The 57671-nt window shown below is 51.7% G+C and carries 48 protein-coding genes (1 of these 48 only partly in view); 12 read left to right on the top strand and 36 right to left on the bottom strand.

What is annotated here, in order from left to right:
* Positions 1-77: 77 nt before the first annotated feature.
* Positions 78-1127 (bottom strand): porin, encoded by a 1050-nt coding sequence (locus ACO0LF_RS19915; RefSeq protein WP_423017150.1) that lies wholly within the window; start codon positions 1125-1127, stop codon positions 78-80.
* A gap of 296 nt (positions 1128-1423) precedes the next feature.
* On the opposite strand from ACO0LF_RS19915, the gene ACO0LF_RS19910 reads away from it, so the two are divergent.
* A complete protein-coding gene (locus tag ACO0LF_RS19910; protein WP_423017148.1) occupies positions 1424-2161 on the top strand; it encodes a hypothetical protein in 738 nt (245 codons plus the stop codon).
* A 57-nt stretch (positions 2162-2218) separates the two neighbouring features.
* On the opposite strand, the gene glmU is transcribed toward ACO0LF_RS19910, so the two are convergent.
* Complete coding sequence (glmU, locus tag ACO0LF_RS19905; protein WP_423017146.1) at positions 2219-3577, bottom strand: bifunctional UDP-N-acetylglucosamine diphosphorylase/glucosamine-1-phosphate N-acetyltransferase GlmU; 1359 nt, start codon at positions 3575-3577, stop codon at positions 2219-2221.
* Between the two features lie 175 nt (positions 3578-3752).
* Here glmU and ACO0LF_RS19900 point away from each other — a divergent pair, with 175 nt between their 5' ends.
* From ACO0LF_RS19900 to ACO0LF_RS19875, 6 genes are all read left to right on the top strand, one after another.
* Complete coding sequence (locus tag ACO0LF_RS19900) at positions 3753-4409, top strand: PepSY-associated TM helix domain-containing protein (RefSeq protein ID WP_423017144.1); 657 nt, start codon at positions 3753-3755, stop codon at positions 4407-4409.
* A gap of 43 nt (positions 4410-4452) precedes the next feature.
* Complete coding sequence (locus ACO0LF_RS19895) at positions 4453-4971, top strand: DUF2271 domain-containing protein (RefSeq protein WP_423017142.1); 519 nt, start codon at positions 4453-4455, stop codon at positions 4969-4971.
* A gap of 42 nt (positions 4972-5013) precedes the next feature.
* Entirely contained in the window at positions 5014-5823 is an 810-nt protein-coding gene (locus ACO0LF_RS19890; RefSeq protein WP_423017140.1) for a DUF4198 domain-containing protein, read from the top strand.
* 24 nt (positions 5824-5847) lie between these two features.
* Entirely contained in the window at positions 5848-6849 is a 1002-nt protein-coding gene (locus ACO0LF_RS19885; protein WP_423017138.1) for an FAD:protein FMN transferase, read from the top strand.
* A gap of 2 nt (positions 6850-6851) precedes the next feature.
* The gene (locus ACO0LF_RS19880) at positions 6852-8333 is read left to right on the top strand and encodes a sulfite reductase subunit alpha (protein ID WP_423017136.1); all 1482 of its coding nucleotides are present in this window, start codon (positions 6852-6854) and stop codon (positions 8331-8333) included.
* Positions 8334-8518: 185 nt separating this feature from the next.
* The gene (locus ACO0LF_RS19875; protein ID WP_423017134.1) at positions 8519-10441 is read left to right on the top strand and encodes a M64 family metallopeptidase; all 1923 of its coding nucleotides are present in this window, start codon (positions 8519-8521) and stop codon (positions 10439-10441) included.
* 62 nt (positions 10442-10503) lie between these two features.
* On the opposite strand, the gene ACO0LF_RS19870 is transcribed toward ACO0LF_RS19875, so the two are convergent.
* From ACO0LF_RS19870 to ACO0LF_RS19740, 27 genes are all read right to left on the bottom strand, one after another.
* Positions 10504-10935: a nuclear transport factor 2 family protein gene (locus ACO0LF_RS19870; protein WP_423017132.1), complete on the bottom strand. Its 432-nt coding sequence runs from the start codon at positions 10933-10935 to the stop codon at positions 10504-10506.
* Between the two features lie 6 nt (positions 10936-10941).
* Positions 10942-11580, bottom strand: coding sequence for an SGNH/GDSL hydrolase family protein (locus tag ACO0LF_RS19865; RefSeq protein ID WP_423017130.1), 639 nt, complete (start codon positions 11578-11580; stop codon positions 10942-10944).
* A 14-nt stretch (positions 11581-11594) separates the two neighbouring features.
* Positions 11595-11936 (bottom strand): zinc ribbon domain-containing protein YjdM, encoded by a 342-nt coding sequence (locus ACO0LF_RS19860; protein ID WP_423017128.1) that lies wholly within the window; start codon positions 11934-11936, stop codon positions 11595-11597.
* A gap of 87 nt (positions 11937-12023) precedes the next feature.
* Complete coding sequence (locus ACO0LF_RS19855) at positions 12024-14048, bottom strand: PAS-domain containing protein (protein WP_423017126.1); 2025 nt, start codon at positions 14046-14048, stop codon at positions 12024-12026.
* A gap of 203 nt (positions 14049-14251) precedes the next feature.
* On the bottom strand, positions 14252-14683 hold the full coding sequence (locus tag ACO0LF_RS19850) for a GNAT family N-acetyltransferase (protein ID WP_423017124.1): 432 nt from the start codon (positions 14681-14683) through the stop codon (positions 14252-14254).
* Positions 14680-15180 carry a DinB family protein gene (locus tag ACO0LF_RS19845; protein WP_423017122.1) on the bottom strand — a complete coding sequence of 167 codons (501 nt, stop codon included), beginning with the start codon at positions 15178-15180 and terminating at the stop codon, positions 14680-14682. Before ACO0LF_RS19845 ends, ACO0LF_RS19850 begins: the two co-directional genes overlap by 4 nt.
* A 373-nt stretch (positions 15181-15553) precedes the next feature.
* The gene (locus tag ACO0LF_RS19840; RefSeq protein ID WP_423017120.1) at positions 15554-15925 is read right to left on the bottom strand and encodes a hypothetical protein; all 372 of its coding nucleotides are present in this window, start codon (positions 15923-15925) and stop codon (positions 15554-15556) included.
* A 211-nt stretch (positions 15926-16136) separates the two neighbouring features.
* Positions 16137-16613 carry a VOC family protein gene (locus ACO0LF_RS19835; protein WP_423017118.1) on the bottom strand — a complete coding sequence of 159 codons (477 nt, stop codon included), beginning with the start codon at positions 16611-16613 and terminating at the stop codon, positions 16137-16139.
* An 82-nt stretch (positions 16614-16695) separates the two neighbouring features.
* Entirely contained in the window at positions 16696-16992 is a 297-nt protein-coding gene (locus tag ACO0LF_RS19830; protein ID WP_423017116.1) for a cupin domain-containing protein, read from the bottom strand.
* 15 nt (positions 16993-17007) lie between these two features.
* Positions 17008-17502 (bottom strand): nuclear transport factor 2 family protein, encoded by a 495-nt coding sequence (locus ACO0LF_RS19825; RefSeq protein ID WP_423017114.1) that lies wholly within the window; start codon positions 17500-17502, stop codon positions 17008-17010.
* 66 nt (positions 17503-17568) lie between these two features.
* On the bottom strand, positions 17569-17817 hold the full coding sequence (locus tag ACO0LF_RS19820) for a hypothetical protein (protein WP_423005614.1): 249 nt from the start codon (positions 17815-17817) through the stop codon (positions 17569-17571).
* Between the two features lie 422 nt (positions 17818-18239).
* Positions 18240-21518, bottom strand: a complete 3279-nt coding sequence (icmF, locus tag ACO0LF_RS19815) for a fused isobutyryl-CoA mutase/GTPase IcmF (RefSeq protein ID WP_423017112.1) — start codon at positions 21516-21518, stop codon at positions 18240-18242.
* Between the two features lie 274 nt (positions 21519-21792).
* Positions 21793-25410 (bottom strand): indolepyruvate ferredoxin oxidoreductase family protein, encoded by a 3618-nt coding sequence (locus ACO0LF_RS19810; protein WP_423017110.1) that lies wholly within the window; start codon positions 25408-25410, stop codon positions 21793-21795.
* A 405-nt stretch (positions 25411-25815) separates the two neighbouring features.
* Positions 25816-26277, bottom strand: a complete 462-nt coding sequence (locus tag ACO0LF_RS19805; RefSeq protein ID WP_423017108.1) for a hypothetical protein — start codon at positions 26275-26277, stop codon at positions 25816-25818.
* Between the two features lie 29 nt (positions 26278-26306).
* A complete protein-coding gene (locus ACO0LF_RS19800) occupies positions 26307-26753 on the bottom strand; it encodes a hypothetical protein (protein ID WP_423017106.1) in 447 nt (148 codons plus the stop codon).
* A gap of 126 nt (positions 26754-26879) precedes the next feature.
* Positions 26880-28175, bottom strand: coding sequence for a sugar MFS transporter (locus ACO0LF_RS19795; RefSeq protein ID WP_423017414.1), 1296 nt, complete (start codon positions 28173-28175; stop codon positions 26880-26882).
* Positions 28176-28196: 21 nt separating this feature from the next.
* Complete coding sequence (locus ACO0LF_RS19790; RefSeq protein WP_423017104.1) at positions 28197-29192, bottom strand: glucokinase; 996 nt, start codon at positions 29190-29192, stop codon at positions 28197-28199.
* Positions 29189-31651 carry a glycoside hydrolase family 3 N-terminal domain-containing protein gene (locus ACO0LF_RS19785; protein ID WP_423017102.1) on the bottom strand — a complete coding sequence of 821 codons (2463 nt, stop codon included), beginning with the start codon at positions 31649-31651 and terminating at the stop codon, positions 29189-29191. Before ACO0LF_RS19785 ends, ACO0LF_RS19790 begins: the two co-directional genes overlap by 4 nt.
* A gap of 177 nt (positions 31652-31828) precedes the next feature.
* Complete coding sequence (locus ACO0LF_RS19780; protein ID WP_423017100.1) at positions 31829-32656, bottom strand: glycoside hydrolase family 16 protein; 828 nt, start codon at positions 32654-32656, stop codon at positions 31829-31831.
* A gap of 78 nt (positions 32657-32734) precedes the next feature.
* Positions 32735-35431: a TonB-dependent receptor gene (locus ACO0LF_RS19775; protein ID WP_423017098.1), complete on the bottom strand. Its 2697-nt coding sequence runs from the start codon at positions 35429-35431 to the stop codon at positions 32735-32737.
* 339 nt (positions 35432-35770) lie between these two features.
* Positions 35771-37207: a GH1 family beta-glucosidase gene (locus ACO0LF_RS19770; RefSeq protein WP_423017096.1), complete on the bottom strand. Its 1437-nt coding sequence runs from the start codon at positions 37205-37207 to the stop codon at positions 35771-35773.
* A gap of 565 nt (positions 37208-37772) precedes the next feature.
* Positions 37773-38801, bottom strand: a complete 1029-nt coding sequence (locus ACO0LF_RS19765) for a LacI family DNA-binding transcriptional regulator (RefSeq protein WP_423017412.1) — start codon at positions 38799-38801, stop codon at positions 37773-37775.
* Between the two features lie 76 nt (positions 38802-38877).
* Positions 38878-39942 (bottom strand): ABC transporter ATP-binding protein, encoded by a 1065-nt coding sequence (locus ACO0LF_RS19760; RefSeq protein ID WP_423017094.1) that lies wholly within the window; start codon positions 39940-39942, stop codon positions 38878-38880.
* A gap of 17 nt (positions 39943-39959) precedes the next feature.
* The gene (locus ACO0LF_RS19755) at positions 39960-40826 is read right to left on the bottom strand and encodes a carbohydrate ABC transporter permease (protein WP_423017092.1); all 867 of its coding nucleotides are present in this window, start codon (positions 40824-40826) and stop codon (positions 39960-39962) included.
* On the bottom strand, positions 40826-41650 hold the full coding sequence (locus ACO0LF_RS19750) for a carbohydrate ABC transporter permease (RefSeq protein ID WP_423017410.1): 825 nt from the start codon (positions 41648-41650) through the stop codon (positions 40826-40828). The genes ACO0LF_RS19755 and ACO0LF_RS19750 overlap by 1 nt, the downstream gene beginning before the upstream one ends.
* 109 nt (positions 41651-41759) lie before the next feature.
* Positions 41760-43001 carry an ABC transporter substrate-binding protein gene (locus ACO0LF_RS19745; RefSeq protein WP_423017090.1) on the bottom strand — a complete coding sequence of 414 codons (1242 nt, stop codon included), beginning with the start codon at positions 42999-43001 and terminating at the stop codon, positions 41760-41762.
* Positions 43002-43285: 284 nt separating this feature from the next.
* Positions 43286-44185, bottom strand: coding sequence for a LysR substrate-binding domain-containing protein (locus ACO0LF_RS19740; RefSeq protein WP_423017088.1), 900 nt, complete (start codon positions 44183-44185; stop codon positions 43286-43288).
* 150 nt (positions 44186-44335) lie between these two features.
* On the opposite strand from ACO0LF_RS19740, the gene ACO0LF_RS19735 reads away from it, so the two are divergent.
* Positions 44336-44818 (top strand): DUF1348 family protein, encoded by a 483-nt coding sequence (locus ACO0LF_RS19735; RefSeq protein ID WP_423017086.1) that lies wholly within the window; start codon positions 44336-44338, stop codon positions 44816-44818.
* Here ACO0LF_RS19735 and ACO0LF_RS19730 read toward each other — a convergent pair.
* The 5 genes from ACO0LF_RS19730 to ACO0LF_RS19710 form a co-directional block, all read right to left on the bottom strand.
* The gene (locus tag ACO0LF_RS19730) at positions 44788-45987 is read right to left on the bottom strand and encodes an acyltransferase family protein (RefSeq protein WP_423017084.1); all 1200 of its coding nucleotides are present in this window, start codon (positions 45985-45987) and stop codon (positions 44788-44790) included. The two genes, ACO0LF_RS19735 and ACO0LF_RS19730, sit on opposite strands and share 31 nt — an antisense overlap.
* A 112-nt stretch (positions 45988-46099) precedes the next feature.
* The gene (locus ACO0LF_RS19725; protein ID WP_423017082.1) at positions 46100-46798 is read right to left on the bottom strand and encodes a LytR/AlgR family response regulator transcription factor; all 699 of its coding nucleotides are present in this window, start codon (positions 46796-46798) and stop codon (positions 46100-46102) included.
* Positions 46795-47910, bottom strand: a complete 1116-nt coding sequence (locus ACO0LF_RS19720; protein WP_423017080.1) for a sensor histidine kinase — start codon at positions 47908-47910, stop codon at positions 46795-46797. Before ACO0LF_RS19720 ends, ACO0LF_RS19725 begins: the two co-directional genes overlap by 4 nt.
* Positions 47880-48815, bottom strand: coding sequence for a LysR substrate-binding domain-containing protein (locus ACO0LF_RS19715; protein WP_423017078.1), 936 nt, complete (start codon positions 48813-48815; stop codon positions 47880-47882). Before ACO0LF_RS19715 ends, ACO0LF_RS19720 begins: the two co-directional genes overlap by 31 nt.
* Positions 48816-48818: 3 nt before the next feature.
* Entirely contained in the window at positions 48819-49265 is a 447-nt protein-coding gene (locus ACO0LF_RS19710; protein ID WP_232063183.1) for an Lrp/AsnC family transcriptional regulator, read from the bottom strand.
* Between the two features lie 125 nt (positions 49266-49390).
* Here ACO0LF_RS19710 and yedA point away from each other — a divergent pair, with 125 nt between their 5' ends.
* Positions 49391-50278: a drug/metabolite exporter YedA gene (gene yedA / locus ACO0LF_RS19705; RefSeq protein WP_423017075.1), complete on the top strand. Its 888-nt coding sequence runs from the start codon at positions 49391-49393 to the stop codon at positions 50276-50278.
* A 62-nt stretch (positions 50279-50340) separates the two neighbouring features.
* On the opposite strand, the gene ACO0LF_RS19700 is transcribed toward yedA, so the two are convergent.
* Positions 50341-51390 (bottom strand): GGDEF domain-containing protein, encoded by a 1050-nt coding sequence (locus ACO0LF_RS19700; protein ID WP_423017073.1) that lies wholly within the window; start codon positions 51388-51390, stop codon positions 50341-50343.
* A gap of 312 nt (positions 51391-51702) precedes the next feature.
* Here ACO0LF_RS19700 and ACO0LF_RS19695 point away from each other — a divergent pair, with 312 nt between their 5' ends.
* Together ACO0LF_RS19695 and ACO0LF_RS19690 are read left to right on the top strand one after the other, a co-directional pair.
* The gene (locus tag ACO0LF_RS19695) at positions 51703-52323 is read left to right on the top strand and encodes a methylamine utilization protein (RefSeq protein WP_423017071.1); all 621 of its coding nucleotides are present in this window, start codon (positions 51703-51705) and stop codon (positions 52321-52323) included.
* Positions 52324-52362: 39 nt separating this feature from the next.
* Positions 52363-54735 carry an EAL domain-containing protein gene (locus tag ACO0LF_RS19690; protein WP_423017069.1) on the top strand — a complete coding sequence of 791 codons (2373 nt, stop codon included), beginning with the start codon at positions 52363-52365 and terminating at the stop codon, positions 54733-54735.
* Positions 54736-54741: 6 nt separating this feature from the next.
* On the opposite strand, the gene ACO0LF_RS19685 is transcribed toward ACO0LF_RS19690, so the two are convergent.
* The gene (locus ACO0LF_RS19685; RefSeq protein WP_423017067.1) at positions 54742-56454 is read right to left on the bottom strand and encodes a diguanylate cyclase domain-containing protein; all 1713 of its coding nucleotides are present in this window, start codon (positions 56452-56454) and stop codon (positions 54742-54744) included.
* Between the two features lie 353 nt (positions 56455-56807).
* On the opposite strand from ACO0LF_RS19685, the gene ACO0LF_RS19680 reads away from it, so the two are divergent.
* Positions 56808-57671, top strand: partial view of a tetratricopeptide repeat protein gene (locus ACO0LF_RS19680; protein ID WP_423017065.1) — the 5' portion only. 291 nt of this gene lie beyond the right edge of the window; 864 of the gene's 1155 nt are visible here — the first part of the coding sequence; it begins with the start codon at positions 56808-56810; its stop codon lies beyond the right edge, outside the window.

Raw genomic sequence — 57671 nt, 5'->3', positions numbered from 1 at the left:
CCGCGAACGTTTACAGCCGTAACGGTATGCTGTTCGCGGCTGAAGCCGCTCCTACAGGCCAATTTTATTTTGCAAATTTAGAAGCGGTGTTGTATACCAACAGTTGCTGAAGTCTGATTCGTCGCAAAGCCTGCATCATCACGTGACACACCCGTCAGCTTGTTATTGCTGGCCTTGGCATAGCCACCAGCGATATAAATATCAGTGCGTTTCGACATGGCGTATTTGGCGCGCAGTGTCAGCAAACCCGGATCAGCATCTGCACCTGCTGCCACATTCTTGATGTCCTGATAGTAGTAGACGCCCGTCAAGGTCCAGGCGGGTGTCAATGCATAATTGCCACCCAGCCATAAGGTATCACTGCGTTGGTCTGCTGCGCCTGTCGCCAGGGTTTTCTTGAAATTGCGGTAACCGGCAAACAGCTTCACCTCACCAAAATCATATGAGCCTGCCAGGTGCAAGACCTTGGCCTGGTCATAGGAGCCATTGGCTATCGGTGCGCTATTGTTTTGCTCATAGGTGATGACGGCAGCCCATGGCCCATCGAATGCGCTGGCAGCAATAATGTATTTGGCATTGCCGGAAGTATTACCTGCCACTTCACCAAAACCATAGGTCGCACCCAGCTTGTAACCCTTGCCGTCATACTGGTATTTGACCAGGTTGGAAATGGTGGTCAGCATGCCATCTTTGCGGCCACCTGTAGCACCGGCAGAAGTCGCCCAGGAATATTGCGGCGCATAACCCATGGGGTCAAAGGGCAGGATGAAATCATAGGTGGTGCTATAAGAGCGGCCAGCGACGACGCGGCCAAAATCACCTTGCAAGCCGACATTGGCCTGTCGGCCAAAGATGTCACCATCAGAAGCACCGGTGTCGAGCAGGATGCCGCCTTCGAGTTGCATGATGGCTTTCAAGCCACCACCCAGGTCTTCACTGCCACGCAAGCCAAAGCGCGAGGTATTCATGCCGCCGCTATTGAGTTTGAACTGGCTGCCTTTATTGGCATCGGCATTATTGTTGTAAGTGATGTTGGCATCTATCAAGCCATAAATGGTGACGGTGGATTGCGCATGGGCTGCTGTTGCCATGCATGCCAGCGTGGCCAGGCCAAGTAGCTTCTTCATTGGTGTTCTCCTATGGAAATTTTTGTTTTGCGAACAACATGTCTGTCATGTAGTCGCTACACATGCTAAGGAGTACAAGCTTTCAGTTGCCTTTCTAAGGGCACTTTGTCCTGGCCAGGACGGTGCAGTGTTGTGAATTCGCCTCTCTATTCCGATTTTCCTTTCACGCCAGATTTTTCATGCTTCACACCATATTCCTGCGCCTGATCTCATACAGGTAGTGACTTGCCAGGCCTAGCCCTAATCTGTCATTGCCGTCCCCAACAACGCAAATCACTTACTGAATGGAGCTCATCATGAAAAACATTTTTACTACTACGACGATCAAAACCCTGCTGCTTGCCGCAGGTATCGCCACCCTGACAGCCAGCAATGCCATGGCTTTTTCTGAAACTGAATTTAAAACGGCAGTCAAACAACTGGTGAACACACCGACCATTAGCCAGGAGCAATATGTCGCCAATGCTGTCAATGTCTGGCTGAACCAGGATTACATCAATTCACTGGGGCAAGCCGAGATCGATGCCAGCCGTAACGCCAACCAGCAAACTGCCAGCACCTTCAACAATATGCTGCAACAGGAACCTGGTAACCCTTTGCTGATGTCTTATGCCGGTGCCGCAACCGCCAAGTCTTCACTCGACAAATTTGCCAAAGGTGAAAAAACCACGGCACTGGAAGATGGCACAGCGATGGTGGAACAGGCTTTGCAACTGGCGAGCACCAGCCAGGCCATGCATGGCAGCGTACCGGTGGCGCTGGAAGTGCGCTTTGTCGCCGCCAGCACTTATCTGGCTGTACCAAGAATCATGAACCGTCATGACCAGGGTGAGCAATTACTGAAAGATGTCATCGATGCCCAGCAGTTTGCCCAGACTGATGTAAATTTCCGCGGTGCAGTGTGGATGCGCGCAGCAACTTTGGCGGCAGAGAAAAATCATGCCGATGAAGCGAAGAAATACCTGAATGAAATAGTGAAAAACAATGCACCGCAAGCTCAGAAAGCTGCGCAGTTATTGCAAACATTGTCTTGATCTGTTGATGTACTTCGTGAAAGCGGCCAGCTTATGACTGGCCGCTACACATAATACTTACTTCTTGATTTTGACTGGACGCTGCCAGCCATCGATCGTGATTTGTTTTGCGCGTGAGACGGTCAGCTTGCCTTCCGGTGCATCCTTGGTCAGCGTGGTGCCCGCGCCCAGCGTCGCGCCCTTGCCCACCCGCACTGGTGCCACCAGTTGGGTATCGCTGCCGATGAAGGCATCGTCTTCGATGATGGTACGGGATTTGTTCACGCCATCATAATTGCAGGTAATCGTACCTGCACCGATATTGACGCGGCTACCTATGGTGGCGTCACCGATATAGGCGAGGTGATTGGCCTTGCTGTGCGTGGCGATCTGGCTATTCTTGACTTCGACAAAATTACCAATGTGCACATCCTCTGCCAGCTCTGTGCCCGGGCGCAATCTCGCGTAAGGGCCTATCTGTGATTTGGCGCCGACCACGGCATCTTCTATATGGCAGAAAGCCTTGATATTGCTGCCTGCAGCGATACGGGCATCCTTGATGACGCAGTTAGGGCCTATAGTCACGCCGTCTTCCAGATGGACCTCGCCAATAAAGACACAGCCTACGTCGATAGAAACATCGCGCCCGCATTGCAGGCTGCCACGTACATCGATGCGGGCCGGGTCATACAGGCCGACACCTTGCTCCAGCAGTTTGAGGGCGATATTTTTTTGATGCGTGCGCTCCAGATCAGCCAATTGCACCTTGCTGTTAACACCCAGGGTTTCCCAGACTGCGTCGGGTTGGGCGGAGACGACTTCAACACCATCGGCAACCGCCTGGGCGACGATATCCGTTAAATAATATTCACCCTGGGCATTTTTGTTGGACAAGTTGCCCAGCCATTTTTGCAAGTGGGCGGTGGGTATCAGCATGATGCCGGTATTGGTTTCGGTGATCTGGCGCTCTGCCTCATTGGCATCTTTTTGTTCGACGATGCGCGTGATGACGCCTGCTTCCCTGACCATGCGGCCCAGGCCAGTCGGGTCTGTCATATTCACAGTCAGTATGCCTAGTTTGTCATTGCCGGCAACCGCCATCAGGCGCGCCAGGCTGGCAGCCGTAGTCAGTGGCACATCGCCATACAAGACCAGGGTAGGCTGGTTGACATCGAGCACAGGCAAGGCCTGGGCTACCGCATGGCCAGTACCCAGTTGCGGCTCTTGCAGGGCGAAACGCAAGTCTTGCGCAGCCACGGTAGTTGGCACTTGCTCACCGCCATGACCATAAACCACGCAAATATTGCTGGCCTTGAGTTGGCGCGCCGTGGCAATCACATGGCTCAGCAGGGGCTGGCCTGCCAGTGTATGCAAGACCTTGGGCAGGGAAGATTGCATGCGTTTGCCCATACCGGCAGCAAGAATAACGACATTCATAATGGGGGAAATATAAGTTGAAATCCTTAAAAGTTTAACATGCGCAGCATGGCCAGACTGCGGTAGCAGCCTGGTACAGGAAAATATCAGGATGATGGCAAGAAACAAAAATGTACAATTCCTCCTGCTTTTCCAGCCTGACTACATGTACAATTGAGAATAATTATCATTTAGAATGAGCAAGAATAAATTCATGCAAGCCGGTTCAGACAATTTAGCGCAGCAGCAAAGCAGGTCTTTCTGGTTACGACATTTGCATCAATGGCACTGGATCAGCTCGGCACTTTGCCTGATTGCCATGTTGTTGTTTGCTGCCACCGGCATCACCCTGAACCATTCGGCCCAGATAGAGGCCCAGCCTGTGGTCAGCAAAAAAGAAGGTCGCTTGCCGCTGGCCCTGTTGTCGCAATTGAATGCCTTGAAAAATACCGATGACGCTGCCATACCGGGCGAAGTCAGCGACTGGCTGGCACATGAGCTGAATATCAAGCTGGGTGATCAAACGCCGGAATGGTCGCCGGAAGAAGTGTATATAGGTTTGCCTCGCCCTGGTGGCGACGCCTGGATACGCATAGCACTGGACAATGGCGAGATTGAATATGAGCTGACCAGCCGTGGCTGGATCGCCTATTTCAATGACTTGCATAAGGGCCGTAATACTGGCAATGCATGGAACTGGTTCATCGATGCCTTTGCCGTGGTCTGCCTGATTTTTTGCGTGACTGGTCTGTTCCTGCTGAAGATGCATGCAGGCAAGCGCCCCAGTACCTGGCCCGTGGTGGTATTTGGCCTGGTGCTGCCTCTCATGCTGGCCCTGATGTTCATCCATTGATTATTAATACCGTTTACTCTTAGTCCATAAAGGTTGTATATCCATGCGTAAATTGCTCCCGTTTGCCATCACCAGTCTGCTTGGTGCACCAGCCATGAATGTCGTCGCGGCTGATCTGACACTGAAAGTTGAAGTGCCACGCCTGAATGTGGCTGAATACCACAAGCCCTATGTCGCTATCTGGCTGGAAAAACCAGACCAGACATTTGCTGGCAATTTGTCGGTCTGGTATGACTTGAAAAAGCGTGACAACGAAGGTGCCAAATGGCTCAAGGATTTGCGTCAATGGTGGCGTCGCAGTGGTCGCGAATTGCAATTGCCGGTGGATGGACTCAGCGGTGCAACCCGTACCACAGGTGAGCAAACCCTGAGCTTTGCAGGCGACAAGGGTGTGCTGGCCAAGCTGCCAGCCGGTGATTACCAGCTCATCGTCGAAGCTGCGCGTGAAGGTGGTGGCCGCGAAGTCGTCAAAGTGCCATTCCAGTGGCAAGCCAAGGGCGAGCAAAACCTCAAAGCCCAGGGCAGCCATGAACTGGGTGCCATTGCTGTGACCATCAAATAATTAGGCTAAAAAACCGGCTAAAAAACCGGCTCAAGGATAATCATGCACACTATTAAAAAAATCGCCCTCTTCTCGACACTGGCTTGCGCCGCTTTTGCAGCCCAGGCGCATCGTACCTTCCTGGTACCTTCATCCACCGTAGTGGCAGGTAATACCCCCTGGGTAACGGTAGATGCCGCAGCCGCCACTGATGTCTTCGTTTTTGATCACATGCCTTTGAAGCTGGACAATCTCTTCATCACGGCACCGGATGGCACTGCACTGAAGCCGGAAAATGCCAGTACAGGCAAATACCGCAGCAGCTTTGATGTGAAACTGAGCCAGGCGGGTAGCTATAAAATGGGCATACTCAATGAAGGCCTGTTTGCCAGCTATAAAGAAGAAGGTAAAGTCAAACGCTGGCGCGGTACGGCAGAAACTTTCGCCAAGGAAGTACCAGCCAATGCAGAAGAACTGCAAGTCACACAACGCTCAGGCCGTATAGAAACCTTTGTGACGAATGGCAAGCCTGGTGGCAAAGCCATGGACATCACCGGCAGTGGCCTGGAATTGAGTGGTGCCACCCATCCCAACGACCTGGTGGCGGGTGAAACCGCACAATTCCGCCTGACCCTGGATGGCAAACCAGCCGCCAAAGTCAGAGTGACCCTGATACCTGGTGGTGTGCGCTATCGCCAGAAACTCGATGAAAAAACCATCGTCACCGACAATGAAGGCAAGTTCAGTGTGACCTGGGCAAACGCAGGCATGTACTGGCTGGAAGCCGAGGTCAAGGATGACAAGCAAGTCAAGGCCCCCGCCAAGTCCAGGGTCGCCAGCTATGTAGCAACGCTGGAAGTCTTGCCTCAGTAATCAAGCTTTATTATCAACAGCAATATGCGTCGTGTTTTTATACCGCTGGATGTGGCGGAACCACAAATTCCGCCCGACTCTGCCATCAGCCTGACACTCAGTGGCGATAGCATGGGTACCCGCTGGACTGTGCAACTGCTTTGCTCGCCAGCACACGACGCACAGGTCTTGCAGGCTGGTATAGAGCATGAATTAAACCAGGTCATCATGCAGATGAGTAGCTGGGATCCGTCCTCGCTGTTATGCACTTTCAATCGTGCTCCCCTGCATGGCTGGCACGAGGTGACGCCAGAGTTTTTCAGGCTGGTCGACTATAGTCTTTACCTGTCGCAACAGACTGGCGGCGCTTACGATATCACTGCGGGCAAACTGGTTGATCTATGGGGTTTTGGTCCTGCTGGCAAACGCAGCAATGTGCCTGAGCCTGAAGCTATTCAGGCTGCATTACAGGCAGCGAACTGGAAGTCATTGGAACTCGATCATCTGCACCGGCGGCTGCGCAAGACTGGCGACATCGCCCTGGATTTATCGTCGATAGCCAAGGGCTTTGCCCTGGACCAGATTGCCCGTTATCTCGATGCACAAGATATCCACAGCTACCTGATAGAGCTGGGTGGTGAACTGCGTGGGCTGGGTATGAAGAAGGACAAGTCACCCTGGTGGATCAGGATAGAAAGTCCGGCTGGCAGCAATACTCTGGACAAGGAATACCTGGTCGCCCTGCATGGTTTGTCGGCCGCAACTTCGGGTGACTATCGTCAGTATTTTGAGGAGGATGGCCGCCGCTATTCTCATACACTGGACCCGCGTAGTGGATATCCGCTAGCAAATGATCTGGCTTCGGTAACGGTATTGCACGCTGAATGCATGGTGGCAGATGCACTGGCAACGGCACTGACTGTGCTGGGTAGCAGCGCCGGGCTGGAGTATGCCAACCAGCATCAGATTGCCGCCTTGTTCTTGCAAAGAACCGCGACAAGCTACCAAGAAAAAATCAGCAATGCCCTGCGCACCATGCTGGATTAAACATGATGCGCCTGCCCTCTTCAAGCTGGATGAATCGCATCTGCCTGGCCTTGAGCTTATTCTGCCTGGCTAGTTTTTTCCTCCCTTCTTTTGTACAAAAACAAGTCAGTGCTGCCCTGGTCATCCTCAGTTACCTGAGCTTTTGTCTGCAAACCATGAGCAGGCACAAAGCAGCCCAGGCCAGCCAGCATCAGGGCTTGAGCAGTGATGTTGCTTTGATGGACGCGCAAGGCATCCTGGTCGCCTATGCCAGTCAGACTGGTTTTGCAGAACAAATCGCCATCAAGACTGCCCAGCATTTGCAAGATGCTGGCATGAGCGTGGCCATTAGCAGCCTGGCTGCCATCAAACAAGAGAACCTGGCTAAAAGCAAACGTATACTGTTTGTCGTCAGCACCAGCGGTGAAGGAGATGCCCCCGATAATGCGGCGGCCTTCACCCGCAATCTGATGAGGAGGAATATTGATTTATCGCATTTGCATTTTGCCGTGCTGGCCCTGGGTGACCGGCATTATCAGCAATTTTGCGCCTTTGCCCACAGGCTGGATCACTGGCTCAGGCACCAGCAGGCGCATAGCCTGTTTGACATGGTAGAAGTCGATAATGGCGATGAAGGCGCACTGCGTCATTGGCAACATTATCTGGGCTTGCTCAGCGGTCACACTGAAATGGCAGACTGGAGCAAGCCTGGTTATCAGGACTGGATACTGACGGAGAGAGAATTACTCAATCCCGGCAGCCTGGGCGGACCTGCTTATCGCATTGCCTGTATCCCTGCAGACAGTAGCGCTCATCTGTGGCAAGCGGGAGATATCGCTGAAATAGGCCCTGATTATCCGCCAGACTCCGATCCGGCCAGTCATCTCGTCGAGCGCCCCGCCTTGCCGCACCGCGAATACTCGATCTCGTCTTTGCCAGCCGATGGCAAGCTGGAATTACTGGTGCGCCAGATGCATCGCCCAGACGGCAGTCTGGGTATAGGATCGGGCTGGCTGACTGCCTATGCAGAAATTGGCCAGACCATCAAACTGCGCATACGCGCAAACCGCAATTTCCATACACCGCAGCAAGACTGCCCGCTCATCCTGATCGGCAATGGCACCGGGCTGGCCGGTTTGCGTGCCCATATCAAGGCGCGCGCAGCAAATGGTCGCTTGCAGAACTGGCTGATTTTTGGAGAAAGAAATGCAGCCCATGATTTTTTCCATCGCGAAGAAATACTGCGCTGGCAAACCGATGGCGTACTCAGTCAACTGAACCTGTGCTTTTCACGTGACCAGGCTGAACGCCGTTATGTACAGCATGTCTTGCAAGAACAGGGCGCAGATATACAAGCCTGGGTAGAGCAAGGTGCCGCCATTCTCATCTGCGGCAGCCTGCAAGGCATGGCAGAAGATGTGCACCAGACCTTGAGCAAACTGCTGGGTGTGGATAAACTGGAAAACATGGCGGAGCTAGGACTATATAGGCGCGACGTATATTAATATTGAATGCATGATTTGCCGTGTCAGCGGAATTGCAACACTTGTTGCAATTCAATACATGAAAGTCATGTATTTTTTCATGAACCTTGTTGTAGGATAGCATTTGCTCAAAATCGCTAATATATTTACCGGGGTTGTTAGAAGTGAAAACAACCCCTTCTACCCCTATACAAGGCTAATCCATCATGGCAGATGTCACCCCCATACTAAATACCGGTAGTAGCAAACACCGTGTTGATATTGTCTTTGTGGCCGAAGGCTATACGGCTGCAGAAAGAGCCAAGTTTTTGGCTGATGCACAAAGCTTTCTCGACAATATGCTGGGCGATGCCAATGCCAAGCTGAATGCACCGTTTTCACCGTACAAGAATTTATTCAATGCCAGCGCCCTGTTTGTCGCCTCAGCCCAATCAGGGACAGACCAGCCCAACAAGAATATCAGCGTCAATACTTATTTCGATGCGAGCCAACATGGCAGCGATGGTCGTTTGCTGTATGGCGATTTTTCCAAAGTAGATGAGGCTGTCAATAATGCCGTCGCCAGTGACGCGCATGAGCTGGTGGTGGTACTGGTGAATACCAGCCTGTATGGCGGTGCCGGTGGTTCTATCGCCTGGGCTTCTGCCGGGAATATCTCGTCTGCCGAAGTGGTCTTGCATGAGATAGGCCACAGCTTTGCCGGTCTGCAGGATGAATATGTCGATACCTCCATCGCCAGCAATTATCCGGTCACCGACCCTGGCTTTTTGAAAAGCCCCCATGTCACTGATTCCCTGAGCCGCATCCCCTGGTCTGCCTGGCTGGGCTTTAAAGATGGTGATCTGGGCATCGTTGGTACTTATCAAGGCGGCTATTACCGTGATACTGGCATCTGGCGTGCCACCCAGGATTCAAAAATGAATCATCTGGGTGTGGCTTTCAGTGCACCTGAAAAAGAAGCCTTTGCCTTGAAATATTATGCCGCCATAGGCGACTACCTGGACCTTTACAGCAGCATACCGGGTATTTATCAGCCTTCCGTACCTGATAGCAGCTTGCTGGGATATACCTGGAAAATCAATGGCAACACCGTCAATACCACGGATAAAATCTATTTTGATGCCTATGCTTCCGGTGCCTACAAATCCGGGGCCAGCCTGAGCCTGACGACTATCGATAATACCGGCTATATACGCAAAGACTTGAACACCACCCAGCAAGTCGAAACCACGACGCTGGACAAAACCATCATCAATATTAGCGGCCCCAGCGGTGGCTTAAATGGTAGCAATACTATTTACCAGTTCGACGGGAGCAATAATTTTATAGGCTTGAATGCCCCCGAAACGACACGTTATGACTATATCGATGGCGGTAGCGGTACTGATACCCTGGTCCTCAACGCCAAACTGGGTAAAGGAGGAGGCAGTTATTTCATCAATGAAATCGGTAACAACACCTTATTGCTCGGCAATCAGAATGCGGCTTACTGGGCGACACATAGCGTAGAGAAAATCCAGTTTTCCGATTTCATCGTCAACACCACGGTATACGATAATGCCCACTCCATCAAGACGGCAGACCTGCAGTCACTGGAAGAATTGTATGTTGCCTATTTCAATTGCGTGCCAGATGCCGATGGCCTCGATTACTGGGTCACGCAATTCAAGTCTGGGCTAACGCTCAAGCAGATAGGGGATGTTTTTTTCGAGGCAGCAGCGAAATTCCCGGTACAAACTGGTTACACCGCAGGGCTCAGCAATACGGATTTCATCAATAATATTTACAAGAATGCCCTGGGTGCCAAAGATGGTGCCGATGCAGCAGGCATGAAATACTGGCTCAATCAACTCGACAATGGCATATTTAGCCGCGGTTCCATGGTCAGTGCCATATTGGCTGGCGCGCGTGTCTTCAAGGGCGACCCGAACAATGGCTGGGTAGTCGATCTGCTGGATAATAAAATCAAGGTTGCCAACCAGTTTGCAGTTGAATGGGGTTTGAATTACCTGACACCAGAAACCTCGATCACCAATGGTATGGCAATTGCCGCAGCTGTCACAGCGACCGACACCAGTGCTGCCATTACCCTGATAGGTCTGTATGACGGACAAATACAATTTGCCTGATTAGCAAAATCAGCCGGGCAGGCACTGCCAATCACAATAAGCCACCTTTACGGTGGCTTTATTTATTTCACGATGCCTGCATGTATCGCGGTCTGGCCATCGCTCCAGAAGACTTTCTGGACTATGGCATTGATGAGCCAGCTGCTGCTCACTTTGTGCAAACCAAATTCATAGAGGCAATGGGTGTGCAGGGTTTCACCAGCTGCATTCTGGCGAAAAATAATGGTCGACACTTTTGCCCTGGCTTGCTCGCCACTGATCTCGATTTCAGTATTGCCACCCAGGTGATGGGTGCGCAATTCTTGCAGGGCCATGCGACGTAACTCCACATAATGCTGATTGCTCATTTGCTCAGGTGGCGTGCCACGCAAGTCAGAATAGTCAGTATAAATAGAGCTCGCCAGGCAGGCGCATAAGGCATCCCAGTCTTTCAGGTCAAAACTATTGGCGAACCTGGCCAGCAAGTTTTGAATCGCGTGCAAATCAGTATTCATGAAAAATTATTTCAGTATGGAAGAAACGACACCAACCAATTCCCAGCCCAGTATCAAATGCTGGTCTGCATCCAGATGCACGCCATCATACTCACTGGAGCTGACGACACTGCCAGCATCAAAGAAATGACAGCCCGCCGTTGCGGCGACTTCTTTGTAAGCATCGGCCAGGCCAGCAGATTTTTCTTCGCAACCAAGGAATTTAGGAGCAATCGCCCCCTTGGGGGTATGCGGCAAGGGCGGCGCGACGACCAGTATGGGCGGGATTTGCATGCCCGGCTCTATCGGTGCCTGGCGTATGGTATTGATAATCACCGCCAGCCCCTGGCCGGACAACCATGCATCATTCTGATGCATGGACTGGAAATCATTGATGCCCAGCATGACGATCACCAGTGACAAGGGTGTCAGGGTTTCTATGCGCTGCGCCAGACCTTGCGATCCATTACGCCCTGGCTTGAAGGGATCATCCCAGACGGTACGGCGACCGTTGAGACAATCTTCGACCACGCGCACATGGTGATCGGCACTATTGAGGCCTATTTCCAGTACACCTGGCCAGCGTTCCTCAAAATTCAGGCGTTTGCGTGTCGTCGGGATCAAGCCCCAGGACATGGAGTCACCATAGACCAGTATGTGTCGCATGCTTTATTCCTCTATCAGACTTTTTTCAGGTAACAGGCTTTCAACATGAAATTGCCTGCATCCATTTTACAATCGACTTCATGGTCGCCAGCAACCAGGCGTATGCTTTTTACCTTGCTACCCATTTTCAGCGTGGTGGATGAACCCTTGACCTTCAAATCCTTGATGAGAACCACGGCATCGCCATCGGCCAGCACATTACCATTGGCATCTTTGATGATGCGCTCATCGTGATCATCCGCTGCGGCGGCAGCCTGTATGGGCCACTCATGCGCGCAATCGGCACAGATATAATTGTCGCCATCTGGATAGGTATTTTCCAGGGAGCAGACCGGGCAGGCGGGGGAAGTGGACATGAGCGACTTTCTTGATGCAAAAAGACGCCCAGTATACCCGAGTGCCTTGATTTACTAATACGCTGGATAATTCAAGACACTTGAATATTAGTCAGTCTCATTGACCGGGGCCAGCAAGGGAATTTGCATGATGAAGCTGGTTCCCTCTCCTTGTTCGCTGTCTATGCGAATATCGCCGCCCAATAAACTGGTGACGATGTTGTAGACGATATGCATGCCTAGTCCACTACCACCCTGGCCCAGTTTGGTCGTAAAGAAGGGATCAAAAATGCGCCCCAGATTTTCCTGGGGTATGCCCACGCCATTGTCTTCAAAGCGAATTTCCAGCCTGTCCTGATCCAGCATGGCGGCGCTGATCTGTATATGCCCATCGGCCCGGCCTTCGAAGGCATGCAAAATGGCATTGTCGACCAGATTGCAAATGACCTGATCGAAAGGGCCGGGGAAACTATCCATTTCTATATGCACGGGAATATCCATGCTGATTTGCAAACCGGCCTGGCGTATCTTGGACATCATGGTGGCGATGACATCATGGCATACCTTGCTGACATGAAAACGGCGGCGCTTGGAGCTGGCCTGGTCCACCGCCACCTGCTTGAAACTGGCAACCAGATCAGCGGCACTCTTCAAGCCATGTTCTATCAATTCGCTGGCGTGCTGGGCCGCTTGCAAATAGGCGCTCAGGTCAGAGCGACGCAAATTACCGTCCGCCACCTTCTGGGCAAATTCCTGGGTCTTGGCTTGCAGGGTGCTGGAGGTCAGCAAGCTATTACCGATGGGGGTATTGAGTTCATGCGCCACACCAGCTACCAGTGAACCCAGGGCAGCCAGTTTTTCACTGCGCATCAAATCATCCTGGGTGTGGCGCAATTCTGTGGTTCGTTCGGCGATATTTTGCTCCAGCAAGGCATTGGCTTTTGACAAGGCCGTCTGTACTTTTTTAAGCTCAGTGATATCGGTATAGGTAGTCACGAATCCCTGTAACTTGCCATCCTCATGGATGGGCTTGCCCTGAACCAGATGAGTATTCGCATTAGGCCGGGTGCGTTCAAACTGGTGTGCCTGGAATTGTCTGGCAAGCTCAAGCCTGGTATTGACGAGTTCATCTATATCGCCCTCCCCATATTCGCCGCGCTCTGCCATGATGCGCAACAGGTCAGCAAAGGGCACACCTTGATAAATGGTATCAGGATGATAGTTGAGCACATCCAGGAAGCCCTGGTTCCATAAATAGAGTTGCAGTTGCGCGTCAAACACGCTCAAACCCTGGGGCATATGTGCCAGCACGGCTTTCAGGAAAAGCGACTGCTTGCGGAACTCCTGCTCTATGTGATGCTTTGCCGTCACGTCCATGCAGGTAGTGACAAAGCCGCCTCCTTCTACCGGCACACCACGTACTTCTATGATGCTGCCATCTGAACGTGTGCGTTCATAAGAATAGGGAGTATCACTTTGGATGATGTCCATGAGCTTGGCCAGTTTCTCCTCATCACTGGCGGCACTGAATTCCCCATATTCACCACGTTTGATATTGGCTTCGAATACTTCGCGCGCCAGTGGTTGCTGCCCCTGGAACAAGGCTGGTGGCAAATCCAGCATGCGCAATAATTCATTATTCCAGGCAACCACCCTGAGATTTTCATCGATCAGGGAAACGCCGCCAGGGAAATTTTCCAGCAAGATACGCAGTTTTTCATTTTTCCTGCGTGCCATTCGCTCAACCTGCCTGCGCTCGGTAACATCGCGCACCACGGCAATAATGCACTGCCTGCCATCTTCCTCCAGTAGGCTCAGCGCTACTTCCGTCGTGAACAAACTGCCATCGGACTTGCGTGAAGCCCAGTCAAAGCGCTGGGGCTGGCCAGATTTGGTCAGTGCGATATATGCCGCTGCAGCAGTCAGTGAGTCACGCCCATCAAATTGCGTCTTGGGAGACAGATGCAAGGGGGTGCTCAGCAATAATTGCTCTCTTGACAATCCAAACATCTTTTCAGCACTGGGATTGCAATCAATGAAATGCTCGCCTTCCAATACCAGCAAGGCATCCAGAGCCTGTTCTACCATGGCACGGTATAGGGCAACTCTGGATACTTCAACTTTGCCTGGCATGGACAGTCCTGATTGAGCTGAATGCGGAGTAATCAACGAAGTGGATTTGTCAGCACTCATCATACCTCGGGCAGAGCACTAGCGGCAAATCCGACAGTATCAAGACTCCACAATGTGTAACAGCTCTAAACAACTCTAAACAACTCAATTAAGGATTGTTTTTTACCAAATCAACTCAATCACAGATGGTAGAGCCGCGTTCATCACAGCGGCCCGGTATGCTCCAGCAGCCAATAAACGCCATCCTCACTGTGCCCCTGCTCAATTTCTTGCCAGCCCAGATGCTGATAAAATTTCAGGGCGTCATGATTTTCTGCCACACATTTCAAGCGCCAGGGGAAAGCCAGATAGCTTTGCAGGTGCAGCAGCAGTGCCTTGCCCAGACCTTGTCCCTGTGCCTGTGGATCTACATATAAATGGTGGACATAAGCCCCGGCGTCTTGCACTGCCAACAGGGCCAATACCTGCTGATCAGCATCCACGGCTACCCAGATAGTCTCGTCTATGGACACGCTGGCAAAATCAGGAATAGCCGTTGCAGCACGCGTCTGCCAGGCAGCAGTTACGATGCACTGCTGGTAAATTGCCTGCAATGCACAGGCATCTCCGTCGCTGGCTTTGCGTATGTCTATCAAGACAGGGCCGCCGCTTGCTGGCTCAGAAATACCGTCAAGGTGTCGCGCGGCGGCTGCGTGCCTGTCTGGAACAAGATGCGTCCTACTGCACCACGATGGTAATTCCCATGTGTAGCCACATGCAAGAGTATTTCGCCACGCGACATGCAACCTGGCTTGCCATCGACAAAGCTGAAATGGATGTCTTCAGCAAAGCTGTCCTCGGTCTGGGCAGTGATATAGGTCTGGTACCAGAGATCCAACTCTTGCACACTTTGCTGCAAGTCAGGCAGTGCAGGTGTTTCCCTGGTATTGAGGGAAGTAAAGGCATGTCGCTGCCCTTGCAGATTCGCCATGAATATCTGGTCAACGACATGGATATGATTGAGTATGCGTATGGCATCATGCAACTCGCGCGCATAAGTATCAGCAGGCACGCTGGCCATCAATTGATACAGCTCAGTATTGGCCCAGGCCTTGTATTCAAACAGGCTCAATAAAAGTTTTTTGGTATGCATATAGTCTCTCCCAATACTTGTCAGTCCTTGCTCGCAAGCACATGAGGCAAGCAAACAGTTGTCATCCGTCACAAGCATTTTAGCGACTTATACCCATCTCTGCAGCGCGCTGGCGGCATGAAATAGTACAGGCAAGACTAAAATCGCAGAGAGTACCAAGCTAGCCTGGTTTTGTAGGGTGCGCCGCGCGCACCAGCCTCATTGTCGAGAATGTTAAGAGAGAATGGCATCGCGCATGGCAGCAGGTGCATATGCCAAAGATGGTACGCGTGGTGCCCCCTAACAGGTGCAGGCCACGCGTCGTCGCCAGTATTCTTTTGCAAGCCTGCATCCTGTTGATGCAACAAGGCCAGCTCGATTTGGCAACAGCTTTTTATTTACCACTTTCCGTCGAAGCCGTCAGCAGATGCAGGGGCCTTACTTCCTGCGAGCGTGCCTTGACTTCAGCAATAGAAATTCCCCTGCCATCCAGGAACACCTGGAAGTAAGAAGCGCCATTATTTTGACGCATGGTCATGCGGGTTTTGCCATTGACCTGGTAATCAACACCAGAGCCGCCGGGTACCGCGCGGTATTTAATGGTCTTGCCATCGATGCCGGCATTAAAGGCCGCTGCGCCGCGCATCTTCAGCAAGACATCATATAAACCATCGGTGTTTTTGGCAGCGAATTGAGCTACCTCTACTTCTACATCTTCGCCTTCCAGGTATTTACCGTAGGGATTCATGACGACGGTTTCAGCCATGGCAAACCCCGCTATGGCACATAAGAAAAACGCCGCTATTGTTGACTTGATTAATTTCAATTTTATTTACCTTTGTATACATGATGATAGTATGAAGTCAGGAAAAAACAGAAGCAGGGAAAATGAATCTGATCACTGCCCTGCCTGACACTCTTACATAAATAAAGCTGGTCTTTAAAAGCTGCTAAAAACATTTACACAAGTTACAAACTCAGGAACCGGCATAAGCCTGGTCCAGATCAGCGATGATGATTTTTTTCATCTTGAACATGGCCATCATGACTCTTTGCGCCTTGGCCGGGTCAGCATCATTGAGATAATTGATCAGGGCCTGCGGCACGACTTGCCAGGAGACGCCGTATTTATCAGTGAGCCAGGCACACTGGCTTTCCTGACCACCGCCCGCGAGTAATTTGTCCCAGTAATAATCAACTTCTTCCTGGGTATCACAATTGACGACGAAGGAAATCGCCGGAGTAAAAGTGTAGTGGGGGCCACCATTCAAGGCCACAAATTCTTGTCCTGCCACGGTGAACTTGATGGTCAGTACCGTCCCCTTGGGCAGGGGCGCCCCTTCGCCATAGCGGGCCAGGTGCAGGATTTTTCCATCCTTGAAGATGTCGAGGTAAAACGCTACTGCTTCTTCTGCCTGGTGATCAAACCAGAGGAAGGGGGTAATTTTTTGCATGATGCTGTCTCCGTTTTAAATATGGCGAATTCAAGATGAAGTGCACAAGCTACAGCCAAAACTCCTGGTAACATCAAGCCGTTTATTGATCAATAATGACCAGCGTACCCTTGCTCCCCGCAGCCACCGCATGCGGTGTATGGGCAGGCACCAGATACAACTCCCCGGCTTTGACAGTCACAATCTCACCGTGGATATCCAGGTTCATTTGCCCATCCAATACCAGCAAGGCTTCAGTAAAATCGTGGGTTTCATCTGGATAATCACTTTCATCCATGCGCAAGACTTTGACTTGCGCACCACCCGCTTTACCCAAAATAGTAGACCGCCAGGCGGCTGGCAAAGCGGCCGCTTCGGAAAGCAAATTCTTATGCAACATTTAAGCGCAAACCTCTCAATGACTGTCTTTTAAAGCTGGGTCCCAGTGTTCTGCAATTTTCCCGTTTTCTATACGGAACATATCAAACCAGGTGGTCGTGTATTTCTTGCTGGCAACTTTGGGGTCAGGTACGGTACTGACAAAGCTTAAAATCACTTTATCGCCCTCGGCCGTGATCGCCACCAAAGGAGCCTTGACCCTGGCCTGTATTTCTTTGGGCTTGACGAATTTGCTGAAGACTTCCACAAAACCCGCACGCCCGGTCGCTACACTGGGGTTGTGCTGCATATAGCTTTCTGCCAGGTATTTATCTGCCAGCTCCATATGCCCGCCCTCAAACACTTCGCGCCAAAAGTCATATACCAAACGCTTATTGGCAGCCAGACCTGCATCTGCACTGGCCAGCATGGCTGCATGATCAGGGTTGGCTTGCACAGGCAATTGCGCATGAGCAAGCAAGGGCAGGCTAAGACTAACAGCTAAAGCAAGACCACGAAAAAAGATCGGCATTCAAGACTCCTTATATAAGGAAAACAAATAAATAAGCCGCCAGCCCCAGCTTAACGAAGACAGATACTACTTATTCGCATCATTCTTGGCAGGTTTGGCGGCAGCCCCACCGGTATTGACCTCAATAACCGCCCTTTGTTCATCCGCCACCCTTTGCACTGTATCCGCCACTGCCTTCGCCTTATCCAGCTGCTCTTTCTGTGCGGAAAGAAGATTGGGAGCCGAGGATTCAGCCTTAGGCTCCACCTTGGGTTCTGCAGGTTTGTTGCAGGCCGCGAGAATAGAAAGACAAGCCAAGAAAATAATAGTGCGCATGAAATACTCCTGAAAGCTGCAGTATCGCAGCCATGACCAGATTGAATGTAGACAGGTATTCTAGCAATAAATAGCACTTAGCAAAAAACAAAAAGCCCGAATTTATATTCGGGCTTTTTGTTGCCTTACACAAGGCGCAAAGGACAGCACTACTTCGTAATTGCAAATAGCTATGTGCCCGATCCTAGATTTTGAGGTTTAATAGTGCTTGAAACATGGTGCGCATAGCGCACCCTACTAAATTCAGCGGGATGCGCTAATGCGCCCGCTAATTGGTGTTCCGATTTTTCCGACTGCCGTCAGGGAGCTTCGAAAAACCTTTTCACCGGGATGCAGAGCAAGGCGTAAAGCACAGCAATACGTCGGTATTGCGAGCATTTACAACGCAGCTATGCGCCCGATTAAAAGGTTTTTGAAGCTTCCTACATGTTGCGTCTGTACTGTCCACCAACCTCGAACAGCGCCGTCGTAATCTGCCCCAACGAACAAACCCGCGCCGCATCCATCAACCTGGCAAACACATTCTCATTATTGATCGCCGCCTGCTGCAAAGCTGCCAGTGCCTTCGGTGCCACGTCCGCATGACGGCCATGGAAATCCGCCAGGCGTTGTAACTGCGATTGCTTTTCTTCTTCAGTAGAACGCGCCAGTTCTATCTTTTGCGGCGTGTCATTGGCTTTAGGATTGCGGAAGGTATTCACACCGATGATAGGCAGAGTGCCATCATGTTTCAGGTGCTCATAGTGCATGGATTCTTCCTGTATCTTGCCGCGCTGATAGCCGGTTTCCATGGCACCGAGTACGCCACCGCGTTCTGCGATGCGTTCAAACTCCTGCATGACAGCTTCTTCTACCATGTCGGTCAGTTCTTCGATGATGAAGCTGCCCTGGATAGGGTTCTCGTTTTTCGCCAGACCCCATTCACGGTTGATAATGAGCTGGATAGCCAGCGCACGGCGTACAGATTCATCAGTAGGCGTGGTGATGGCTTCATCATAGGCATTGGTGTGCAGGCTGTTGCAGTTGTCGTAGATCGCAATCAGGGCTTGCAGTGTGGTGCGGATATCGTTGAAATCGATCTCTTGCGCATGCAGAGAACGGCCACTGGTCTGGATATGATATTTGAGTTTCTGGCTGCGGTCATTCGCACCATATTTGTCACGCATGGCCACTGCCCAGATACGGCGGGCGACACGGCCCAGTACCGTGTATTCAGGATCCATGCCATTGCTGAAGAAGAAGGACAGGTTGGCCGCAAAATCATCTATATGCATGCCACGTGCCAGATAAGCTTCGACAAAGGTGAAGCCATTCGACAGGGTGAACGCCAGTTGTGAAATCGGGTTCGCGCCTGCTTCGGCAATGTGATAGCCGGAGATGGAAACAGAATAGAAATTGCGCACCTGATGATGGACGAAATATTCCTGTATATCGCCCATGACCTTCAGCGAAAATTCTGTTGAAAAGATGCAGGTGTTCTGCCCCTGGTCTTCTTTCAGGATATCTGCCTGCACAGTGCCGCGCACGTTCTGCAATACCCAGGCGCGTATCTTGGCGGATTCATCGGCAGTTGGTTCACGCTTGTTATCGACGCGGAATTTTTCCATCTGTTGATCAATCGCCGTGTTCATGAAGAAAGCCAGTATGGTCGGTGCCGGGCCATTGATGGTCATGGATACCGATGTGGCCGGGTCGCACAGATCAAAGCCGTCATACAGGACCTTCATGTCTTCCAGTGTCGCGACTGACACGCCGGAATTACCGACCTTGCCGTAGATATCAGGACGTATGGCCGGGTCTGCGCCGTACAGGGTCACTGAGTCAAAAGCAGTAGACAGACGCTTGGCATCCATGCCTTGCGATACCAGCTTGAAGCGACGGTTGGTACGGAAAGGATCACCCTCACCGGCAAACATGCGGGTAGGGTCTTCACCTTCACGTTTGAAGGCAAATACACCAGCGGTGAAGGGAAAAGAACCAGGCACATTTTCCAGCAACAGCCAGCGCAGGATTTCACCATGATCGACAAAGCGTGGCAAAGCCACCTTGCGTATCTTGGTGCCTGACAGGGATTGCTGTACCAGGCGGGTGCGTATCTCTTTATCGCGAATCTTGACGACATATTCATCACCGGCATAAGCAGCCTGCATGTCTGGCCACATGCTAATGAGTTTTTTGGATTCACCGTCGAGGCGGTTTTCACGTTCAGTGATCAAGTCATCAAAGTCAGCAGACTTGCCTGCCACTGACAGCATGCGCTTGCTTTCTTGCAGTTGCTGGCGTTCACGGGCTATCAAGACCTGCTTGCCGGTGTTCTTGTGATAGGCGCGTACCGTATCAGCAATCTCAGCCAGGTAACGGCTGCGTGCTGGTGGCACGATGACATTCTTGGCGCTGGAATATTTGACGCTGATCGCAGCCAGCTTGCTGGGCTTGGCCAGCAAGCCGCGTTGCACCAGTGCTGGCAAGATGCCTTGATACAGAGCAGTCACACCATCATCATTGAAGCGTGAAGCCTGCGTGCCATAGACTGGCATTTCATCTGGCTTCTGCGTCCATAATTCGCGGTTGCGCTGGTATTGTTTGGCGACGTCGCGCAGGGCATCCTGTGCGCCTTTGCGGTCGAATTTATTGATGGCGACAAAATCGGCAAAATCGAGCATGTCGATTTTTTCCAGTTGTGACGCCGCACCAAATTCTGGTGTCATGACATACATGGAGACGTCAACATGCGGCACGATGGCTGCATCACCCTGGCCTATGCCGGAAGTCTCGACGATGACGAGATCGAAGCCAGCGACCTTGCAGGCTGCGATCACATCTGGCAAGGCTTGCGAAATTTCTGAACCCGCTTCACGGGTTGCCAGCGAGCGCATGAAAACCTTAAGCTTGCCCTTCCAGGGATTGATCGCATTCATGCGTATGCGGTCACCCAGCAAGGCACCGCCAGATTTGCGGCGCGATGGGTCGATGGAAATCAGGGCGATGTTCAGGTGATCATCCTGGTCCAGGCGTATGCGACGTATGAGTTCATCTGTCAGAGAAGATTTACCGGCGCCACCAGTACCTGTAATACCCAGGGTTGGTGCCTTGCTGGCTTTGGCCGCATCCATCAATTGTGTGCGCAATTCCGGCGCGACCTTGTCGTTTTCCAGCGCAGTAATCAATTGTGCCAGCGGGCGATGCTTGTCGGCGATATCGCCTTGCTGCAATACTGCCAGCGTCGTTGGTGCATAGCCGGACAGGTCGCTGTCGCAAGCCTGTATCATCGATAAAATCATGCCCACCAGGCCCATGCGCTGGCCATCTTCAGGGCTGAAAATACGGGTCACGCCATAGGCATGCAAGTCAGCTATTTCTTCCGGCACGATGACACCACCGCCGCCGCCAAATACCTTGATGTGCGCACCGCCGCGTTGTTTGAGCAGGTCTATCATGTATTTGAAGTATTCAACATGGCCACCCTGGTAACTGGAAATGGCGATGCCCTGGGCATCTTCCTGCAGGGCCGCAGTGACAATTTCCTCTACCGAACGGTTATGGCCCAGATGGATCACTTCTGCACCATTCGCCATCAGGATGCGGCGCATGATATTGATCGAGGCATCATGGCCATCGAACAGGGAAGCGGCAGTAACAAAGCGCACTTTGTTGGCAGGTTTGTATTCAGTCAGGTTCTGGGCAACGGACAGGTCAGTCATGTCTTCCTCATCGGTCTTGTTTTATCACAGTGATTATTGCTATTTGGTAACAATCACTGTGTTTGGGTTAGGCTAAGTTATATGACGTTAACGTAAACGTCAATATGAAAATGTAAAACGGCAATCTCAGGCTGGGCGTGGCTTATGGCAGCAAAATGTCTGGAAAGAGTCATGAACACTGGGTCTTAAAAAAATACCAACCATCCATACAACTACCAACGCCAAACTGACAAGGCAGGCTACTCGCCCGGCTTGCCAGTTTGCCATCAGGTAATTACGCTACACGCGATACTTCCTTGATCACTGTTGTATTTTGAGGGTTCAGCAAAACTGCTTTCTCAGCATGATACGCCTGCATGGCCTTTTCTTTGACATGGCCATAACCGCGTATCTTTTCAGGCAGGCTGGCGAGAGCGATGGCTTGTTCCAGATTATCTGCATTCAAACCAGCAGCCAGTTTTTCCATCAGGGCTGTATATTCAACGATGAGAGCACGTTCGGCCTTGCGTTCTTCGGTCTTGCCAAAGATATCCAGTGCTGTACCACGCAAGCCCTTGAGTTTGGCCAGCAGCTTGAATGCCTGCCATACCCAGGAACCATATTGCGCCTTGACCAGATGACCCTGCCCATCTTTCTTCGAGAAGATAGGCGGAGCCAGATTGAATTTCAGGCTGAAGTCACCTTCAAACTGTTGCTTGAGTTTTGCGGTGAAATCGCCATTGGTGTACAGGCGTGCGACTTCATATTCATCCTTGTAGGCCATGAGTTTGAACGCATATTTGGCGACTGCCATGCTGAACTTGTTACCGGCATTCAATGCAGATTCCGCCTTGCGGACTTTGTCGACCAGATCAGCGTATTGCTGGGCGTAAGCGGCGTTCTGGTAATCCGTCAATACCGCAATGCGGCGTTTGATGAGGGCGTCCAGGCTTTGCGGCATCTGGATGACGACAGGCTGGCCAGGGATGGCGATTTTTTCCACACGGGCAAAATCCACCGCAGCACGGCGGCCCCAGAGGAAAGCTTTTTTGTTGGCCTCGATCGCCACACCGTTCAGTTCAATCGCACGCAGCAAGGCTGTTTCAGATACGGGTATTGCACCTTTCTGATAAGCAAAACCCAGCATGAACAGATTGGTGGCAATGGAGTCGCCCATCAAGGCGGTTGCCAGTTTGGTAGCATTGATGAAATCAACATTGCCACCGACTGATTCAGAAATCAGGTGTTCAACTGATTCCAGCGGGAATTGCCAGTCAGGGTTCTTGGCAAACGGGCCTGTCGGTTGTTCATGGGTATTGATGACGGCACGGGTGCGGCCTGCACGCATTTTGGAAATCGCATCATGTGCACCAGCTGTCAAAATATCGCAGCCCAGAATCAGGTCAGCTTCACCCGTTGCTATACGCTGTGCACGCAATTTGCCAGCCTGGTTGACGATGCGTATATGCGAAGTCACAGAGCCATTTTTTTGCGACATGCCTGTCATGTCGAGTACCGATGCGCCCTTGCCTTCCAGATGCGCCGCCATGCCCAGCAAGGCGCCAACGGTGATCACACCGGTGCCGCCTATGCCGTTCAACAAGATATTGTAAGAGCTTTCACAGGCAGGCAATTGCGGTTCTGGCAGTGCGCCGAAATCATCTGTCTTTGCTGTACCTGTTTTGGATTTGACCAGCTTACCGCCTTCTACAGTGACAAAGCTGGGGCAGAAACCCTTGACGCAGGAATAATCCTTGTTGCAGGACGACTGATCTATGCTGCGCTTACGGCCAAATTCTGTTTCCACCGGCATGATGGACGTACAGTTGGATTGCACACCACAGTCTCCACAGCCTTCGCAGACTGCTTCATTGATGAACATGCGCTGATTAGGGTCAGGGAATTCGCCTTTTTTGCGGCGACGACGCTTCTCGGCGGCGCAGGTCTGGTCGTAGATGAGTACGGTCGCGCCGGGTATGTCGCGCAATTCGCGTTGCACAGCATCCATGTCCTTGCGGTCATGCAGAGTTAAAAAGCTAGGCAAGTTGGAGCGGTCTGTGTAACGTGACAAATCCTCAGTCACCAGGGCGATACGCTTGACACCTTCTGCCGCCATCTGTTGCGCCATCATCGGCACGCTGATCGTGCCATCGACGGGTTGTCCACCCGTCATCGCCACTGCATCGTTATACAAAATCTTATAGGTGATGTTGACCTTGGCAGCGACCGCCGCGCGTATTGCCAGATAACCGGAATGGAAATAAGTGCCATCTCCGAGGTTCTGAAATACATGCGGCAAGGTCGAGAAAGCTGCCTGACCTATCCAGGGCGCGCCTTCGCCACCCATATGGGTGGTCAGTTTATTGAATTCAGGATAAATCGCCGTAGCCATGACATGGCAACCTATGCCAGCCAGTGCCAGGCTGCCTTCCGGCACCTTGGTCGAGGTATTGTGTGGACAGCCTGAGCAATAGTAAGCCGGGCGCGCCGGCGTATTGACTTGCTTGCTGAGCACGACATCCTTGGCTTCCAAAAACGCCAGACGCGCCTTGATGAGGTCACTGGTATGGAAACGGGCGATGCGTGAAGAAATCACGCGCGCAATCTGCGCCACCGAAAAGTCAGCCTTGGAAGTCAGCAGCCATTCACCACGCGGATGTACCCATTCACCTTTTTCATCGAACTTGCCGATGACGCGCGGGCGCACGTCATCGCGCCAGTTATATAGTTGTTCCTTGAGCTGGTACTCGACCATCTGGCGTTTTTCTTCAACGACCAGAATTTCATCAAGGCCCTGGGCAAACTCACGCACGCCATCCGGCTCCAGCGGCCAGGGCATGGATACCTTGAACAGGCGTATGCCTATCTCGGCAGCGAATTTCTCATCGATGCCCAGTTCTTCCAGCGCTTCCAGCACATCAAGGTAAGACTTGCCGGAGGCGACGATGCCCAGACGCGCCGTCGGGCTGTCTATGGTGACATGATTGAGTTTGTTGATACGGGCATAGGCCAGGGCTGCATAGATCTTGTAATCCTGCATCAGGGCTTCCTGCTTGCGTGCCTGTATGCCGAGGGTATCCAGAGACAAACGCGTGTTCAGGCCACCTTCAGGCATGACAAAGTCTTGCGGTAGCTTGATTTGCAGGCGGAAAGGGTCAGCATCGACGGAAGAAGTCGACTCTACCGTATCAGCCAGGGCCTTGAAGCCGACTGCGCAGCCTGAGAAACGCGACATGGCCCATGCATGCAAGCCCAGGTCCAGGTATTCCTGCACATTGCTGGGGTAGAGCATAGGGATCATGCAGGCGGAGAATATATGGTCAGACTGATGTGGCAGCGTTGAGGAATACGCACCATGGTCATCACCGGCCACTAGCAAAACACCACCGTGTTTCGATGTGCCAGCATGGTTCATGTGCTTGAAGACGTCAGCACTACGGTCCACGCCAGGGCCTTTGCCATACCACATGCCAAATACACCATCGTATTTGGCCGGGCCTATCAGGTCTACCGTTTGCGAGCCCCAGACTGCGGTCGCTGCCAGGTCTTCATTGACGCCGGGCACAAACTGCACATGGTTTTGCTCCAGCAGTTTTTTGGTTTTCCACAATGTTTCATCCAGACCACCCAGCGGGGAGCCACGATAACCGGAAATAAATCCCGCCGTATTCAGTCCAGCAGCCTGGTCGCGCTGGCGCTGCATCATGGGCAGTCTTACCAGGGCTTGTATGCCTGACAAAAAGATCGTGCCGCTGTTCGACGTATATTTATCGTCAAGTTGCACATCATTCAATTGCGGGGGGCTGGTGATCTGGCTGGCTTCGAGCGCATCGCTAGATGCTTCTTGATTGCTATTGCCTGTTCTGGCAAGGGACGAGAGTCCAGCAGACTCCATGGTGGTGTCGGATGACATAAGGTGGCTCCAAAATTTGTGATTTAGATCGCAAAGAGCATGCGTTGTATCCGGTAAGACACAATTTTGCTCGGAGCCTATAGCGAGGTATCAGAGATAGGCTCTCGTTGCGTTGGTAGTGATAACTACCATTTTATTCGAATTCGACACAAAATTCGATATCAAGACGCTATCTGTATCACATCTGCCAACGTCAGATATGCTACGAGGTGATTACGCGGTGCTTGACACCAAGCTGGTCGAATCAAAAAGACATCAAAAGAAGCTTTCGAAATTTCGCTGCAGCGCTTCTTCGACTTCCTTTGAAATCTGCTGTGTTCACAGTGTAGGTTGAATACACGTTTGTGGAAAATATGGAATTAAAATAGGGGTATCATGAAAAATGATACCTATTTTATGTTCCGTTTAAACTGATGGCTTCATCATTTTCCTGAGGCCAATAGCCAGCCCCAGGCCCGTTCCCAGGCAAATCGCCGAGGTAATCAGCAGCAAGGTATTAACACTGTGGATGCTCGTGACAAAAGCCAGTGCTTCTGGCCACCAGATAACCAGAGGGATGAAACTGATGCCCCTGACTATCAATCCGCCAGCCATCAATGCCAGCACCGTGCGCAGCAAAGGCAGACGCCGGATCAAGCCCGCTCCGGAAAATGCAAACGCAGCACAGACAAACAGGAAGCCGGCAATGATGAGGCAAACCACCACAGGATAGCGTTTGCCGGCCTTCGCCATTGCGACAATGCCATCCGGCGCGCCTATATAGGCATACCAGTCTGGCCCGCCCCAAAGGGTGGCAAGATGGATAAGGGCCCCCAGCACCAGGACCATGCCTGACCAGAAAAGATAGGGATTGTTATTTCTTTTCATTTATTGAGTCAAGAGTGTCATCAGAAAATTCAGTATGCCCTTTTCCACGCAGCACGCAAGCCCAATGCGAAGAATATACCTATCGCCAGCCAGATCACAGAGGCAATTATTTCAAAAGTATCCAGGCGCTTTAACCAGGCTGAGTTAAGCATGATCAAGGGGAAAAAGATCAGGCCGCGCACTATGCAGATAAAAGCCACCACCAACAAACCCGTGCGCAGCAATGGCAGGCGACGCAGATATCCTGCGGCGGAAAATGCATACAGGCTGCACAGCCACATCAGGGCTGCTATGAATAAAGTGCTCACCGGAGCAAGCCAGGTGCCCAGGCGCGCTGACTCTACCACTGAGGGTGGGGCATGAAAAAAATAAATCCAGTCTGCGCCCCCCATCAGGGCGATGACATGCAACAAGCCACCGAGAAAGGCCGAGATACCTGCCAGTGTCGCCCAGAGTTCTTTTTTCACAGTAGTCATTTCTTTGCTGTCTACCCATGCATGGAGAGCGCACATTATTATTCATAAATCTGCTACAGGCAAAAAAAACGGGAGCATGAAGCTCCCGAATCCCCCATACAAGGAAGAAGTGACTATAGTAGATGATTATTTGGGAGCGGAGTACATGCCCGCATAACGTATGCCAAAGTACAGGATGAAGATATAGCAGGCTGCCGGCACATAGAAAGACGCATGCAGACCTATGCTGTCAGCCAGATAGCCTTGCAGGAAAGGCACGAGCGCACCACCGACTATCGCCATGCACAAGATGCCTGAACCCTGCCCCGTCAAAGGCCCAAGTTTATTCAGAGCCATACTGAAGATGGTAGGGAACATGATGGAGTTGCATAAGCCTACCGCAAGGATCGCCCACATCGCCAGTGAACCATGGCCATAGATCGCCGTCAGAATCAGGGCTATGGCCACAGCTGAATTGAATGCCAGGGTCTTACCCGGGCTGACCTTGCGCATGACAGCAAAACCAATGAAGCGGCCCACCATGGCACCGCCCCAGTAAAAACTGACATAGTGTGCGGCGATTGCAGGTGTCAGGCCACCGACGTCAGACTCGCCAAGAAAATTGATAAGGAAGCTGCCTATGCTGACTTCACCACCTACATACAGAAATATACCTATCGCACCCATGAGCAAATGCGTGTGTGCAAGCACAGAAGTTTGACTGCTGCTGACCGTGCTCTCACTGCTTTCTGCATGTGAAATTTTAGGCAGGCGGGCAAAGGCAAACAAGACTGCCAGCAACAGCAATGCCGCTGCCAACATCAGATAAGGCATTTGTACAGCAGCACCAGCGCTAGCCCGATAAGCAGCTTGGTCTGAGCCTGGCAATTGCGCTATCTCGGCAGCAGTCAGAGCAGCACCGGACAAAATCAGTATGCCACCCAGAACTGGCGCTACTGTCGTCCCGAGGGAATTGAAGGCTTGCGTCAGCGTCAGGCGGCTGGAAGCCGTCTTTGCTTCACCGAGTACCGTGACATAGGGATTGGCGGCAACCTGCAGTATCGTGATGCCGGAAGCCAGCACAAAAAAAGCCAGCAAGAACAATGCATAACTGCCCATGGAGGCGGGGTAGAACAGCGCACAACCCACCGCAGCGATGACCAGGCCAGTCACTGCACCATGCTGGTAGCCAATTCTCTTGATCAGCATCCCAGCAGGTATTGAGACAATAAAGTAAGCGCCAAAGAAGCAAAACTGTACCAGCGTCGCCTGTACATAGCTGAGGGTATAAATCGATTTCAGATGCGGGATCAGCACATCATTGAGTGAAGTTAAAAAACCCCACATGAAAAACAAAATCGTCACGATGACGAGAGAGCTGGTCTGACTCCTGGCATTGTGATCAGATGTAAGGGTGGCGCTGCTCGGCAGTGAAGTTTCCATCATGTTCCTCCTTATATAATTTTATTTATGCTTATCCAGATGATCAGCCAGCATGGCTGAAACACCGATGAAAGCCGGGTATTCTTCCGTGATCAGATAAGTCGGTATCTGCGCCAGGAAGCCGCTGAGCCGCCCCTTGGCTTCGAAGCGCTGGCGAAATGCCGAAGCAGCAAACAAAGGCCCCAGCCTGGGGACTATGCCGCCACCTATATACATGCCCCCCTTTGCCCCAAGCGTGAGCGCGACATTGCCAGCCACGCTACCAAGGATGGCGCAGAAGTGCTCTACCGTGCGCAGGCAATCTGCGCAACTGCCATCCAGTGCGCGGCGTGTAATGTCTGCTGCATCAATCGTCTTGCCAGAGATGGCAGTACAGATCAATTCCAGTCCCTTGCCTGACAACAGGCGTTCGGCTGAGACATGCTCATATTGCTGCCACAGGCTTTGTAATATCTGTACTTCTTCATTATTCGCAGGTGCAAAACTGGCATGCCCGCCTTCGCTTGCTAATGGTATCCAGGATGAGCCTGCCGGAATAATGCCTGAGACACCGAGGCCAGTGCCTGCACCGATAAGACCTATGGTACGGCCAGGCTGCTCGACGCCACCGCCTATTTGCTGGCGCTGGCTGGCGTCGAGATAAGGCAGGGCCATGGCCAGGGCAGTGAAATCATTCATGAGCAGCAGGGTGGTGAAGTCCAGTTGCTGACGCAAGCCAGCGATAGAGAAACTCCAGTCATGATTGGTCATGTGCACCTGGTCACCTTCGACAGGGTTGGCAATGGCAATTGCGGCATGGGCTATACGCTGCTCATTGCGCCCCAGCATCTGCTTAAGCTCGGCGCTGCCCAGATAGCTTTGCATGGCATCAGCCAGGCTGGGGAAGTCGGCACAGGCCAGCACCTTGACGGCAGCAAACTGGCGCTCTGCTGTCTCCAGTGCAAAACGGGCATTGGTGCCACCGATATCAGCCAGCAAGCGTGGATAAGTCTGCTTGGTGTTTTGACTGAGCATCATTTCAACTCTGCGCAGGGCACAGCATCCTGGTCTTTGGCTGCACCGCCTAGAATTTGTATATTCGTGATGGCTGCAGAAAATGCCGATGTGGTACTGATGCTGAATGGCACATCGACATTATTCAATTTAACTCCTTTGGCGACAAAGCAGGATAACGGTATCTTGATCGTCTGTTTTTCTTTTTTTCCCACCAGGCGTTTGAAAATTTCTGTCACATCCAGAGTAGCGGCACAGTGATTCCCGCAATGCATGGCAAGACTGACAGTAGCCTCAGGTGCTGTGGCAACGATGGTATCAAATGTCAACGCCCCATCCTTGCTGGCAAAGGCAGGGATGGCCAATCCACGGTTGGCACGCGCCGCCACACTGGCTGCGCCACTCCAGCTAATGAGCTTGGCATCTTGCTGGCTATTCACTTGCGAGGTTTGCACACTGATGCCAGGCATGTTCAAGACCCGGTTCAAATCTGCACCGACGGCCTGCTGTTCATTGCCACTGATGACATACAGAGGATAAGTCGCGCGGTCAGCCTGGTTGAATATCGGGTAAGCATTGGTCACGCCGCAGCCACCCGAGGGATATTTGCTGTCGAGTTTGCCCAATTTGCTCTTGCTGGAATAATTGAGGCCATATCCGAGTTTGAATAGTGGTGAATAGTTAGCTTCATCAAAATTCAGGCTGGTCTGACAGACAGATTTGGGCCAGGAGAATGACAGCGTCCCCTTGAAATCATGTGCCAGCTTGCCATCTGCAGTGCGGAACAAGACATCCGCCACACCCTTGCCTTCTGAACCTGGCAACCAGGCAGCGACAAAGCTGTCAGACAAGTTCATAAGGTCATTGACATACAAAGGGCGGCCAGAGACAAACAGCGTGACTATCGGCTTGCCCTTGCCTGCCACAGCCTGCAATACCGCCAGGTCTTCAGGATAACGACCGGTATGACGCAAAGTGCCAGCGGGACCGATATCGCCATACATTTCCGCATACGGTGTTTCACCAATGACGGCAATCACGGCATCAAAGCGGCTGAGATCGACACCCCTGGCATCGACACTGAATTCCACATTGGCTTCACCCAAGGCAGCCTTGATGCCTGTCAGTATGGAATCAGCATTCGGGAAGTCAGTATTTTTATTATCCGTGCCCTGCCAGGTCAGTGACCAGCCGCCGGTCTGGTTGGAGATATCATCAGCAGTCTTGCCCACCACCAGGATTTTCTTGTTGCGTGCCAGCGGCAATGTTGCGCCATCATTCTTGAGCAAGACCAGGGATTCACGCACAGCCTGCCTGGCCAGCTCGCGGTCCTGCAAGGCATCCTGCTTGCCTGCGTAGATATTCTCTGAAGGTTTTTTACCGAAAAGGCCAGCGCGTAATTTGACGCGTATGATGCGCGTCACTGCATCATCTATCCTGCTCATGGGTATCTCGCCAGACTTGACCTGGGCGATGGTATTGCTGATGAAAGCCTTCCAGGCATCTGGCACCATGACCATGTCTATACCTGCATTAATCGCTTGCGGGCAACTGTCATTGCGGCAGCCGGGCACTTCACCTATCGCATCCCAGTCGGTGACGATGAAACCATCGAAGCCCATTTTTGTTTTCAGCACATCAGTCAGCAGTGCCTTACTGCCATGCATCTTGCCGTAATTGGCACCGGAGGCTTTATCATTCCAGCTATTGTAGGATGCCATGACGGTTTGCGCACCGGCTGCCAGAGCAGTCATATAGCCTTGCGCATGGGTATTAATCATCTGCGCATTGCTGGATAGATTGACACCCCTGTCCTTGCCCTGATCGGTGCCACCATCGCCCATGAAATGCTTGGCAGTGGCCACCACATTGCCATCATCCATGAAGGAGCCTTGCAAGCCCTTGACATATTCACCGGCGTACTGGCGCACCAGTGCACCGTCTTCCGAGAAACTTTCATAGGTACGCCCCCATCTGTCATCACGTACTACCGCCAGCGTGGGGCCAAACACCCAGGCGATGCCGGTGGCGCGTACAGCCCTGCCCATGGCTCGCCCTATCTGACCCGCCAGCTGCGGATTGTGGGCGGCGCCCAGGCCTATATTGTGGGGGAACAGCGTAGCACCATATACATTGCTATTGCCATGTATTGCATCTATGCCCCAGATGACCGGGACCTTGACTGCCATATCAGTCGCCATCGAAGCTTCATGGTATTTGTCAGCCAGCGCTACCCAGTCAGCCGCCGTACCATGTTTGTTATTTCGGTCTGGCCAGCTACCACCGCCATTCAGGACCGATCCCAGATAATAGCGCCGCACATCATCTGGTGTAATCGACTTGATTTCCGGCTGCGTCATCTGGCCTATCTTTTGTTCCAGCGTCATACCAGCGACGATGGCAGCGACTTTTGCTTCGATTGCCGGGTCTTTAGTGATCACGCTCTGAACTTGTGGCCAGGCAGCCAGATTTTTCTCCGGCATCTTGCACGGTCCATATTGGTTTGCGGTCTCAGCCGCAAACACGTGGGCTGCCCCGCAAATCAACAGGATTGCGGAACTTATTTGTACAGTTTTTTGCTTCAGTTTCATCATGGTGTACTCTTTATTATTGAAGGAATCTGCTGATTCACTTTTGTCTCTTTATTGATGATATCTGGTTCAGGTTTTTCTTTTATACACGCGCACATAATCCACCAGCATTTGCTGCGGGAAGCTGGTGCTTGCATCCGGTGCGCCTGGCCAGTCACCGCCTATCGCGAGATTCAGGATGATGAAAAAATCATGATCGAAAACCCACTTGCCTGGCACGGTTGCAGGACTGGCCTGATGGTATAGTTGTCCATCAAGATACCAGCGTATCTGCTCTGCATCCCATTCAACGGCATAGATGTGGAAGTCATCCGCCAACTTCCCCTGCGTGAGTTTTTTTGAGCCACCAAAACCGGTTGCGCCATAATAACCAGGTCCGTGCAAGGTGCCATAGGTAGTTGCTGCTTCCTTGCCTATGTTTTCCATGATGTCGATTTCACCGCGCTCGGGCCAGCCTACCGCACTTTTATCAACTCCTAACAACCAGAAAGCTGGCCAGATGCCCTGGCCTGCCGGTATCTTGATACGCGCCTCGAAACGACCATAAGTGAATTCGCGCAGACCTGCTGTTTTTATTCGTGCCGAGGTATAGTCGTTGTCGCCATATTTTTCTTTCCGTGCTTCTATGACCAGCATGCCATTTTCTAGCCTGAGGTTTTCTTTACGCGTAGTATAGTTTTCCAGCTCATGGTTACCCCAGCCCTGGCCACCGGTTTCTATCTGCCAGCTTTGCGTATCCAGTTTATCGGCAGCAAATTCATCAGCCCAGACCAGTTCCCAGCCTTGCTGTAAGCTGGGCGTGACTTGTGTTTGCACCAGGCTGTTGCTGCCACCGCAAGCGGTGAGCAGTAACAGACTCAGGGAAATGAAACACACAGGCAAAGAGATTTTTTTCATACTGTCTGTTTTTTTGCAAAATAAGAACCTGATGGATGATACTCAATTCCATCAGGCTGATTCTTGCTTAGTCCTTGCTTAGTAACTGGCACCAACCTTGATGCCGAAAGAACGCTGGTCTATATAACTTGCTCCCATCTTTCCACCACCGGCATTCCAGCCATTGGTCTTGGCCTTGGCATCGCTGAAGTTACGCACATAGGCTTCAACAAACCATTTGTCATTTGGTGCCACCAGCTTCAACGATATATCACCCTTGGCATAGGCTTTTTGCGTCAGACCTATGTAGGGATTGTCGAAATTGCGCAAGTCAAAATAAACCTTGTCTTGCCAGCGCATGCCTATCCATGGTGTCAGGGTGTAGCCGTGGTCGAGTGCAATCTCTTGCGAGAAGTTCATGCCAAGAGTGAACTTGGGTGCATTCGGCATTTGATTGCCTTCCAGATTATAGGCACGGCGGCCACGCAATCTGTCATCCGTCCCGGTATAGACTGCCGGGCAGGCAACTGCCCCTACCTCGGCACGCTGGTCGCAGGCGTAACCATCATCATAGGAATCATAGTCATGAATGACACTTTTCAAATAGCTGAAAAAACCGCCCAGTTTTGCCCCTGGCCATGGGCGATAATCCCACTCAGTTTCTATACCCGACAAATTGACCTTGGCTACGTTGACGGTTTGCCAGGCAGTCGCCACATCGCAAGTCGGTGCCCATGATGGACAAGGCAGGTTGTCTGGTGTATTGACCTTGGCCAGGAAGTTGCCACCAGTCTGTTGCATGTCTTTATACTGCATGGCAAACAGGACCACCGACAAAGCCAGGCGGTTATCGAGCAACTTGCCCTTGTAACCCAATTCAAAATTGGTGACTGTTTCTGGTTTATAGGTCAGGTAAGTGATTTGCTCTTTTTTGTTGTCACCAAAGACGCAACCGGTCGGGCCGCATTTATTGGTACGGTCGCCAAAGCCACCCGATTTGTAACCAGTGGCCAGGGCGGCATACACCATATCGGTAGGCGTCAATTGCGCACGCAGACCCAAACGATAAGTGCCCTTGCTCCAGCTATCGCTGTGGTCATTATTGGTGCCAGGGCCATAGCCCGCGTACGCCGCAGCGCCACCCAGGGTTCCCATTTGTGGCGTGATCTGATTGCCATTAGGTACGCGATAACTATCTGTGCCTGGCGTGCCATAGTCGAACATGCCATTGTAATAGCCAAAGCTTTGACCACCCCAGCTATTGCCACCCAGGTTCATGCCACCTTTATCAGTCTTAGAATCTCTGGTATAGCGTGCACCTAACGTCGCTGTCCAGACTGGATTGAATTGCCAGTCAGCCTGGGCAAACAGGGCTTTGGAATCGATCTGGCGGTCGGGCTGGGCATAGAACTGACTGATAGGAATATTATTCGGACCGTAGTGCATTTGTTCCTGGCCAAAATTGATGGCATTCTTTTCATGCATCCAGAAAGCACCGGCCACATACTGCCAGTCATCAAAATTCTGTTTCAATTGCAGTTCATGTACAGTGGACAGGTATTTTGAATTCAGGGTGCGCGTCAGGTTGTCAGAAATAGGCCAGACCGACCAGTTGCCATCTGGCGGGTTCCTGCCTGTGACTTCGAATGCATAAGGCGAGACACCGCCATCATCATCATGCACCTGGCTGCGCTGTTGATTGGCGTAGACGAAACCATATTCCAGCGTGGTGTTTTTGTTGGCATTCCAGATGGCCTTGGAGCGCACCGTGTCTATCGACATATCCACCTTGCCCGGCACATTGATGAGCACATCATATTGGCCACGTACACAAGCCCAGCGCGTACCGGCCGACTGGTCACAGTCACGCATGCCTATGTAGCCAGCCCCGGAATCCTGGAAGTGTTCATAAGCCAGTTGCCATTCCAGGTCATTATTGACTTTCAGACGCGCAGCCAGGCGCCCTGCCCACTGGTTCTGATTATTATAACCATCGGCTTTTGATACCTTGCTATTGAAACGCTGGGTCACGTCAGGTATGCCATCAGGTTTCCAGCCCAGGGCTGGAATATTCGCCTCGCTGAAGTCCTGCATCTGGTTGAAGGGGCTGTCCCTGGTCACCTTCATCAAGGTGGCGCGCAAGGCCAGCTTGTCATTGATGACGATATTTTGTATGGCATTAAAGTTGCGCAGGTTCAGGCTGCCGGTTTCAAACGAGGCGCTGCCATAGGTGGAACTAAAGTCAGGCTTGGCCGGGATGATATTGATACTACCGGCGGTGGAATTACGGCCAAACAAAGTCCCCTGGGGACCGCGCAAGACTTCGACCTGATCCAGATCAAACATCAGGGCTTGTGCACCTTGTGGTCGTGGGGAATACAAACCGTCTATATGCAAGCCGGCGGAAGGATCACCAATCTCGGTAAAATTGGTGGCCGTGATACCGCGTATGGTGATCTTGACGGCAGAGTCATTGGCCTGGCCATCCATCTGCACATTCGGTAATTCACCAGAAATGCCTGCCAGATTAGTAATACCTTGTTTGTTCAATTTCTCTTGACTGAAGGCCGTTACGGCCAAAGGGGTTTTTAGCAGAGAAGTGCTGCGACGGGTGGCAGTCACTGTCACTTCCTGCACTTCTGCCCTGTCTGCATCTGTTTTTTTTGCTTTAGGTTTTGCTTCTTCTACCGTTTTATTGCTTTCCTGTTCTTGTGCCCATACATATGATGTGAGCTGGGCGCAGGCACTGGCGACAGCCAGGCTTATCAGGGTACGCTTGGTCATTTGATGAAACATTTTGTCTCCCAATTTATTTTCAGTGATCGGCGTGCCCGCAGATTAGGAGTTGAAATGGACTTTCCCGCCACAGTTCCAACATCACAAGCCACTATCGACAGATCGCCGTTTTCTACGCATTGTTTTGCATACGCGTCTTACTGGTATTTTTTTGTTTTTTTTGGCCGGCGTCTTTTTGCGCCATGCACATGTACTGCTAACAGCTTTGCCTTACCCATCAATGGGAAGGTTTCCAATTATAAAAAATGCATAGTGCTACCCCCGTTTTTATTTGTCAATGAAAAATGTATCCTGCAACACGTCAATTTCAGTGCCAGGTTCTTGCCTGGATTGATAGACTTACGCATGCGAGGATTCCTGGAATTGCGACTCCGTTGTGAGCGTGTTTTTTTCTGTAGCTACTGCCTGCTGCAAAAAATCTCTATACCAATTTCCGCTGAGTTTTAGCGTGCGTTGCTGCGTGACGAAGTCCACATAAGTAATGCCAAAACGGCGCGAACACCCTTCCGCCCATTCGAAATTGTCAAGCAAGCTCCATAGGAAATAACCTTTGACCGGGCAACCCAGATGGATCGCCTCCCTGATTGCCACCAGGTGGCGTATCAGATAATCGCGCCGCAATTCATCGCGGACCTGGCCGTCTGCATCCAGATAGTCATCATACGTTGCACCGTTTTCAGTGATATACATGGCGCTGGGCTGGTAATCATCCTGTATGCGTTTCAGCAAACTTGTCATACCCTCTGGTGCAATTTCCCAGCCAAAGGCGGTGCGCTCGACGCCCACTGCATCCACCAGGCGAGTATTCAGGGGTGAGGCACCCGGCACATGCTCCACCATTTCAGGGAAATAGAAATTCACGCCCAAAAAGTCGGTGGCAACGGCCATGGCTTGCATATCACCATCTGCCACCGCTGGTGCGTAGGCACCCAGGGCTTGCCACACATCTTCAGGATAACCGCGACCGTACAGGGGATCGAGATACCAGCGATTGCGCAAGCCGTCATGCAGGTTGGCCGCCGCGATATCTTCCACTTTGTCTGTGGCTGCAGAAACAGGATGCAAGTTCAACGCCAGCCCTACCCGCGCATCCGTGACATTGGCGCGTATCACAGGCGTCGCCAGTCCGTGCGATAGCAAGACGTGATGGCAAACCTGTATCGCCATTTTGAAGTCCTTGATGCCAGGCGCATGTATGCCATCGGCATGACCCAGCATGGCTGTGCACCATGGCTCATTATGCGTGATCCAGTGCTTGACCCTGTCGCCCAGATGCCTGCTCATGATATCGGCAAACTCGACAAAGGCATGCACAGTCTCACGCACAGCCCAGCCTCCCTGGTCTTGCAGATACTGGGGCAAGTCCCAGTGATACAAGGTAGCCCAGGGCTGTAAACCGCGCTCCAGCATGCCATCCACCAGCCGTGAATAAAAAGCCAGGCCTTCAGGATTGGGAGCAGAACCCGGAGCAGAAAATATGCGCGGCCAGGAAATCGAAAAACGGTAAGCATTGCAACCCAGGCTTTGCGCGATATCCAGGTCTTCAGGCCAGCGATGATAATGATCGCATGCCACTGCGCCATTGCTGCCATCACGTATTGCACCTGGTTGCTCACAGAAGCGATCCCAGATCGAGGCAACCCGGCCATCGGCGCTAGCCGCACCTTCTATCTGGTAAGCCGAGGTTGCAGTTCCCCACAAGAAATCGCTATTAAAATCCGCACGCTCTGGCTGCAAGCGGAGTGGCGTAGCTGCATGAAGTAGACTTTTACTCATATTTTTGCTTGTTCAATATAGAAGTGAATCAATTTATCAATTTAAATGGAAACGTTTCCATTTTAGATTAAAAAATTTTGAGCTTATATCACTCAAAATTCTCAAAGAAAGTATTAGCTGATCCCAGGCATTTCCCTTTCATCAATGGTTTCGCTACAGGCATTGCAAATTTCCAAACCTGGCCGCCCACCAACATCAGTCATGCGTAACAAACTAGTTCATGCCATGCACAGAGACTTGCTTCACTACAATAACCCGTTAAGAATGCTGCTTCGAAATGAAGCTGGTCTTGTTGTACTTAACGGATGTAAAACCCGCTATCAAAGTACTGTCTGCGTCAGCCAGGCCGAGCTGAAACCTTGAACCATCTTGATTTCGCAATACCTTCAGGTAAATCGTATTACACATTAACTGGAAAGGTTTCCATAATCTCGCAAAGAAAATGAATAGTCAAGAAATTCTATTCATCTTTTTAGTTTTATTTGCATACTTTCCACAACACATTCCAGCGGGAAATTCTGATGTCTTATCGCTGGTTAAAATAGATAGAAATGCTCAGAAAAAATCAGCTGGTTTTACGTCTTGCATTGCCGGGCCTGGCCAGGGATGCGCGCATGGTCACTTTGATCTCATAATCGCGCTGTACTGGTCTATGGCTGCCATAGCAGCGATTCAATAATTCATTGAGCGCACTGAGCGTGACTTCACGCCAGGGTATGTGCACCGACGTCAGCGGCGGTGCGGCATAGGCGGCACTCAGAGTATCATCGTAACCGATGACCGACACATCATGCGGCACGCATATACCCGCTTGCTGAAAATAAGATAAAGCGCCCAGGGCCATTTCATCATTCGCGCAAAACACTGCAGTAAAAGGACTACCAGAATCCAGCAATTCCTTGGCGCAATTCCAGCCGCCCTCAGGCGAGAAGTCGCTTTCGGCTATCCACATGTCGGCAGTATTGATACCTGCCCTGTTCAGTTCGCCGAGAAAGCCATTGATACGTTCCACATTATCCGGTGCCGTTGATGGCCCGGCGATGACTGCAATTTTTTTATGCTTGTATTCCAGCAAGGCGCGGGCAGCCATGACACCGCCCTGTACATGGTCGGCGGTGAAGCACTGCTCAGTAATCGCTTCCGAGGCATGATTCAGGACGACCAGACGATCACGCTTTTGACCCAGGATAGAAAAATCTTCATCGGTCAATACATTGCTCATGACGATAAGACCGTCGCAACCACGCTCCATCAAAAACTCTATGCCTTCGACACCCTGGCGTCGTTCATCCCCTATACCTACGCCAAAGGCCACCACCATATGCAAACCTGCCAGACGTAACTCAGTATCAATGGATTGCAGTATGGGCATGTAGAAAGTGCCCTTTAGCACAGGAATATACACGCCTATCATTTGCGAGCTGCCAGACAAAAGGCTGCGGGCCGCATGCGAAGGACGAAAATCCAGCTCTGCTATTGCCTTCCTGACGCGCTCACCGGTCTTGGCCGACACTGAGCCCTTGCCGCTGACCACGCGTGAAGCCGTACCCAATCCCACACCCGCCAGGCGGGCCACATCTTTGATCGTCGCCACTTGATTCTTTTCCATAGTGTATATCTGGCCAGTATATAAAAATATTACCTTGCTTGCAGTAAACAATTTTCATCGATTATAGGCGCATGCCAGTTCCTGCGTTGAACAGGGAAACTTTGGCAGTATCAATATTAAAACGCAGGTTCTCATTCAAGCTGAAGCTGCGATTGTCATGATCAAGCACACACAAGGATTGATTACCCAGCTTTAGCCACAGCAACTGGTGATTGCCCATGGGCTCGACCAGGCTTAGTTGCACACTGTAGGTACCATGCGCATGTATGTGCATATGCTCGGGCCTGACGCCCAGTACCACATCTTCAGCCCTCGTTGCCTGCGGTGACGCGGCATACGCCGACAAGTCCAGTTGTATATGCTCGTTGATAAATTTTTTCTCACTATCGAGCTTGCCCGCGATGAAATTCATGGCAGGTGCCCCCAAAAAGCCTGCCACAAACAGATTGGCCGGACGCTCATACACTTCCGATGGCGTACCCAGTTGCTGTATCTTGCCAGCCCGCATGACGACAATGCGGCTGGCCAGGCTCATGGCCTCGACCTGGTCATGCGTGACATACAACATGGTGGACCCCAGATTCTGATGCAAGAGTTTAAGCTCACGGCGCAGTTCTGTGCGCAATTTGGCGTCCAGATTAGACAGCGGCTCATCGAACAGAAATACTCTGGCCTCTCTGACCAGCGCACGACCTATCGCCACCCTTTGTCTTTGCCCACCAGATAATTGCGCTGGCTTGCGCTGCAACAGGCTTTGCAATTGCAGCATCTCGGCTACCCGCGCTATGCGCTTGTGTATCTCGGCTTTTGGCACACCATTGATGCGCAAACCAAAAGACATATTCTTTTCCACCGTCATGGTGGGGTAAAGCGCATAGGACTGGAACACCATGCCTATTTGCCTGTCACTGGGTTCGGCATGGCTGACATCCTTGCCTGCAATTTCTATACTTCCGGTTGCAATGTCGATCAAGCCAGCGATGCTATGCAACAGGGTAGATTTGCCGCAACCGGATGGGCCCAGCAAGACCAGGAACTCACCCTCCTGCACATCCAGATCGAGTTGCTCTATGATCTTGTAACCACCAAGTTCTATGCCCAGGTTCTTAAGACTTACATATGCCATGCATTCATCCTTAGCCTTTAACCCTTGACCGCGCCAGCGGCGATGCCGCGTACAAACCAGCGGCCTGATATGAAATAGATGGTGAGTGGTAGCATGGCCGTCAAGATGGTGGCTGCCATATTGACGTTATACATCCGCGTGCCCGTCGTCGTGTTGATGACATTATTGAGTTGCGCCGTCATGGGTAAATGCTCGCGCCCGGCAAATACCAGGCCGAGGATGTAGTCATTCCATACGCCTGTGACTTGCATGATGGACGCCACGACTATCATGGGCAATGACATGGGCAGCATCAATTGCACGAAGATGCGGAAAAACCCGCCACCATCTATGCGTGCCGCATGAAACAATTCCTGCGGTATGCCCAGGTAATAATTACGGAATAGCAAAGTCATGATAGGCATGCCAAAGATCACATGCACCATGACGATGCCGGGCAGAGTACTGAAGATATTCAGCACCGCCAGCACACGCACCAGGGGGAACATCATGACTTGTACAGGGATGAAAGCCCCTGCCAGCAAGATACCAAACAAGACTTGCGCACCGCGTGGCCGCCAGAATGACAAGGCATAGCCATTCAGGGCACCAAGGAAGATGGCCAATACTGTGCTCGGCAAGGTAATCGCCACCGAGTTCCAGAAGCCGCCACTGATGCCTTCGCAGGCGACCCCTGTACAAGCCGTGCTCCAGGCTTGCCGCCAGGGTTCCAGCGTGAATTGCAGGGGCAAGGCAAAGATATTTCCCAGACGGATTTCGTCCATGGATTTAAAAGAAGTCACCAGCATGATATATAGCGGCAGCAAGAAGAATGCTGCCGCAGTCAGCAGGAAGGCGTAAATGCCTATGCGGGCTGGTGTCCATTTCCGTCGTGCTTGCAGCATTATGCCTTCCCCTTGCGGGCACGCGCATAGGCATAAGGGATCAGCAAGGCCAACACCGGCAGCAGCATCATGATGGCACCTGCCGAGGCCAGCGCCAGATTGGCGCGACCGAACAAATGGTCCATGATGAACTTGGCTGGTACTTCACTGGCCGTGCCGGGCCCCCCCTGGGTCATGGCTTCGACGGCATCAAAGAGTTTGACGACTGCAGTTGCCAGCAACAGCAAGACCGTTGCGAAATTTGGTGCCAGCATGGGAATGATGATGGACAGGTAAACGCGCCAGGCCGGTATGCCATCCATGCGGGCAGCTTTCCAGATATCTTCATCTATGCCGCGCAAACCTGCCAGCAGCATGGCCATGACCAGGCCCGAGGCTTGCCATACCGTGGCAATAACGATGGTGTAGATGACCATGTCCTGATCAATGATCCAGTCAAACTTAAAATCCTTGAAACCCAATGCCCGTATACCATGTTCTACGCCTATGCCGGGTGTCAGCATCCATTGCCAGACCAGGCCAGTAGCGACGAAAGACATGGCATAGGGATACAGGAAGATGGTGCGCAAGACACCTTCGCCCGTGACATTCTGGTCTATGAAAACTGCCAGCAAAAACCCGATGATGACGCAGGCAATGATGAAGATCACGCCATACACAGCCAGATTATTCAGTGACAAGAGCCAGCGCTCATTGTCAAACAGACGTTCATACTGTACCAGGCCAACGAAATTATCCAGTGGCAAAGTGCGCGAGCTGCTCAGCGATATTTTTAATGTCCATAAGACGGTCGCCAGATAGCCAAAAACCACAGTCAGGCTCATGGGCAGCAATGCTGCATGAGGTATGAGCTTCAAATGCAGCTTGCCTTTGCGCCTGGTGTGATGAGAGCTGACTTGCATGCGTATGCTGGTATCTGCCGGTTGATTACGCTTAGTTTTTCAGCGCAGCAATGATATTCTTTTGCGCTTTTTCTACAGGCATATTGGTATTCCAGTAGGCCGTCAAGACATCTGTCAAAGCACCATTCTGGTCGGGCGTCAGATAAATTTCACCTATGCCTGCGTGACGGCTTTTATCTTTCATGATTTCCATCCCGGCTTTGGCACACAGATTCATTTGCGTCTCATCAGCGTCATTGCGCACCGGGATAGAGCCTTTGAGTTTATTGAATTCCACTTGCGGACCAGGGGCGACCATGATGCTGGCCAGCAGTTTTTGCGACTTGATGGTTTCAGCATTGCTGGTCTTGGGGAAAACAAAGACATCACCCTGTATCAGATAAGGTGCTTTTGGCCCCAGGCCAGGCAGGCAACCATATTCACGACCTGCCACTTGTTTGGCAGCGACGAACTCACCCATGACCCAGTCGCCCATGATTTGCATGCCAGCCTTGCCGTTGATGAGCAAGGCTGTAGTGTCATTCCAGTTGCGGCCTGGAGATGCGGTATCAATATAAGTATGCAGACGTTTGAAACTCAACAGCACTTTGCGAAAGGCCTCAGAATTCATGGCGGCGGCATCACGGTCACGTATCACGCTCAGGTAGAGATCCTTGCCGCCGACATTCGCCAGCATGGCCATGAAGACGATAGTTTCTTGCCAGGCCTGACCGCCATGTGCCAGTGGGATCAAGCCAGCTGCCTTGAGTTTATCGAGCGCAGCGAACATGTCATCCGGCGTCACTGGTTCTTTGTCTATGCCAGCTTTTTTGAAAGCCGCCTTGGAATACCATATCCAGGTTGGCATATGAATGTTCACGGGCACGGCATAATAATGGCCCTTGATCTTGAGCACATTGCGTATCGGTTCTGGCAAGGTCTTGTCCCAGTTTTCCCTGGCGGCGACCTCATCGACATTATTCAACATGCCTTGCTCGACGACGTCCTGGAATTGTCTGGAAATATTGAACTGTGCCGCCGTCGGCGGATTACCCCCTACCATGCGGTTGATGGCAACAGAGCGAGCCTGGTCACCGCCAGCAATGGCAGTGTCAGTCCAGATACCGCCCGCAGCACGATAGGCATCAGCAAACCTGGCAACCGCGGCAGATTCACCGCCGGAAGTCCACCAGTGCATGACTTCGGCTTTTTGCCCGCCTGCCTGCGCAGGTAAGCTCATGGATGCCAGACTGCCCAATAAGATGGACAGCGCCAGTTTATTCAGTTTACGCATTTTGTCTCCGTGTTGACGGCATACAGACAGCAGTTCATCGCCTGCTTTTTTCTGTTTTTTCTTTCTTTTCTTGCGATCAAATTCAGGTTAATTTCCATTATTTGCATGCTACTTGCGTAGAGACAATAAAGTAGGCAATTAAGTAGCCAAATAAATTGGAAACGTTCCCATAAATCCAGGCAAAATATAACACCCTGGGTTTTCCAGTGTCAACACATAGTCATCATGGATCACAAGGACCCAAGCTATGCAGGCAACTACAGATTGAGAAATCAAGCTTGCTTTCAGTGCTGCACCATTTTTTCCCGCAATTGCGCAACGATGAGGTCAACAAAGCTTCTGACCCTGGCCGAGGCATAGCGACTTTCTCTATGCACTACGTGGATAGGCAAGGGCGCAGTTTCATAGGCCTGCATGATGCGCTGCAATAAGCCACTCTCAAAATGCCCGCCCACCTGATAAGACAGGAGGCGACTGATACCCAGACCAGCCAGGCTGGCCTCTATGGCGGCATCAATGCTGCTGATAGTCAGACGTGGCTTGACCTTGACGGCCATATTCTGCCCTTCATGGGTAAAACGCCATTCCACCATGGGAGTGACACCAGTGGCGGCAATAATACTGTGCTTGCCCAGATCATGCGGGCTGGCGGGCGTGCCATGCGCTTCCAGGTAGGCGGGCGAAGCACACAGGACGCGGCGTATCTGCCCTACCCGTATGGCCTTCATGCTGGAGTCTGGTAACTCACCTATGCGCACGCCTACATCAACACCCTCTTCCAGCAAGTTCACGACACGGTCCAGAAACAAGGCAGATACATCCATGCCGGGATAGCGTTGTAAATAATCGACGACACTGGGCATGACAAACATTTTGCCAAACAGCACAGGCGCAGTCACCGTCAAATGTCCGCGCGGCTCGGCATTGATACCGGCCGTCGCCTCGTCTGCCGCTTCCACCTCGGCAATGATGCGGCGCGCATCTTCCAGATAGCGTTGGCCCGCCTCAGTCACCCGGACAAAGCGGGTGCTGCGATTGAGCAACTTGACGCTGAGCCTGGCTTCCAGTGCAGCAATGGCACGCGTGACTGCCGGTGGCGACATGGCCAGGCGACGTGCAGCCGCAGCAAAGCCCTCTTCTTCGGCTACGGCCACAAAGACGGTCATTAAATGCAGCTTATCCATGGCACCTCACTTGATTATTCCGGGATTTACAATAATCTATTGTAAATGATGAGTATTCTTCACACAAACGATATAGCATAAATTGGAGCCTGATTTTAAAACTCATCACCTCTCTCGTCCTAACATTAGATAGAAACAGGAAGAACTCACATGGATAAATCACAGGAAATTGCACGCCCGCCTTTGCCGCCTTTCACACTGGAAACGGCAATACAAAAAGTACGCATGGCAGAAGATGGCTGGAATAGTCGCGACCCGGACAAGGTAGTGCTGGCTTATACAGTCGATACCATATGGCGCAATCGCCATGAATTCCCGCAGGGACGTGAGCAGGTCAGAGAGTTTTTACAACGCAAATGGGCGGCAGAACGTGAATACCGCCTCATCAAGGAAATCTGGGTATACAGCGAGCATCGCATTGCCGTGCGCTTTGCCTATGAGAGTTGCGATCATGAGGGCAACTGGACACGCTCTTACGGCAATGAGAACTGGGAATTCGCTGAGAATGGTCTCATGCATAAACGATTTGCCAGCATCAATGATCTGCGCATCAGCGCAGATCAGCGCCTGTTTCACTGGCCCCAGGGTCGCAGGCCAGATGATCATCCCGGACTCAGTGCTCTTGGCTTATAAGCCAGACCGAGATCAAGTCCGAACAAAGGTCGCAGGAAAAACACCCGGCGTATGATCTCGTAACTGAGGAAGCAGGTCGCTGCTGTCAGCGCAACCAGCAAGATACCCTCCGGCAGGGCAGGCAAGGCCAGCGGTTTCATGCCATGCGCCATGATGACGATGTAAGTCTGATGCAGGATATACACAGGAAACACTGCCTGCGTCAGATAGCGCCTTGCCGGGCTGTCAAAGTTCAGGTACTGCTTCGCATAGCCACAGGCTGCAATAATCGCTGACCAGGCCATGCAAACCCATACGCCGCGCTGGAGCATGATGAACCACTGTGGTGTTGCATCATATTCGAAGCTGAAATAGATAATCAGGAACAACCAGCCACATGCAGCTATTCTGAGGGCCAGCCAGCGCATGCTGGCAAGCTCTTGCCAGAATGCCTGGGAATTGGCGATCAGGGCACCGAATGTAAAGATAAACAAATAACAGGCATGGTTATACCAGTCAGCTACCAGGCCATTATTTGGTGGGTAAGAACTGAACAAACCCATACGTACCAGCGCCAGGTAAGCAACAGGCAAAACCAGGATGCGCCAACCCTTCATCTGCTTTTGCAGCCAGTTGCGGGCAGCCTGGAACCACGCAGGCTTGAAAGCCAGCCAGAACCACAGCAGCACACTATATACCCACAGGTAGGCAACAAACCACAGGTGATTCCAGGTGGGCAGATCCAGCACACCTCCCCCTATCTTGAAACCGCGATAGTGATGCACATAGAGCTGCATGAATTCGCCGTAGCTGCCTGCATAAGCGAGTTTTTCTACCACTTCCAGATAAGCCTGTGGCGGCACCACGACGAACATGCCAAAGATCAGTGGCAGCAAAAGACGCAGGCTGCGGCTGCGCAGGAATTTGCCGGTAGCGATTTTTTCCAGCATGAAGGCAGACGCCACGCCAGAGATAAAAAACAGCAGGCTCAAACGCCAGGGGCTGGTCAGCATCATCAGCGGTTGTATCGCGCTGCTGGCATGCGGGCTCTTGACATGCCAGCCCCATTCCACATAGTACATGCCTGTGTGATACAGGATCAGCAGGAAGAAGGCAATGATCCTGACCCAGTCGAGAAAGTATAGACGCTGGGATGGCGAAGCTGGAGCTGTAATAGCGGGATTAGTCATGGCTCTGCTCTGTTAATGAACACAGCAGGCAGATTAAAAGCTGGATCAGCGTTCCGCCAGACAAATGTGGCTAACTGGATTTCAGCAGGGGTGAAATGGATGCACCGGTCTTTTAGCGATTTAGTCCCGCGACAACATCGTCGCGATACTGGCGGCTGCATGGCAGGCGCAAGCCATTCTGCAACAGCAGTTCTGCATCACCCTTTTGTGCTGGCAAGACCTGGATAATCTGATCCAGTCTGACGATATGGCTGCGGTGACAACGCACAAAACCCTGACCCAGCCTATCCTGCAAACCCGACAAGGTTAGTCGCATCATATGCTGCTGTTGGCTGGTAAAGATCAGCACATAATTATCGGCAGCTTCCAGCCGTATGACGTCGGCCAGTTTGATGACCGTGACGCGGCCTTTTTCATTCAAGAGTAAATGCTGGTCCGCCTGGATTTTCTTTGCGCTAGCCCTGCGTTCATTGACTCTTTGTAAGGCCCGCAAGAATCTCGCCTCATCATAAGGCTTGAGCAGATAGTCTATCGCATTCGCATCAAAAGCCTGCAGGGCAAACTGGTCATAGGCGGTGACAAAAACGATCAGTGGCACAGGTGCAGTCAATTGACTGGCAACAGTGATGCCATCCATCTCTGGCATTTGTATATCAAGAAAGACCAGATCAGGCTGCTGCTTTTGTATGCAGACCAGCGCCTCCTTGCCATCCCTGGCTTCCGATACGATGGCGTCTGTCACATGCTCGGCCACCAGGCGCCTGAGTTTGTCTCTGGCATAGGCTTCATCATCGACAATGATAATTTTCATCTGGCTAGGCTCCCATTAGCAAGGGGCAGGCGCAGCTCGGTGATAACGCCAGATGGTGTCAAATCGCTCAACTGCAGGCTGGCTCTGCCCTGATACAAGACTTGCAGACGCTGGCGCAGATTGCTGATGCCCAGGCCTGCAGCCTGGCCGTCCTCTCGCAAATGCCCGGCATCATCTTCAATGCGTATGATGGCTTGCCCTGACTCTGTATATGCACTGATCTTGATATGCGTCAGCTGGCTGCGTTTTTCTACCGTATGTTTGAAACTGTTTTCAAGTATGGTTTGCAGACTCATGATGGGCACTTTATTGTCCAGCAGCTCATCGGCAATATCCCAGTTGATCTCCACTCTGTCGACAAAGCGCAGGCTCATCAATTTCGCATAGGCTTGCAGCAGTTTCAATTCATCTGCCAGGCTGGTTTCACTATGCTGGCCCAGGTCCATGCTGGCGCGCAAGAGTGCGGCGATCTGGCTCAGGGCTGTGTCGGCCAGCTTGACGTCGGTGTACATCAGCGATGAAATGGTATTGAGTACATTGAACAGAAAATGCGGCTGCATCTGCTGCGTCAGCCTGTGCAATTGCGCTTCACGTAACAGGGCCTGGGATTTTTCTGCCTGCTCTTTTTCTTCCATCAGAGATGCATAAGCTTGCAAACCAAAAATCACAACATAGAACATACCAAAAAACAGGAATATCTTGCTGCACTCATAGATGTAAACCTTGATCCAGCCATCATGCTGATAACTCAAGCCCAGCGCCGCATACACAGCATGGCGCAAGCTATACACTGCGATGACAAATACCGCACTCAGCAAAGGCAGAGGCAGGATTTGCTGCCAGAACCATTTGGCTGGCGTCTGCAATAAACGCCTGTCAGTCAGCTTGCGTCTTTGCAGCAAGAGCAGGGCAGTGCCTACGAGAGCAGATGAGCTTTCCCAGAATATCGGTTCCCAGATATGCTGGCCGCCACCTTTCAAATGGTCTTGCACGGCCACGGTGATCATTAATATCCAGAATAAAAACCAGCCTGCCAGTACCGGTTTTTTGATTTTCACCCAATACGACTTTTCTTCCATCGTCAGGTCACCAGATTGCTGGTGCCCAGCCATTTTCCGCTGGCGCTCAAGTCCCGCGTCAGCTCCAGCACCAGTTTTTCGACTGCCATGGCGGCATTCGTCAAGGGTATATTCCTGGAGGCGCACAAGGTCACGGTACGCGATAGCTGCACATCGCTGATGGGACAGGCGCGCATTTCACCACGCTCAATTTCTGCCAGCAGCGGTGAGACTGGCAAGATGGTAGCGCCCATGTCGGCCAGCAAGGCGGACTTCAGGATTGCTATCGAAGTGATGTCGATGACATTCTCTATATGCTTGCCCTGCTGTCTGACTACCTGCTCTATGCGTGGCCGCACACCATGTTGTATGCTGGGTAAAATCAGGGTGGCCTGCAAGGCCTGGGCCAGGGTAATCGATTTGTGCTTACAGGCAAATTGTGAATCCGTGCGCGTGATATACATCATTTCTTCTTCTACCAGTGGCTTGCTGGCAAAACTGCCCAACTGACCATCATCAAACAAAATCGCCAGATTCAAGCGACCTGAGCGTAATTGTTCAGTCAGATTGCCCGTCAATTCTTCTGTCAGTTGAAACACGATGTCGGGGTAGGCGCTACGTACGGCTTTCAATAAAGGGAAGGCCAGCGCGCCCGAAGCACTTTGCGGTATGCCGAGCGCCACCGTGCCGCTGGGCTTGTCAGTCGATTGGGCAACGGCTGATCTGGCATCGCTGACCTGTTTTAAAATCGCCAGCGCATGTTCATAGAATATTTTGCCAGCGTCCGTGGCTTGCATACCTTGCGCCGACCTGTGCAACAGCATCGCGCCCAGCTCTTCTTCGAGTTGCTGTAATTGCTGGGTCAGGGCCGGTTGCACTATATGTAGCACACGCGCTGCACGCGACAGCGAGCCGTGATCGACGATGGCAACAAAATAACGTAGCTGGCGCAATTCCATGTTTTATTCCACAGGCTTGATGGCCCGTCTTTCTATTGAGGAGGACAGTATCAGGGAAGTCGAGGTCACGCCACAACGTGCCAGGCTGGTGATCACGCGCTCCAGCTCGCGTACTGAAGGTGCGACCACCTTGACGATTACGCAATCTTCGCCGGTAATCGCATGGCATTCAACTACTTCTGGTACTTGCTCGGCAATTTTTAAGACTGGCGTATCGGTTGCACGACTGGCAATACGCACAAAGGCGGTGATGCCATAGCCCAAAGCTTCAGGATTGACCCTGGCATGATAGCCGGTGATGACATTGGCTGCTTCCATGCGCTTGACCCTTTCGGTCACTGCTGGCTGGCTGAGATGTATGCGTCGCCCTATCTCGGCCATGGTGACTCTGGCATCGGCCTGCAAGATCTCAAGGATTTTGCCATCCATCATATCCAATTCTATCTTCATGGAAAAATCCTGTTTTTTCGTTGAGATTAAAAGAAATGTACCTGATTTACCTTTGATTATCCATTTAAAAATCGATCTCACTAACATACACTGATTGCCTGAATTTAATCTATGCCTCCTCAGCCATGCGCCATCTGCCACGACAAGTCCTGCTCGCCCTGCTCACCGTCTATATAGTCTGGGGTTCCACTTACTTTGCCATACAGGTGGCCTTGAAAGCTTTTCCGCCTTTCATGATGATAGGTACGCGCTTTCTGGTCGCAGGAGCTATCCTGTATGTCTGGCAAAAATCACGCGGCGCAGCCAACCCGACTTTGCGTGAATGGCGTGATGGTGGCATCGTCGGCATTTTGATGCTGGGTGGTGGCACTGGCTTGACAGCGGTGGCGCAGCAATATGTGTCGTCCGGCTTGGCAGCCGTTTTCATTGCCTGCTCGCCCATGATTTTGTCCGGCTTGTCTGGCCTGTTTGGTGACTGGCCCAAACGCCGTGAATGGACGGGCATACTCTGCGGTTTTGCCGGTGCCCTGTTGCTGGCGTCTGATGGACAATTCTCGGCCCAGCCTTTAGGCATACTGTTTTTGCTCGGGGCCATACTGTGCTGGGACGTGGGTTCGATTTTGTCGCAAAAGAAACTCAAGATGGCGGCGGGCGGCATGGGCTTTGCCAGTGAGATGCTGGTGGGCGGCTTGTTCCTGTTTATCATCAGCCTGTGCAAGGGTGAGCAACTGACAGGTGAAGTCACCGTCAATGCAGTAGCTGCCTGGGCTTACCTGGTAGTGGCTGGCTCGCTGCTGGCATTTACTGCCTATATGTATTTGCTCTCCAAGGTGCCGGCCGGCCTGGCTGCCAGCTATGCCTATGTCAACCCGGTAATTGCGGTTGCCCTGGGTGTGGTGTTTGGTGGCGAACATTTATCCATGCGCGAAATGCTGGCCATGAGCATCATTCTGGGTAGCGTCATCATGATGACCAGTGCGCACAAGAAGAACAAGGAACAGGCTGCCAGCTAAATGCAGGTGATGATGATGTCGATGCAAGCCTGGCCATTCCGGCGGCTGGTTCCAGGCCAGGCTTAAAAGAATTCAGCAGTATCGTTGGAAACTTCAGTGTGCAAGTCGCCGCTGCTCACCAGCGCATCATAATAACAGGTACGGTTGCGGCCACTGGTCTTGGCAAAATACAGGGCCTGGTCAGCCCGGCCAACAATGGCGACGGCAGGTTCAAACGGGTCTATACGGGCATAACCTATGCTGATGGTCACCGTCCCCACCTGTGGAAAATGGTGTTGCTCCACATTCTGGCGAAAGCGTTCAAAAATACTATGCGCATCTTCTTGCGAAGTGGAGCGCAACAAGATCACGAACTCCTCCCCCCCAAAGCGGAACAGACGGTCTGAAGGACGGAAAGAACTGCGCAAGAGATTGGCGATCAGGATCAGGACTTCATCCCCATATAAATGACCAAACTGGTCATTCACACGCTTGAAATGGTCAATATCCAATACGGCCAGCCAGTGCTGGCGTTCAGGCTCATGGCTGCGGCGCTCTTCTTCTTCGCGTTCTGCCTCGGTGCTGGCTTGTTGTTGCAAGGCACTGCTACGCAAGACCTTGGAAAAATTATCATCAAAAGTTTTGCGATTGAGCAAACCCGTTAATGAGTCACGCTCACTATAATCAAGCAGGTTCTGGAAGTTACGGTAGACAATCAGCATGCCGCTGACGACTTCCATGGTGGTCGTGGTGTAATTGGCAGGCTTGTAGATTTCCAGGCAAGTGTGCAACTTGTCATTGATCCAGATAGGCAACCAGATAATCTTGCCGCCGTCTATGGAATGCTCGATGACCTGTTGCTGCAGTGCGATACCTTCTTTCAACTGCGGGTATTGCTCTATCAAGTCACTTGATGAGGGTGCAGTCTGGGTTTCGTCAGTGATGGCGACATTGCCATCCTGTATGCTGATATGCGGTTTGATGAAAACTTGCTGGCCTATGGAAACCACGTCGAGTACCCGCGCCGACTCTGCGTGGGTCAATTGACGCAGCGCAGTAATTACTGAAATATTCAGTAAGTCATGATCGCGATGCCCGGTAATTTCTACCAGGTGTTTAATGATTGATTCCATGCCCCGTATTCCTGCATCTTCCTGCCGATTCCAGCCGATCCTGCATAAATTACCAGTACGAACTCGCCAACAATAAACCAAACAAGCAATAGCACGCCAGAGTATGCAAATTGCCCTTATACAATAGTATAACAAACAGGGCTGGCTTTACCTGATATTCTACAAACAATTCCTGCGCGAGCTGGTTTTAGGCAAGATGCACTAAATATCCACAGTAAATCCCTGGTAAATCAGGCCAGAGTTTCTGTACTGCGCAGAACTACAGTAATATAACAAGAGGTCATTTCAACCACTTTTCTGGCAGGATGAAACATGTATCGTCCCATATTAAAATTCTTTGCCCAGGCACTGGCAGGCATGACTGCCATGTTGATACTCAGCAGCGCGGCGCATGCCGATGCCGTAATCCAGGTGACCGATAACAGCGGCCAGCCGGTTCAGGATGCGGTAGTGTATGCGGAGCTGGCGAGCGGGCCGCAGCTCACCAAGGCAGCTACGGCGGAAATCCAGCAAAAAGACAAGAAATTCCTGCCCTTTGTGACCGCCGTGCAAACTGGCACCTCGATTTCCTTTCCTAATAATGATACGGTCAGGCATCATGCCTATTCATTTTCACCCGCCAAGCCCTTTGAGCTCAAGCTGTATTCTGGCAAGCCGGCCGCGCCCATCATTTTTGACAAACCAGGCACCGTGGTAGTCGGCTGCAATATCCACGACCAGATGGTGGCGTATATACATATTGTTGACACCCCCTATTTTGCCAAGACGGATGCCAGTGGCAAAGCCCGCTTGCCTGGCATACCTGCTGGCAAATATACCTTGAAAACCTGGCACCCAAAACAGCCACCCAGCGCAGCCATACCAGAACAGCCTCTGCAAATAGACAGCAATGCTGTCAATGTGAATATAAAATTGAGTTACAAAGCCGGATAAATAAGATCATTATTTCCACGCTTATTTCAAGGAAAGTCCATGCGTGTGCATAGTCTGGAAAATCGCGTCGTCACTCTCTTCATCGGTTTGCTGTTGAGTGTGCAACTGGCGGCTTTTTTTGCCATTGGCAATGCCATAGACAGAAATGCGCGCCAGGCGGTTGAAGCCAGCTTGAAAATCAATGAAAGAGTCTTTGAAAAGGTACTGGATCAAAACGCCCAGAAATTCCTGCAAAGCGTTACCGTGCTGGGGCGTGAATATGGTTTTATACAAGCGATTGCAAGCAAGGACGTGGCTACCATTATTTCCACCCTGTCCAATCACGGTGACAGGATAGGTTCGGATTTAGCCATACTCGCAGAACTGGATGGAAAAATCAGCCTGTCCACCAATGCCAACCTGCAAGACTTGCGCAAGGGTAGTTTGCAACAGACCGTCAGTGCACTCATTGCTACGGCAGAAAAAACCGGCAGCGCTTCCGGCAGCGCCATTGTCGATGGCAGGCCGTATCAATTCCTCGTTGCACCAGTCCAGGCCCCGGTCACCATCGCCTGGATAGTCATGGGTATCCCCATGGGCAAGAACCTGGTCAATGAAATGCGCTATCAACCAAATATGCAAATCAGCTTGCTGACATCCGACCAGGGTGCCAACTGGAAAACCAATGTCTCCACCCTGAGCGATGAATATGCACAAAAACTGGCCAAACTCATGCCACCTGCCGGCCAGCAAGTCAGGGCCATGCCTCTGCAAATTGAAGAGGACCAATATAGCGCCCATATTCTTCCGCTGGCACACAACGAACAATACAATGCCATCGCCGTGCTGCAACTATCCATCAGCGAAGCAGTAGCACCGTACAAAGAATTGCAGCGCAATCTTTTGATACTGACGGTGCTGGGCGCTATCGTTGCCAGTATCGTCAGTGTCATCACGGCCAGACGCATCACCAACCCGGTACGCCAACTGGCAGAAACTGCCCGTAGCCTGGGTGCCGGCGATTACACCGCCACCATCAACGTCAAGCAAAAAGATGAAATTGGTGACCTGGCACGCACCTTCATGACCATGCGTGACGGCATCGCCCAGCGTGAAAAAGAAATCAGCCGCCTGGCTTACTGGGACACCCTGACCAATTTACCAAACCGCGCCCTGTTTACCGACATGCTGGAAGAAGCCATCGCCAGTGCCCGTTCCCATGAAAAATCCTGCTTTGTCCTGATGATGGACCTGGACCGTTTCAAGCATGTCAATGATGTCATGGGCCATCGCTTCGGTGACATCCTGCTGAATCAGGTCGCCATACGCCTGTCAGCGGAACTTGGCACGGGTGGCACCAAACCAGCGCGCCTGGGAGGTGATGAATTCGCCATACTCTTGCCGAATAGCTCGAAGAAAAATGCGCTGGACCTGGCCAACCGTATCTTGCGTTCGCTGGAAAAACCGATCTCCATAGAAGACCAGACCGTCGACCTGGGCGCAGGCATAGGCATCGCTGGTTTCCCGGAACATGCCAGCGATGCCCAGAGCTTGCTCAGTCGTGTCGAAGTCGCCATGTATGCAGCAAAACTAGGCAATAGCGGTGCAGTCATCTATTCGCCCGATATTGATAAATCCAGCCAGCAAAGCCTGTCATTGCTGAGCGAATTGCGAGCAGCGCTGGAGCATCAGGCTTTCCGTCTGTATGTGCAGCCCAAGGTGGGGCTGGATCATGGCCAGGTGATTGCCGTCGAAGCCCTGGTACGCTGGATACATCCCGAGCGCGGCTTTATTTTCCCCGATCAATTCATTCCTTTTGCCGAACAAACTGGCTTTATCCGCCAGCTCACTCACTGGGTCATGAATGAAGCGGCGCGTGTATGCCATGTATGGCAACAGCAGGGAATACAATTGAAGATCTCGGTGAATATTTCCACCCGCGATTTACTGGACCAGGACTTGCCTGGCAAATTTGCCCAGATACTGCAAAATCATGAAGTGGAACCTGCCTCATTTTGCCTGGAGATCACGGAGAGTGCCATCATGGATGACCCGGTCCGGGCTTTCCAGACGCTTGATCGCCTGCATGCCATGGGCCTGGAATTATCGATAGATGATTTTGGTACTGGCTATTCTTCGCTGGCTTACCTGAAACGCCTGCCTGTCCATGAACTGAAAATCGACAAGTCTTTTGTGCTGAAAATGGAAACGGATATCGATGACACCAAGATCGTCAAATCCACCATAGACCTTGGCCACAATATGGGCTTGCGTGTCGTCGCTGAAGGGGTGGAAAACCTGGAAGTCATGCAACTGCTGAAAGAACTGGGCTGCGACCAGGCCCAAGGCTATTACATCAGCAAACCCATGCCTTCAGCCGATCTGCCATCCTGGCTGCTCAAATGGCAAGAACAGCATACGCCAGCTGGATGATGCAGCTCAGGCCAGGTGGACAAACTGGCTGGATTTGCGGTCACGCTTGCGGTTATACATGCGGCTATCGGCAATCTTGATAAGGCGGACATAGTCACTGCCATCTTCAGGGAAACTGGCCCAGCCCACAGAGACGCCGACGCTGACCACGATGTCATCGAGTGAAATCGGCTGCTCAACGACACTGCAGATTTTTTCCACCATATTATTGATGTCTATGGAATTCTTGGTATCTTTTAAAAGCAGCACAAATTCATCACCGCCATAGCGCGCTACCTCATCCGTCTCGCGTATGGCAGAGCGCAGGCGGGCCGCAATAATCACCAGGGCCTTGTCACCCGCATCGTGGCCGTGATTATCATTGATGTATTTAAAGCGATCCAGATCAATAAACAGCAAGGTGAATCCCTCACTGGAACCAGGGTTTTCCAGTGCCATTTTTTGCAAGTAATTGATCTGGGCAAACAGGGATTCACGGTTCGCCACCTGGGTCAACTTGTCATAGCGCAGCTTGTTTTCCATCTCGACAAAGGTCTGGGCCAGCATGCCTATCTCGTCGGTACGGCGAATTTGCAGGCTGGGCATGGGTTCGCCATTACCAAATTTTTCTGCCGCTGAAGTCAGCTTGCGCACATCGCGTATGACACGCTCGACAATGGTCAGGCCTATGGTCAGGGCAAAGATGACGCAAGCCAGGGCGATCACCATGCTTTGCATAAAGCCCTGGTTGATACTGCTCATGAAATCGGCGCGCGGCACGGCCACCACGGTCAGCCAGTTGAGCCCCTGCTTATTACCCAAAGGTGAAATCGCCACATCGACAGTGCCATTGCTGAGTTCCATCGATTGTGTCTGGGTAGCTGGTAACTTCAGGTTCGCCACCTTTTGGAATGTTTCACTGATCAGAGGTGTCTTCATGTCGATGGCGCGCATGCGTTCTGGCGTGCCATTGACTGTGCGCTCTGGCAATTCCTGACCAGAAGTCGCAACGATGTAGCCATCAGCATCAACGATGTAGGCGACGCTGTTTTTACTGATTTCGAGTTTGCGCAAGAAGTTTGACAACTCTTTCAGCGTCAGATCGGTGGCCATGACGCCGACAAATTCATGGTCCTTTTGATACACAGCCTTGGCCAGGGTAATCGTGGGAAAATGGAAAGAAAAATTATTATAAATTTTTGACCACACTGGCTTTTCTGAATTTTGCGCTATCTTGTACCAGGGACGCAGGCGCGGATCAAAATCATCACTGCGCAAGACATTCGAGCGATCACCCACATGATTGACCCGAAACACCGTGCGCTTGCCGCTGTCAGGCTCACGCCAGAATAACTGCACCATTTCCCTGGATATGCGGTAGACGCCAACAAAACGCCCGTCGTTGCCACCGAAATAAACATAATTGTTCACATCCATGAACAAGCCACTGGCAGACCAGAACTTCTCTTCCAGCGCCTTCATGTCAGATGAGAAACTTTGCTCCCTGGGTAAATTGGCCGAGCTGGGTGCGACCGACTCCAGCGCAATCAGGGCACCATCCAGATGTTTTTCAGTCGCATGATTGATGCGATTGACCATATCGATGAGGATGCGCTGGGTCAGGGTATAGACGGCATCCGTCCCGGCCTTCATGGAGACCCAACCTATGGCAGCAGACACACCTATCACTAGCACGATAATCGGTATTACCAATTCTCGACGCAAAGACGAACGACTCATACTCGGGCTCAAAAAAAGCTATTAGTAATTTTTGTTTGCTATCCCGCTCTTCCTTCCTCACACCAGCGTCAAGCCTCAGGGCCTGTCATCTCTGGATGGGGCATCCATTACTCCCGGAAAGAAAATCAGGGCTAGTATATACCGTTAAAAATTGTTAAAACCAACATCTGTAACAACACAGACATTAAATCTTGCGTATTGTGATAGTGAAACTCATCAAAACTGATTTTATTCAACGAACTGAGATACATTTTTTTCAAAACAAGATACTAACCATAGCTTAGCTTTTCATCCATTTCTTTTAACATTTGAATCGCTTACGCTGAATGAAATTTCTTTTCAGCAAACAATATATGATGGATTTATACGCCACCGATCGCGAAGTTAAGCACTTAGAGCAAGGTTTGACCGACTTGGTGGCGCAAGAACATCTTGACGAAATGCTCAAACTCGCCTGGCATTTGCGTCAGCGTGATAGCAGCAAGGCACTGGCGCTGTGCGAACAAATCAGTAACTTGCTGAATAATTCAAACCGCAGCGACACCGACAAGGCCCTGGTTTACCTCCGCCTGCAATTAATAAGGGCAGAAGAGAAATGGTTGCATGCCGACCTGGAAGGTGCTGCCGCCATCGTACAAGCCATACTCAGACATCCTGATGTGCATCTTGACCCTGCCAGCCTGAGCGATGCTCACCGCATGCTGGGCTTTGTGTTTTCTGATCAGGGCAAGCATGTCGAATGCGATATAGAAATGGCGATTTCTATCGATGAAGCCAGTAAGGCCGACGATATCCTGCGCAAGCAATGCACGGCAGCAGCATTGGCCAGAGTGGCCGTCTTGCGCGATGATAAATTGGCAAAATCATATTTTGACCGCCATTTTGAGTCGCGTAGCCCGCCCAAGGAGATTCATGCCGGTCTGGCAGCCTTGATGAATGACTTCCTGGGCTTGCATGCAGGCTTGAATGGTCAGCTCGAGGAATCGGTCGTGTTTTTAAGCAAGGCATATGAACAATGCCTGGAATCTGGCCAGATACGCCGCGCCATCCTGACTGCGGCCAATATAGGTTATAACTATAGCAATGCAAATGATTTTGAATCTGCGCTGGAATGGTTGCAAAAGGCATTGAAACTGGCCAAGCCTACTGGCTGGTCCCCCAGCATAGGCAATTGCCTGATGCAAATCGGTGACACCTTGCGCAAAATGGGCTCGCTT

Source organism: Undibacterium sp. Di27W, from assembly GCF_049340345.1.
Taxonomy (GTDB): Bacteria; Pseudomonadota; Gammaproteobacteria; order Burkholderiales; family Burkholderiaceae_D; genus Undibacterium.
This window is presented reverse-complemented; position numbering and strand designations above follow the sequence as displayed.

Bases quoted from the DNA above. Each gene is read 5' to 3' on its own strand.
- ACO0LF_RS19825 (WP_423017114.1), bottom strand. From the start codon at position 17,502: ATGCCGATCTTTTTTCGTGGTCTTGCTTTAGCTGTTAGTCTTAGCCTG.
- icmF (WP_423017112.1), bottom strand. From the start codon at position 21,518: ATGACTGACCTGTCCGTTGCCCAGAACCTGACTGAATACAAACCTGCC.
- ACO0LF_RS19845 (WP_423017122.1), bottom strand. From the start codon at position 15,180: ATGCATACCAAAAAACTTTTATTGAGCCTGTTTGAATACAAGGCCTGG.
- ACO0LF_RS19710 (WP_232063183.1), bottom strand. From the start codon at position 49,265: ATGAAGATAGAATTGGATATGATGGATGGCAAAATCCTTGAGATCTTG.
- ACO0LF_RS19720 (WP_423017080.1), bottom strand. From the start codon at position 47,910: ATGGCTGGGCACCAGCAATCTGGTGACCTGACGATGGAAGAAAAGTCG.
- ACO0LF_RS19875 (WP_423017134.1), top strand. From the start codon at position 8,519: ATGGCAGATGTCACCCCCATACTAAATACCGGTAGTAGCAAACACCGT.
- ACO0LF_RS19770 (WP_423017096.1), bottom strand. From the start codon at position 37,207: ATGAGTAAAAGTCTACTTCATGCAGCTACGCCACTCCGCTTGCAGCCA.
- yedA (WP_423017075.1), top strand. From the start codon at position 49,391: ATGCGCCATCTGCCACGACAAGTCCTGCTCGCCCTGCTCACCGTCTAT.
- ACO0LF_RS19760 (WP_423017094.1), bottom strand. From the start codon at position 39,942: ATGGCATATGTAAGTCTTAAGAACCTGGGCATAGAACTTGGTGGTTAC.
- ACO0LF_RS19775 (WP_423017098.1), bottom strand. From the start codon at position 35,431: ATGTTTCATCAAATGACCAAGCGTACCCTGATAAGCCTGGCTGTCGCC.
- ACO0LF_RS19695 (WP_423017071.1), top strand. From the start codon at position 51,703: ATGTATCGTCCCATATTAAAATTCTTTGCCCAGGCACTGGCAGGCATG.
- ACO0LF_RS19830 (WP_423017116.1), bottom strand. From the start codon at position 16,992: ATGTTGCATAAGAATTTGCTTTCCGAAGCGGCCGCTTTGCCAGCCGCC.
- ACO0LF_RS19890 (WP_423017140.1), top strand. From the start codon at position 5,014: ATGCACACTATTAAAAAAATCGCCCTCTTCTCGACACTGGCTTGCGCC.
- ACO0LF_RS19785 (WP_423017102.1), bottom strand. From the start codon at position 31,651: ATGCCGGAGAAAAATCTGGCTGCCTGGCCACAAGTTCAGAGCGTGATC.
- ACO0LF_RS19855 (WP_423017126.1), bottom strand. From the start codon at position 14,048: ATGCCAGGCAAAGTTGAAGTATCCAGAGTTGCCCTATACCGTGCCATG.
- ACO0LF_RS19800 (WP_423017106.1), bottom strand. From the start codon at position 26,753: ATGACTACTGTGAAAAAAGAACTCTGGGCGACACTGGCAGGTATCTCG.
- ACO0LF_RS19735 (WP_423017086.1), top strand. From the start codon at position 44,336: ATGGATAAATCACAGGAAATTGCACGCCCGCCTTTGCCGCCTTTCACA.
- ACO0LF_RS19755 (WP_423017092.1), bottom strand. From the start codon at position 40,826: ATGCTGCAAGCACGACGGAAATGGACACCAGCCCGCATAGGCATTTAC.
- ACO0LF_RS19810 (WP_423017110.1), bottom strand. From the start codon at position 25,410: ATGTCATCCGACACCACCATGGAGTCTGCTGGACTCTCGTCCCTTGCC.
- ACO0LF_RS19725 (WP_423017082.1), bottom strand. From the start codon at position 46,798: ATGAAAATTATCATTGTCGATGATGAAGCCTATGCCAGAGACAAACTC.
- ACO0LF_RS19900 (WP_423017144.1), top strand. From the start codon at position 3,753: ATGAGCAAGAATAAATTCATGCAAGCCGGTTCAGACAATTTAGCGCAG.
- ACO0LF_RS19780 (WP_423017100.1), bottom strand. From the start codon at position 32,656: ATGAAAAAAATCTCTTTGCCTGTGTGTTTCATTTCCCTGAGTCTGTTA.
- ACO0LF_RS19840 (WP_423017120.1), bottom strand. From the start codon at position 15,925: ATGGCTGAAACCGTCGTCATGAATCCCTACGGTAAATACCTGGAAGGC.
- ACO0LF_RS19895 (WP_423017142.1), top strand. From the start codon at position 4,453: ATGCGTAAATTGCTCCCGTTTGCCATCACCAGTCTGCTTGGTGCACCA.
- ACO0LF_RS19715 (WP_423017078.1), bottom strand. From the start codon at position 48,815: ATGGAATTGCGCCAGCTACGTTATTTTGTTGCCATCGTCGATCACGGC.
- ACO0LF_RS19880 (WP_423017136.1), top strand. From the start codon at position 6,852: ATGATGCGCCTGCCCTCTTCAAGCTGGATGAATCGCATCTGCCTGGCC.
- glmU (WP_423017146.1), bottom strand. From the start codon at position 3,577: ATGAATGTCGTTATTCTTGCTGCCGGTATGGGCAAACGCATGCAATCT.
- ACO0LF_RS19805 (WP_423017108.1), bottom strand. From the start codon at position 26,277: ATGAAAAGAAATAACAATCCCTATCTTTTCTGGTCAGGCATGGTCCTG.
- ACO0LF_RS19685 (WP_423017067.1), bottom strand. From the start codon at position 56,454: ATGAGTCGTTCGTCTTTGCGTCGAGAATTGGTAATACCGATTATCGTG.
- ACO0LF_RS19910 (WP_423017148.1), top strand. From the start codon at position 1,424: ATGAAAAACATTTTTACTACTACGACGATCAAAACCCTGCTGCTTGCC.
- ACO0LF_RS19690 (WP_423017069.1), top strand. From the start codon at position 52,363: ATGCGTGTGCATAGTCTGGAAAATCGCGTCGTCACTCTCTTCATCGGT.
- ACO0LF_RS19835 (WP_423017118.1), bottom strand. From the start codon at position 16,613: ATGCAAAAAATTACCCCCTTCCTCTGGTTTGATCACCAGGCAGAAGAA.
- ACO0LF_RS19730 (WP_423017084.1), bottom strand. From the start codon at position 45,987: ATGACTAATCCCGCTATTACAGCTCCAGCTTCGCCATCCCAGCGTCTA.
- ACO0LF_RS19750 (WP_423017410.1), bottom strand. From the start codon at position 41,650: ATGAGCCTGACTGTGGTTTTTGGCTATCTGGCGACCGTCTTATGGACA.
- ACO0LF_RS19915 (WP_423017150.1), bottom strand. From the start codon at position 1,127: ATGAAGAAGCTACTTGGCCTGGCCACGCTGGCATGCATGGCAACAGCA.
- ACO0LF_RS19870 (WP_423017132.1), bottom strand. From the start codon at position 10,935: ATGAATACTGATTTGCACGCGATTCAAAACTTGCTGGCCAGGTTCGCC.
- ACO0LF_RS19885 (WP_423017138.1), top strand. From the start codon at position 5,848: ATGCGTCGTGTTTTTATACCGCTGGATGTGGCGGAACCACAAATTCCG.
- ACO0LF_RS19790 (WP_423017104.1), bottom strand. From the start codon at position 29,192: ATGATGCTCAGTCAAAACACCAAGCAGACTTATCCACGCTTGCTGGCT.
- ACO0LF_RS19820 (WP_423005614.1), bottom strand. From the start codon at position 17,817: ATGCGCACTATTATTTTCTTGGCTTGTCTTTCTATTCTCGCGGCCTGC.
- ACO0LF_RS19860 (WP_423017128.1), bottom strand. From the start codon at position 11,936: ATGTCCACTTCCCCCGCCTGCCCGGTCTGCTCCCTGGAAAATACCTAT.
- ACO0LF_RS19700 (WP_423017073.1), bottom strand. From the start codon at position 51,390: ATGGAATCAATCATTAAACACCTGGTAGAAATTACCGGGCATCGCGAT.
- ACO0LF_RS19795 (WP_423017414.1), bottom strand. From the start codon at position 28,175: ATGGAAACTTCACTGCCGAGCAGCGCCACCCTTACATCTGATCACAAT.
- ACO0LF_RS19745 (WP_423017090.1), bottom strand. From the start codon at position 43,001: ATGCGTAAACTGAATAAACTGGCGCTGTCCATCTTATTGGGCAGTCTG.
- ACO0LF_RS19740 (WP_423017088.1), bottom strand. From the start codon at position 44,185: ATGGATAAGCTGCATTTAATGACCGTCTTTGTGGCCGTAGCCGAAGAA.
- ACO0LF_RS19865 (WP_423017130.1), bottom strand. From the start codon at position 11,580: ATGCGACACATACTGGTCTATGGTGACTCCATGTCCTGGGGCTTGATC.